Genomic DNA, 57,030 nt, shown 5'->3' with positions numbered 1-57,030 from the left:
ATCCGAACTATCTACACCTGTAACGGAATGTCCTTGTTCAATGAAATACTGTGCAATTGGTTTCCCTGAACCACAGCCTAAATCTAGGATTTGAGAATGAGCAGGAATAAGTGTTAGAAAATGGTCTAGCCAAACTTTTTCATAAAGAAAATGACCACGTAATGCTGTCCATGCTTGCGCATGTTTTTTATAAATTTCAATAATATTGTCTGCAAGAAAAGTTGGATCTGCACCATGTGATTGATCTGACATAAATTTGCATTTATTTTAAAAATGATTAAGCAAAATTTTAGCAGAATTAGAAGAAATATTATTTTTCAGTATGCTGATCAATAAAAAGTAACCGATGAAAAAAAGATCAAGTAAGCCTACTTAATCTTTTTTTTGACCATACATCCAAGTCGCTGCGATATAAATACCAAATCCAACCACCATCAATACACTTGTAACTGTCATTTTATCTGTCTTTACTGTTTGATGCCCATATTATGTAAAAGTTTTATGACAACTTTATGACAACGCTTTTATATTAAAAAACATTCCACCAATATCAATAAAAACTAATTCTAAACAACACCTTATACTAATATTGTTTTTGAATAATTTCTAAAATCAATGATCCTTATTGTAATATGACATGAATACATCTGTCTAAATGACCGAGTTTTATAACAATAAATACATGATTTAATGTCTTAAACTTTAGCTTAAAACTACAGCGAAGCATCCACAAAACTTACTTTATGCCGTATAATTTAGCCCGCTAGCTAACAGCCCGCTCAAGAGATTTTTGGTATGACAACTATTATCAAACAAGATGACTTGATCACATCGGTCAAGGATGCACTTCAGTTTATTTCGTATTACCACCCACAAGACTTTATCCAAGCGATGAGTCGTGCGTATGACCGCGAAGCAAACCAAGCTGCAAAAGATGCAATTGCACAAATTCTAATTAACTCTCGTATGTGTGCAGAAGGTCATCGTCCAATCTGTCAAGATACTGGTATTGTTAACGTATTCCTTGAAGTCGGCTTAGATGTTAAATTCGATTTAACCATGAGCTTAGATGACGCAATCAATGAAGGTGTACGCCAAGGTTACTCAGAAAACTCTAACGTACTACGTGCTTCTGTATTAGCAGACCCAGCTTTTGGTCGTAAAAATACTAAAGATAATACCCCTGCTGTGATTCACTACAAACTCGTTCCGGGTAATAAAGTAGATATCACTGTTGCTGCTAAGGGTGGTGGTTCAGAAAATAAATCTAAATTGGCAATGTTGAATCCATCCGACTCAATCGTAGATTGGGTACTTAAAACCGTTCCAACTATGGGTGCAGGCTGGTGTCCTCCTGGTATGTTGGGTATTGGTATCGGTGGTACTGCTGAAAAAGCCATGATGCTTGCTAAAGAAGCATTGATGGAAGAAATCAACATGGACGAATTGCTTCGTCGTGGTCCACAAAGCAAAATGGAAGAGCTTCGTATTGAAATCTTCGAGAAAGTAAATGCTTTGGGAATCGGCGCACAAGGTTTGGGTGGTTTAACCACAGTTCTTGACATTAAAATCAAAGATTACCCTTGTCATGCGGCAGGCAAACCTGTCGGTATGATTCCAAACTGTGCTGCAACGCGTCATGCACACTTCCAACTAGATGGTTCAGGCATTGCACATATTCAAGCACCGAAACTTTCTGATTATCCTGAAGTGACTTGGGATTCTTCAAAATCTAAACGTGTAGATTTAGACAATATTACTCAAGAAGAAATGAACACTTGGCAACCAGGTGACACATTACTTCTGAACGGTACCATCTATACAGGTCGTGATGCTGCACATAAACGTATGTGTGAAATGATCGACAAGGGTGAAGAATTACCAGTAGACCTTAAAGGTAAATTCATTTACTACGTTGGCCCTGTAGATCCTGTTGGTGATGAAGTTGTTGGCCCTGCTGGCCCGACTACAGCAACACGTATGGACAAATTCACCCGTCAAGTTTTAGAACATACTGGCCTGTTTGGTATGATTGGTAAGGCTGATCGTGGTCCGACAGCCATTGAAGCAATCAAAGACCATAAAGCAACCTATTTAATGGCTGTGGGTGGTGCTGCTTATTTAGTATCTAAAGCCGTTCGCCAAGCGGAAGTAGTGGCATTTGCTGATTTAGGTATGGAAGCGATCTACAAATTTGTCGTTGAAGATATGCCCGTATCGGTTGCTGTAGATGTTAATGGTACTTCCATTCATGCGATTGCACCAAAAATTTGGCAAGCCAAAATTGGTAAAATCCCAGTAGTTGATGCTGCTGCAAACTAAGTAGCAATATACGGTTTAGTACTTGGTTAAAAATCTTGCTAAATACTTGAATATACTTTTAAAAGCACTCTATGATTAGGGTGCTTTTTTATACTCTGAGATTAAAAAATGAAACAGTGGATGTTGGCTTGTGGGATCAGTTTTTTTTCAAGTATTTGCTTGGCGGCACAACCCAGCGATCAAGCCGTCAATAAATTAATGCAAGTAATGAAGCTTGATCAACTCTTACAACGAACGATACAACAGATACGACCTCAGCTAGATCAACAAGCTTATATGGTTGTAAAAAATATTGTGCAACATGAACAATTGACTCCACCAGAGCAAATTGTAGCGAATCAATTGGCTGATAAAATGTACCAGCAAAGTCAAAAAACTGTGGCTTGGAAAGAGATGCAGCCAATTTATCAAAAAATTTATAAAGATGTGTATAACGCAGAAGAAATTCAGGCTCAAATTGATTTTTATTCTAGTCCAATAGGACAATCCATTTTAAATAAAACCCCTCAAGTTGCTCAAGAATCTATGAAAGTTATGAATTCACGCTTAGCCAGTACCATACAAGCCACTGAAAAAGATTTTCAAGAAATTAATACTCAACTCGAACAACTTAAAAAATCAGCACAGGGATCTTCTCAATAGCAATAACTTGCTATATATCTCAAATCTAAAAAAGAGGGATAATCCCCCTCTTCTTTATTGGCAATCACACTACCAAGTGAGTGGATTCCAGAGCTTAAATGGGGTCGATAAATGCGCATCATCACTGGCATGATACACGCCACTATTAATTTCTTGTTTGGGTTTAATCACTCGACCTTCTGGCGTCACTTCAGCAACAAAATTGAGACCCGGCGTTTTCAATTGCGTCATTCCAATTTCTTTTAAAGCCTGACGGGTTGGCATTTGCATTAAAGGACCAACGCGCAATAATCCTGCTTCTCCATTTGGACCACCACGAAATTGCTCTTCTTCATATTTGATAAAATATTGTTCACCAGACTTAACACTTAAGTATGCGACTTTAGGTTTTTGAAAATGTAGAACCGCCAAAGGACGGCTTAAACTTAATTTATAATCCCCTTCAGCCAGTTCAACCCAATAGTAATGGTTACTAATTAAACTAGGTACACGTTTACCATTTAAGAAAAAATTAGATGCAATAATTTCTTGTCTATTCCAACGACTATCTGGTCGATAAAAATAAATGATCGCAGCTTGAGGATTTTGTGGTTTGACCAATTTAAAAAATTGACCTGGCTCTTGATTAACCCAAGAACCAACAGAAAACTTTCCAACCTTATATTGATCTAACTTAGCATGTATTAATGAATTTTCTTTTTCAAAATTGATTGCATCCAAAGTCGAAACCACTTGAGTTGCATGCAATTGTTGCGGAGCTTTATGACTCTGACACGCAGTTAAACCACAACTCGCTAAAAACATTAAACCTAGGTAACGCATGATTATCCCTCATCACGTATTTTTATTTTTGGTTTTTAATCAAGACTCTATTGTCCATATCGAGCTTAACATTGCAATGTCTTTATAGACATAAAAAAACGTGTAAAAAGCTAAACTTCTTACACGTTTCAGATGAATTGCAAAGCAATCAATTTTAATCAGATTAAGCTGACTTACTATCAATCACTTTTAAATCAACTTTTTCTTCAACCTGTTGGTCTGCTTTAGGTTGACGTGCACTCTGATATTCAGGTTCAGCTTTGTCATTAATCACCGCTTCATTGATGACTACAGTACCCACATCTGCACGACTTGGTAAGTCATACATAGTTTCAAGCAATACTTTTTCCAGAATTGAACGTAAACCACGTGCACCGGTATTATGTGCCAACGCTTTTTTTGCAATCGCACGTAATGCCGAATCTTCAAAAACGAGGTCAACATCTTCCATTTCAAAAAGATACTGATATTGACGTGTCAAAGCATTTTTTGGCTCTGTCAAAATGAGCATTAATGCTTCTTCATCCAGCTCTTCAAGTGTCGCAATCACAGGTAAACGACCGATGAACTCTGGAATTAAACCAAATTTCACCAAATCAGATGCCTCAACTTGACGGAAAAGTTCAGAGAGTTTTTTACTGTCATCTTTACTCTTCACATCAGCAGTAAAGCCGATACCGCCTTTTTCCTGACGCTGTTGCACTACACGTTCAAGCCCAGAGAAAGCACCACCACAAATGAATAAAATATTTGAGGTATCAATTTGAATGAACTCTTGCTGCGGATGCTTACGACCACCTTGTGGTGGAATAGATGCAACCGTACCTTCGATCATTTTCAACAGTGCTTGCTGCACGCCTTCACCAGAAACATCACGCGTAATTGATGGGTTTTCTGATTTACGAGTAATCTTGTCGATTTCATCAATATAGATAATACCCTTTTGCGCTTTTTCCACATCATAGTCAGCTTTTTGCAAAAGCTTTTGTACAATGTTTTCAACATCTTCACCGACATAACCAGCTTCGGTTAAGGTGGTTGCATCTGCCATCGCAAAAGGAACATCTAAAAGACGCGCCAAAGTTTGTGCTAGTAAAGTTTTACCCGAACCTGTTGGGCCAATCAGCAAAATATTACTTTTGGCAATTTCCACAGTATCAGCAGGTTTGTGGCTAGACTGACTGACTTTAAGACGTTTGTAATGGTTATATACCGCAACCGATAAGGTTTTCTTTGCAGTATCCTGCCCAATAACATACTGATCTAAAGCCGCACGAATTTCATGTGGTTTAGGTAAAGGACGCGTTGCCCAATCACCAGTTTCAACCTGCTGACTGGTTTGGACGAGGTCTAAGCACACATCAACGCATTCATTACAAATGTAAGCGTCCTCGCCTGCAATTAGTTTCCCAACTTCAGACTGTGTTTTACCACAAAATGAACAATGCTTTTGTCCTTGAGGATGTTCGGACATTTTCACTCCAAATCTTAAATCTTTGTTAGTTTTAACACTGATAACCGTTTAGTTTTTTGGACGTTTCGAAAGCACTTCATCCACTAAACCATATTCTTTAGCAGCTTGAGCTGTCATAAAGTTATCACGGTCTGTATCGCGCGCTACTCGTTCAAAATCCTGACCACTATGTTCTGCCATCAAGTGATTTAAACGTTCTTTAATATATAAAATTTCACGTGCATGAATTTCGATATCAGATGCCTGACCACGGAAACCACCAAGTGGTTGGTGAATCATAACACGTGCATTTTCAAGACAATAACGCTTGCCTTTTGCACCAGCATTCAACAAGAAAGCGCCCATAGAAGCGGCTTGTCCCATACAATACGTCACCACATCGGGTTTAATGAATTGCATAGTATCGTAAATTGCCATACCCGCAGTCACAGAACCACCCGGTGAGTTAATATATAGGTGGATATCTTTTTCTGGATTTTCAGCTTCTAAAAATAACATTTGAGCAACAATTAAGTTCGCCATGTTATCTTCAACTTCACCAGTCAAAAAAATCACACGTTCACGTAAAAGACGTGAAAAAATATCAAAAGAACGCTCACCACGAGAAGATTGTTCTACTACCATCGGAACTAAAGCATTATCAATCATTGGAACATACATACGTTATTTATTCCTGAATTTTTTGTTACTTAACTCATATTCACAATATGAGGGATAATTGCTGAAAATGCAAAATATTCCCCATTAAATATCAGATTTTTTTTGGATATGCATTGTGAATACGGGACATTTAACAAACTTTCAACAACATAAAAAAAAGGCGCTAAAAGCGCCTTTTTTTATGAATAAGCGATTAGCCTTGCTGACGAGCTTGCTGCTCTTTCAACAACTCTTCATAGCTTACTGGAGTATCAGTCACTTTAGCCGCAGCTAAAATGTGATCAACCACTTGATCTTCTAACACAACGCCTTCAATTTGAGCACGTTGTTGTTTGTCATTTTTGAAGTATTCAATCACTTCAGTCGGATCTTCGTAAGAAGACGCCATATCTGCGATATACGCTTCAACACGAGCAGGATCAACTTCTAATTTAGCATCAGCTAATACTTTGCTGACTAAAATACCAAGTTTAACTGCTTTTTCAGCTTGTTCTTTAAACAATTCATCTGGAAGCATGCTGCTGTCAAATGCTTTCGCACCTTGAGCACCAAACTGTTGTGTGAATTGTTGAATCATTTGTTGACGTTGACGATCAATTTCTTGAGTCATCATTGCAGCAGGAACTTCAACTTCATTCGCAGCAACAAGCGCATCAAAAGTTGCACCTTTTACTTGGTTACGAAGGCCATTTTTCACTTCACGTTCCATATTTTTGCGAACGTCAGCTTTTAATTTTTCAACGCCTTCTTCTTCAGTTAAACCAAAGATTTTAAGGAATTCAGCATCAATTTCTGGAAGTTTTGCTTTTTCAACTTGCTTCACAGTAATTTTAAATTGCGCTTGTTTACCTGCAAGGTTTTCAGCTTGGTAGTCTTCAGGGAAAGTAACATCAATGACTTTCTCTTCGCCTTTCTTCATACCAACGATACCATCTTCAAAGCCCGGGATCATACGACCTGAACCTAGAACAAGTTTAAAGTCTTCAGCAGCACCGCCTTCGAACTTCTCACCATCAATAGTACCTTCGAAATCGAAAGTTACTTGCATGTCTTTTTTAGCCATACCTTTGGTTTCAGCCCAAGTTTGGCGTTGCTTTTGTAAGTTCTCAAGCATTACATCAACGTCTTTATCGTTGATTTCAGTTGATTTACGCTCAATTTCCAAGCCATCAAACTTAACGTCGACTTCTGGATAAACTTCAACAGTTGCTTCATAAACTAAAGCATCAGCTTTGTTTTCAACTTTATCAATGTTTGGCATGCCTACAGCATTGATTTTTTCTTGTTGAATTGCTTCAAATACAGTGTCACGAATAACATCGTTAACCACTTCTTGATAGATACCCGCGCCATATTCACGACGCACAACGTCCAAAGGTACTTTACCTGGACGGAAGCCGTTAATCTTCGCAGTTTTGGCAGTGCGTTTTAAGCGAGCTTCAAATTGCTCGTTTACACGGCTCGTCGGTACAGATACATTTAAACGACGGGCAACGCCCGAAACCGCTTCAGAAGTTACTTGCATGGCTTCCTCGATAGAATTTAATAATTACAGTTTTTTAAAAGTGCCACATTATATGACAACATTTGAAGATATACAAAATACCTGTGAAAATCATGCAATTTAAATTTTAATTTCAAGTTTTTAACGTTTTAATCAATGCTGATTATTTTGCTTTATCCAAAATATTTTTCTGCTTTACAGATATATCCGCATTTATTCATAATTTATCCTGTTTTATTACAATGTGAAACATTGTGATTTTGATTAAAAAATATAAATAACAAACAGATACAAAAAGATACCCGTCCTATCAATTCTAATAACAAGTTTAAAATTACAATTTAATCGATAATTTCAATTCAAAACTAATGCAATAACAAATAAGAATCATTATTATTCGCATACAAATTTACATTACTAATTTTGAGTTCATCATGTCTTTCATCAAAACACGTAAAAAGATTGTGTCTTCTGCGATCGCATCTTCTTTATCTGTCGTTGCGGTTACAGCAATGGCGCAAGATGATGTAACACAACTTCCAACGATTCATGCACAGGCAAGTGTAGAACAACAACAAGGTTTTAAAGTTGATCAATCTGCAAACACTAAGTTTGTTGCCCCCCTGCTAGATACACCAAAATCAGTGTCTATCATTTCTAAACAGCTGATTGAAGATACACAAGTTACGACTTTAAGTGATGCATTACGTACCGTTCCAGGTATTACCTTAGGTGCCGGTGAAGGTGGTAATCCAAACGGCGACCGTCCGTTTATTCGCGGCTATAACTCTGAAAGTTCAATGTATGTTGATGGTATTCGTAACTCAACTTCGCAAAATCGTGAAATGTTTGCGATTGAACAAGTAGAAGTCACCAAAGGTTCTGCTTCTGCACTTGGTGGTGCTGGTTCTACCGGTGGTAGCATCAACATGATTTCTAAAGTGGCTAAAAAAGGCGACTTCTTAGAAGGTTCTGTTGCTGGTGGTACAGATAATTATCAACGTATTACCTTGGATGGTAATAAAGATTTTGGTAATGGTATTGCTGCTCGTGTAGCTGTCATGGGCCACCATAATGAAAAAGCAGGTCAAAAAGATGGTGCTGAATACAAGCGTGCTGGTATTGCCCCAAGCATTACTTTTGGTTTAGACACTCCAACTCGTGCAACTTTAAGTTATTACTATTTGAAATCTGACGATACACCAGATTCAGGTGTACCGTACTGGAACCCTACAGATAAAACTGCAACAGGCAAGCCATTAGATGCTAAACAAGGTATTTACTATGGTTGGTTAGCTCGTGATTTTCAAAAACAAGAAAATCAAAGTGGAACTATTAAATTAGAACATGACCTAACCGATGAGATTACACTTCGCAATACGGCTGTCTATAACAAATCAGATAATAATTATCTGTGGACACAGCCCGATGATAGCCAAAAAAATATTGCAAACGGTAAAGTTTGGCGTCGTGTTAATACGAACTTAACAAGTACTGATAGCTTTACAGATCAACTATCTTTGGCTGGTAAATTTAATACTGGTTCACTTAAGCATAGTTTCAATGTTGGTGCTGAATACAGTAAACAAGATTCTGATCGCGGTACTAATATTGTTACAGATCCAAACACCTCTAAAATTGGTGGTAGCGGTGCAACCAATGCATGTTCTTTAGCCAATTCAAATGGTTGGTGTACCGATGCATTTAATCCTAACCCTAAAGATCCTTGGTTAGGTCATATTACAGCCAATCCAAATGTAACCAATATTACCTCTAAAACACAATCTATTTATGCACTCAACAATATTGAAATCACGCCACAATGGCTACTCGATTTAGGTGTCCGTTGGGATAAGTTTGACACTGATGTTAAGTACAATAAAGACTCAGGCTCAGGTGCAAGTTTAATCAAAGCTGGTACAGCGTATAACTCAAGTAATGATTTCTTTAACTATCAAGCGGGTTTAACATTTAAACCAACTGAAAATAGTAGCATTTATGCAAGTTATGCAACTTCAGCCAATCCTGTTGGTGTCGATGCGGGTGACGGCTCAGAAGGTTTAAGCGTTCCAGGTCGAAATACAAATGATGCACAAGCTAGAGCGATTAACAACCTCAAACCTGAAGAAGTTAAGACTTATGAAATTGGCACAAAGTGGGATGTACTAAATGATAAGTTAAATTTAACCGCTGCTATTTTCCGTACTGAAAAGGATAATACCCGCGCGTTAGATACAGATGGTTTTACCCGTAATATTGGTAAAACACGTGTCGACGGTATTGAACTTGGTGCTAACGGTAACCTTACTGATAAATGGGCACTGTCACTTGGTTATACTTATTTAGACAGTGAAATTGTAGATGCTGGTTTTGTAAATACAGCGGCAACAGGTCAGCCTGCTGTCTATGTGCCAAGCCCTAATAACGGTAATCAAGTTCAAAATGTAGCCAAAAATAGCGCAACTTTATGGACAACTTATCAAGTTTTACCACAACTGAATTTAGGTGTAGGTGCAATTGCAATGGACAAAGTCTATGGTGATGCGGCTAATACGAAGTGGGTTCCAGGGTACGTCCGTTACGATGCAATGGCGCGTTATAACGTCAACAAAAATGTAGATTTACAATTAAACCTAAACAACTTATCTGACAAACGTTACTTCACTAAAGCCTATGCATCACACTATGCAACTGAAGCTGAAGGTCGTAGTGCAGTATTGTCGGTTAACTTCAAATATTAATCTCTAAAAATCCCATAAATATTTTATGGATTTAATGTAAAATAGCCTCTATTCGTAGAGGCTATTTTTATAAATAAAGCATTTATATATTCAAAGGTGTATTGCCGTGATTCATCATATTCCAAACGTCCTTAGTAAAGAACAAGTTCAATATTTCCGTGCAGAAATGAATAAAGTTGAATGGGTGAATGGCAAAGTCACCGCAGGCACGCTTTCCGCGACAGTGAAACAAAATCAACAACTGCCTGAAGATAATCCACTGACTCACCATTTAAGTAGCATTATTTTAGAATCTTTAGGACAGCATCCCCTATTCCTTTCTGCTGCGATTCCTTTAGATATTATCCCACCACTGTTTAACCGTTACGAAAACCATGAATCTTTTGGTTTTCATGTCGACAACTCGATTCGACGCATTCGCGGTAGCAATGAGCGTTTAAGAACAGATCTATCTTGTACCATTTTTTTAACTGAACCAGAGGAATATGAAGGCGGTGAATTAGTCATTGAGGACACGTATGGCTATCATGAAGTGAAGCTCCCTGCTGGTGATATGATCCTTTACCCATCGACCAGTCTACATGAAGTCACGGCGATTACATCGGGTTGCCGTATTGCTTCATTTTTTTGGGTACAAAGTATGATTCGTGACGATGCAAATCGCTATATGCTGTTTAATCTAGATCAGACTGTGCAAAATTTGCGAATAGAGCTGGGAGATCAACATAAAGAAGTGATTAAACTGACCAATATGTATCATAATTTAATGCGAAAATGGGCTGAAATTTAATAATCTTAAGTCTATTTGAACACAGTTATCTTCCACAAAATAAACCAATATAGAATATATTTTTCAAAATTCTAAAAAATCAGGAAATAATTCTCTTAATTTGAGTTTTTTACATAAATTAAGGGAATTATTTCCGAAGCAAGTCTTTTAAAATTAATCTTAACTTAATCCGTTTACAAGATAACTGAGTTTTACTTTATGCCGTGTTACATCCACGCATAATTTTATGCCACTTTAGGCGATAGAACTCCGAATTGTGCTTGTAAATCGCTAGAATAGACATAATCTATATGAGTAGTAAGTTGCCTTTACCCAAGATTAGAGCAACCGATCCTACACCAGGAGTTTCACATGATGTTGGCAGATCCAAGTAAAAAATATCGTCGCATGTACCAACGTGTGGACTTACCAGACCGCCAATGGCCAAATAATGAAATTAATAAAGCGCCCATTTGGATGAGTACCGACCTACGTGACGGTAACCAAGCGATCTTTGAGCCAATGAACATTGAACAAAAATTTAAAATGTTCCAAATGTTGGTCAAAATTGGTTTTAAACATATTGAAATTGGCTTCCCTTCTGCCTCTCAAATTGATTTTGACTTCACCCGTAAGTTGATTGAAGAATGTCATATTCCTGATGATGTATACATCGAAGTTTTAGTTCAAGCACGTGATCATTTGATTCAACGTACTTTCGAAGCTTTGGAAGGTGCTAAACGTGCTATCGTGCATATTTATAATTCAAACTCACCAACCTTCCGTCAAAAAGTATTGAATGTTGATGTGGCTGGTGCCAAAAAATTAGCCACCTGTGCCGCTGAAAAAGTTAAAGAATATGCAGCGCAATATCCAAATACCGACTGGATTTTCCAATATAGTCCTGAATGTTTCTCTGCGACTGAATTAGACGTAGCCAAAGACGTCTGTGATGCAGTGACTGAAATTTGGGAAGCATCGCCAACCAATAAAGTCATTTTAAATTTACCTGCAACTGTGGAAGTTTCTGGGCCACATGTATATGCCGATCAAATTGAGTGGATGCACCGTAACTTACAACGTCGTGATGGTGTGATCATCTCGGTACATTGTCATAATGACCGTGGCTGCGGTATTGCAGCATCAGAATTAGCCATTATGGCTGGTGCGGATCGTGTGGAAGGCTGTGTATTTGGTAATGGTGAACGCACTGGTAATGTCGACGTTGCAGCCATTGCCTTGAATATGTATACCCAAGGGGTTGCACCAGAATTAGATTTTTCTAATATCAATGAAATTATTGCCACTGTCGAAGAATGTACTGGCTTACCTGTGCATCCACGCCATCCCTATGCAGGTGACTTAGTTTTTACTGCATTCTCAGGCTCACACCAAGATGCGATTAAAAAAGGCTTTGAATTCCAAAAAGGTGAAGAAATTTGGGATATGCCATACTTACCTATCGACCCGAAAGATTTAGGCCGTGATTATGATGCGGTGATTCGTGTCAATAGCCAGTCAGGTAAAGGTGGTATCGCATATTTATTAGAGTCTAATTACAACGTGGTATTACCACGTCGCTTACAGATTGAATTCTCTCAAAAAGTTCAACAACATACCGACGAACAAGGTACTGAAATCACCTCACAAGAAATCTGGACGTTATTCCAAGATACCTATGTTGCAGTGAAAGATGCACATTATTCTGCGAAAAATTACAGATTATCGGATGATAATGGCAATCAAGTAATCGAGCTTGACTTGGTGGTTGATGGTGAGATTCAACACTTACGTGGTGAAGGTAACGGTCCTATTTCTGCAATTTTAAATGCCTTACAATTGCCGATTGATGTATTAAATTATGAAGAACGTAGTATTAGCTCAGGTGCACATGCAAAAGCCTTAGCCTTAATCGAACTTCAAGTTAAAGGTACCGGTAAATCTGCATTTGGTGCAGGTGTACACGACAATATTGTGACCTCGTCAATTGAAGCTATTATTGCATGTACCAACCGTTTAATAGAACAAGGCGTGTTAAGTACCAAACACGTGATTGCTGCTGCGGTATAAGCAATAACGATATGTAATAGCACTATAAATTACTTTTGAAAGGATACCCTCGGTGGTATCCTTTTGTTATTCATCCTAAAGATTTTAAGGCGAATTATTCCTGTGTCTTTTCCAGCTGACTCAGTGGGCATCGTTAGCCCGCAAAAATTCCAATTTGAAGAGCCTCTAGAGCTTGAATGTGGTCGCATATTGCCACGTTTTGACATCATGGTTGAAACCTACGGCAAACTCAATGCAGACAAATCCAATGCAATCTTATTGTGTCATGCATTATCAGGACATCATCATGCCGCAGGTTATCATCATGCCGATGATAAAAAACCAGGCTGGTGGGATGCCTGTATTGGACCTGGAAAAGCCATTGATACCTCAAAGTTCTTTGTAGTGGCACTGAATAATATCGGTGGTTGTAGCGGCTCTACTGGCCCAACATCACCTAATCCTGAAAATGATAATTTACCTTATGGGCCTGATTTTCCTTTAGTCACTGTTCGTGATTGGGTTAAAACCCAAGCGATGCTTTCAGATCGTTTAGGTATAGAAATCTGGTATGCCATTATTGGTGGCTCACTCGGTGGTATGCAAGCTTTGCAGTGGTCCGTTGACTATCCTAATCGTTTAAAAAATTGTGTGATTATTGCCAGCGCACCCAAACTTTCTGCACAGAATATTGCCTTTAATGAAGTGGCACGTCAGTCTATTTTGTCTGATCCAGATTTTCATAACGGCCGTTATTTGGAACAGGATAGTTATCCTAAACGCGGTTTAATCTTGGCACGTATGGTCGGACATATTACGTACTTGTCTGAAGAAGCTATGAAACAAAAATTTGGACGTGACTTAAAATCAGGCAACTTTATGTATGGTTTTGATGTTGAGTTCCAAGTTGAAAGCTATCTACGTTATCAAGGTGAACAATTTAGTCGTAACTTTGATGCCAATACATATTTAATCATGACCAAAGCTTTGGATTATTTTGATCCCGCACGAGAATATGATTTATCTCTCACCAAAGCGATGTTGAAAACCCAGTGCCGCTTTTTAGTCGTATCATTTACTACCGATTGGCGTTTTAGCCCACAACGTTCACAGGAAATTGTGGATGCGCTGATTAGCAGTCATAAGCCTGTGAGCTATATCGATATTGATGCAGAACAAGGCCATGACTCATTCCTCTTCCCTATTCCGCTGTATGTCAAAACATTACGTGCATTTTTAGGTGGCCCTGAGCACCTTGAAGCAACACCTCAGGAGACTGTGTAATGCGTATAGATCAACAACTCGCTGAAAAATGGATTACCCCAGGTGCAAGTGTGCTTGATTTAGGCTGTGGTGATGGCGAATTATTGTCACAAATGAGCAAAAAACAGCAAATCCGTGCATACGGTTTAGAAATCGATCAAGAAAAGATTGCAATTGCGGTCAGTCGAGGGTTAAATATTATTCAACAAGACTTAAATCTTGGTTTAGGACGCTTTGCTGATCAATCTTTTGACTATGTGGTTATGGCACAAGCATTGCAAGCTGTTGATGCACCAGATGTTTTGTTACGAGATATGGTTCGTGTAGGTAAACAAGCCATTATTACCTTTCCAAACTTTGCACATTGGAAGACACGCTCTTTTTTGGCATTGAAAGGAAGAATGCCTGTTTCCGAGGCACTACCCTATATGTGGTATAATACGCCGAATATCCACTTATGTACCTTTCGTGATTTTGAAGCATTGTGTGCAGAAAATCAGATTAAGATTATTAATCGACTCGCTGTAAATGGGAACCAACAAGGCAGTATGCTGAGTAAGCATTTGCCTAATTTGTTCGGCGAGGTCGCTATTTATCGAGTGAGTGCTCTATGAAAAAAATATTATTAAGCAGTACATTATTTTTGGGGTTGCTCAATGTTCAAGCCCATGCAGACTATATTCCACAGCAGCAACAATCCATTTCTGCAATGGCAGCACAATACGCACATATGAGCGTTGCTGATTTACAGAAAGCGGCTAAAGCAGGACAACCTGCAGCTCAATTCTATTTGGCAACCCGTTATCAATCGGGTAATGAAATTGGTAAAGATTTAAAGCAAGCATTTAGTTGGTTTAAAGCTGCTGCCGATCAAGGTATTTCATCTGCTCAATTAAATGTTGGGCGGATGTATGCCGATGGTATGGGCACATCTATCAACGAAACGCTTGCACGCCAATACTTTGAAAAAGCAGCCAGTCATGGGGATAACCGTGCTAGCTTCAATCTTGCCGTAATGGAAGAACAAAAGAAAAACTATATGGGTGCATACCAATGGTATGAGCTGTCTACCCGTGATGGTATGTTAGACAATAAAGTCATCAATATGTCTGAAACCAAGAAGACGGCGCTAGCTGCAAACTTAACCCCTGATCAAATTCGTACCGCACGTGATCGTGCTGACAAATGGATTCAAGCGCAATAATGTTGCCCTGTTTTCCAAAGCACCTTCGGGTGCTTTTTTTTATTGGCATCATACAATCCATAAAATCAGCTAAAATGATTCCTATTCAAGATGAGAGCTTTTTACAATGTCGACACAAGATTGGTTAGCACAAGGAACACTGGTACTCGCCAGTAACAACAAAGGTAAAATTGCAGAATTTACCAAAATGTTTGCCGAATTAAACCTCCCTGTAGATGTGATTCCTCAAGGTCAGTTGAATATTGAAGATGCAATTGAAGATGGTTTAAGTTTTGTTGAAAATGCCATTATTAAAGCCCGTCATGCTGCTCGTATTTCAGGTAAACCTGCGATAGCAGATGATTCAGGTATCTGTGTACCGATATTGGATGGTGCCCCTGGAATATATTCTGCTCGCTATGCTGGTGAACATGGCGATGATACTGCCAACAATCTTAAGCTTTTGGAAAGTTTAAAACCGTTACGTAAAAACGGCGAAGCAATTCAGGCGATGTTTGTATGTGTATTGGCTCTGGTTCAACATGCCGATGATCCCCTTCCTCAAATCTTCCAAGGTATCTGGCAAGGTGAAGTTTTAGAGCAAGCACGTGGCGAAAATGGTTTTGGCTATGATCCTTTATTTTGGTTACCTGAACTAAATATTTCGAGCGCTGAAATGTCAAAAGAAGAAAAGAATAAAATTAGTCATCGTGGTCAAGCGATGCAGTTATTCCGTAAAAGTATAGTCAGCTAATTTTTTCTTTTTAAAGAGATCATTTAGCATTAAAAAGTAAAATCCCTCTGCTAGCGTGAAGGGTTTTACTTTTTAAAAACTAAATAAAATATAAACTTAGACCATATAGAGAACAAATACCACAACTCACGATCGTTCCTGAAGCAATATATTTAGCCGAAATCCCCGTTCCTTGATAATGCGTTTCCAATGCCACAATATTGGCAGCTGGGGGTAAACAAAATAATAAAAACATGACTCCAATATATTCATGGATATGTGGAATGGCTAAGAATTGATATGCCAAGCCACATAAAATAGCACCACATACTAATTTTAAGCCTGCAACTTTCAAACTTTGCAATAAATCACGCTTGTTAACACGAGTATGACGTAACCATAAGCCCAAGACACACATACCTGCAAAACTCATGCCCCACTTTGCAACATTATAAATTTCATCTATCCATAGATGATTATGCAAATGATGAAAGTCTAGCCCCCTAAATATAAGCGCGATGAATAATGCAATAACGGGTGGCGACTGCATCACTTTCTTTATAATTTCCTTAAATGATTGTGCTGCTGAGCGAACAGAAGTGACTGCCCAAGTATTACCAAAAATTGAAACACCGATATATAAGGCAATCATCGCTGAACTAATTTCTGAACCAAATAGTGCTACCGCAATCGGAAATCCCAGCCATGCCATATTGGTATAACTAAAACAGAGTGATGCTAAGCGATCTTTGGAAATGGCTAAAAAAGTAAAAAACAACAGAAATGCAGCAAAGAAACTAAACAACATCAAACTTAAACTGCCCTCCCGATAAAACACCATGTTGTAGATAATGACAATCGGAATAAATACGCGAGCCAATAAAGCAGATAGTAAAGCTTTAAGCTGAGTCGACAATGTTGTTGATGCCAGTATTAAGCCACACATAAAAGACAACAATGGGAATAACAACGCCACTCAAATACATCCAAAAATTGATCATGCTGAAATGCTAACATTTTTTAAATTGTACTTTGAGTGATTGTCTTTAAATTGAAATATCTACGTCACTTTGTTGTCACATCTAACTGTTGATATAGGCTTAATAAAATAGGAGTTAAAACTATGGCTGGCTTATCAATTTGGCATGTACTCATTTTCGCAATCGTGGTGATTTTATTGTTTGGTACATCAAAACTCAAAAACTTAGGTAAAGATGTCGGTGGTGCTGTCAAGGATTTTAAAAAATCAATTAAAGATGAAGAAGCGACTGCAGCATCTCTCACAGAACCACGTACTTTAGAACATCAAAATAATCATACTGATGTGAACTCTACAGTGAAACATTAAACTGGGAGATGTAAATCATGTTAGATGTAGGTTTTTCTGAACTTCTGGTTTTTGGCATTATCGCTCTATTGGTTTTAGGCCCTGATAAACTTCCTGAAGCTGCACGTTTTGCTGCGAAATGGTACAGCAAATTCAAACGTGTCATCAGTAATGTTCAAAATGATATCGATCGTGAATTACGTCTGTCCGAGTTTCGCGAACAAATGCAAAATGAAATGCAACGTATTCAAGAACTGGAACAAAAAGTGCAGGCTCAGATGCAAGAGTTACAACAACAATCGATTATCGCTGCAGAAAAAAAATTACCCGCAGCAGAATCGTCCAATAAAAATTTATCTTTAACCTATCACTTTATAAAACCTACAGTTCCCTCATTTTATTTCTTCAAAATGTGGATAAAACAACAACAGTGCGCTGATGTCTATATTCCGCCTGTTGAAACAGTTTACCCAGCGCAGTTACAGGTGGCTGTATGACAACTTCTCTTTCGCCACAACTTCAAAACCCATCTAATCCAACTGAAGAACCAATTCAACTTGAAGCAATGCCGATCACCAAGCACTTAATGGTGTTACGTCAGCATCTTTTTAAAATCGTCGGGATTTTCATTGTTATCTTTTTTTGCTTACTGCCGTTTGCCAATAAAACTTATTCGACCTTATCTGAACCATTAAGAGCCCAATTACCGCTCAACTCCACCATGATTGCCACAGATGTTACCGCAACATTTATGGCACCCTTTAAGCTGAACTTTTTTATTGCATTAATGTTGGCCATGCCATTTGTGATTTATCAAATTTGGGCATTTCTAAAACCAGCATTGTATGAAAAAGAAAAGAATTTAGCTTTTCCTTTATTATTTGGCAGCATTTTTCTATTTTATTCTGGAATTGCATTTGCCTACTTTGTTGCTTTACCTTCTATTCTACATTTCTTCATGAGTGTGTCACCAGATACCGTTGCGCCAATGACTGATATTAATAGCTATTTGGCATTTTGCTTAAAGCTATTTTTAGTGTTTGGGGTCACTTTTGAAATTCCGATTATTACCTTAGTGCTTATTTTAATTGGTTTTGTCACCACAAAAACCTTGGCTGAAAAACGCCGTTTTATTATTGTTGGGTGTTTCTTCATTGCTATGTTTATGACCCCACCCGATGCGATTTCGATGATTATGCTAGCAGTTCCAATGTGGCTACTCTTTGAAATAGGTCTGCTATTGGGCAAAATTCTTGAACAGCGCAAAACAGCTGAAATCTAAAATAGTGTAATAAAAGTCTGTAATTTTGGCTTTTATTACGCTATTCATCTTTGATATTTATATAAATATATATTTCTAACTAAATTCTGCATAAATCAACTGAACTCGAGCACCTGTTGAACCAGCTCTCCAGCATGTTCACCTTGTTGTGTTTTTTCAATCCAATCTATTTTTTGCTGAGTGATTCGTAAGAAATTGGAACAACGCGTCCCATAAATTGGACTTTGAATAAAGGTAGAAGAAAGCAATTGTTCCATTTCAGGATGAATCCCAGTTTCGGGCAATAAATCAGGAAAGATTTTCCGTTCATCTTCCAAAATATCCCACGCTGCGTATTGCAGATTCGCTTCAGGCAGCGAAGATAACTGCATCATCGGTAAAAATTCTTGAGTAAAGCGTTTCCTCAAGTGTTTGGTCTTTTCCCAATCATCTGAAAGTAAGCCATTTGAAACCACATAGACCCCTGTCGATAATACTTGTGGTGCCTCACCACGATTACTCATATACACTGCTTGGTCGACATCCCCAATAAATAAATTAAAACCAGCATAATTACATTGGATTTTTTCCAGTGCTTGCGCAAAGCGGATTGGGGTTTGGTTCGATTCTAAAAAATCCTGAATCAATTTTCCTCGTGAGGTTGAATAGGTTTTTTTGTCAGTAGCATCACGATAATTAGTCACAATGGCCCATCGGCCTTGTGCAGTCACTCCCATCCAAGTTCCGCCAGACTGTAAATCTTGCCCAGCAATGATTGGGCTGTTTTCCCAAGCCTGTAATTGCGCGCTAGGTCGATGATAAAATTCATCTCGATTGGAAAGTAAACATAAGGGCTGATCATCCAAAACCTGCCAAGCCAGTGCCACAATACACATAAGTTATTCTCTTTTACTTTTACACATTGAATGTACAACATTTTTTATATCTTTCAGCTAAAATCTGTGCAAAACAGAAAATCAAGGAACAGGAATGCTGACCTACCCAAATATCGACCCCGTTGCAGTTGCACTGGGTCCCTTGCAAGTACACTGGTATGGACTAATGTACTTATTGGCATTTTTATGCGCTTGGGGGCTTGCAACCTATCGTGCCAAACAACGTGATCAGTGGTCATCGGATATGGTTTCGGATTTAGTATTTTACGGTGCTTTAGGGGTGGTACTTGGTGGACGTATTGGTTATGTGATTTTCTATGAATTTGACAAGTTCTTGGTTGATCCCATTTGGTTATTTAAAGTCTGGACGGGTGGTATGAGCTTCCATGGTGGCTTTTTAGGTGTCATGGTTGCCATGTTGTTATGGTGCCATAAATATAAAAAGACTTGGTTTGAAACGCTGGATTTTATTGCGCCGTGCGTACCTACAGGTTTGATGTTCGGACGTATTGGTAATTTTATTGGTGGTGAACTATATGGTCGCCAAGTCTCAGACCCCAACTTTGCATTTGGTATGATTTTCCCAACAGATCCTTTGCAATTGGTTCGTCACCCCTCACAGATATATCAAGCCTTATGTGAAGGTTTATTACTGTTTATCATTTTATGGTTTTATAGTGCTAAACCTCGTCCTCGTTATGCTGTTTCGGCAATATTTTTAATGGGTTATGGCTGTGCTCGCTTCTTTATGGAGTTCTTCCGTGAACCCGATGCCGATCAAGGCTATATCTTGTTTGGCTGGATGACCAAAGGTCAAATGCTCTCTTTACCGATGATTTTGATCGGTCTATGGATGATTTGGTACGCTTACCAGAAGAAAATTTTTGACTGGGGTCCACAGAAAAATACCCCAAACTAAGCTGCACATAGCGAATAATGCAGCCATATTTTTAATCATCTTGAAAAAAATGAAGCTGTACCAATAACCTTCTTGCGAAAAAATGAAGCAGTGCTTCATTTTTTTTCCTATGCTAAAGTTATCTGAATACCTTTTATTTTGATGAACTATGCTTGAATTTTGGTTTAATCCTCAAACATCGCTGACAAAAAAATTATTGATTCTTATCGTGATTGCAATTACGACAGCGGTTCTCTATACAATTCAACCGCTCACCATTGCTGCAATTTTGATGTTTTTAGGTACAGGCATTATTTTTCTAATCTGTCGCTATTGTAAAACACATTTTACTGCTCAAAATCCAAGCGGCTTAGTTTACCGATTGTTAACTTGGATTCCGATTGCGCTATTAATCGCGCTTATTTTTAAGAACATGCAAAATGGTGAAATTCTAATGCCTGGTGCCCAAGGTATTGGCTTTATGGCTTTAGCTGTCTGTCTCTTTTCTCCGCTATCGTTATTACATAACAACAAATCAGAGTAAGCTTTTCATCATGTTCAACTTTTGGTATTCGAAACAATGTACACGACAAATAAAACTCATCGTGTGTATCCTGACCTGTGCGATTATTTATATTTGTTCATCGATACAACAGCTGACACCACTCTTTGTAGGAATCAGCCTGAGTATTGGTCTCATAATTCATCTACTGAGAAAGTTGGAACTAAAAATTTCAAATGAACATCTATATCAACAAGGCTTTCAAATTCTATTTTCAATCATCAGCCTAGTCACTTTAATTCAATTACTACCAACTCAAAATAAAATCTATCTGGCAATCCAATGCCTTGGCTTTAGTGCGATTGGCTTGTTTATTGTGTCAATTTATGAAAATCGAGCAAAACGTTTTGAATAAATAAAAGGAAGTTCCTAGTCATATTCCCTTCCTTTTAAATACGCTTAGCACATTAACAATGCCTAATTTTCGCCTATTTTTTATAAATTTATTCGATAATATTCATAAGTAACTTGAGCATCTTTATAGACGTCATAGCTGCGTTGCTTAAAGTCTGAGACCCATTCTAAGCCCGTAAATCCAGCAATATGCCCATATCGATGCTTATTGGTTCTATTGATAATATAGATATCACCTTTTTTAGGGTGATCAAATGCGGGTTGAATCTGTCGATATCCAATTTTAGTCAGGGTATTACCCCAATCTGCTGCGGCAACAGGATGTTGGACAAAGCGTGCTCCTGCTGTTTCTAAGGCTATACGGATGCTTTTGGCACACTTTGCAGAACTTCTTCTGCTCGAAATACCGGCTAACTTTTGAGTGAATTTACTCACATCAATTTGATATGCATTGTCAAAACTAAAGCTTCTAAAACCGCCCTCTTCAACTTTTTTGTTTCTAGAGGTGGAATGCTTTTTCACTTCAGGTGGATAACTCTGTGATGCTGTGGATCGAATTACAATATGACTTGCAGGCGCAACATTATCATATACATCAACATGTTGGTCATAAATCATGCTTAAACCTCTAACGTCTCTCAAAGAATTAGTTACGCTCTAAACAACGCAACTTCATTTCGTGAAGCAGGGATAGTAAGCATCGAATCTTAAATTTCCACATCAAAAAATGTAAGCAAATTTATTATTGTAAATGAGAATACTTTAACTCACTCTTTATTATTAGATTTTAAAAAATACTTTTTTGTAAAAAATAGCACTGATCTTTTAGCACTGCTTAAATTAAAACCAACCTTAATTTTTTCTTAAAAGTTAACTGCCTATTTTAGAATAAGTAGTTATTTATAATACAATTAACTACAATCCCAGTTGTATAAAACCCTTGAAAAGTCACGTTTTTTTAAGTCATCTGGATGAATGAAAAAGTTACCAACACCGACATCGCCCCACATAATATCGTTGCCTTCATTCGCATCACTATCAATTTGTAATAACAAGACATAGTCTTGAATATTTTTTTCATACTCCCGTGGATCAGATTGAGTGAAGTAAGGATAGCCCAACAATCGATGTCCATTTGCAGAGAATTTTTCACAATACGGTTCTAACCATTCATCATAAAAATCTTCACCCTCAAATTTTTCCTCAAAATCATAAAGCTGTTCAACAGCTAAAATTTTCTGTCCAAAAGCAAAATCATCAACACTGATATATTGAACAACGGGTTTAAATTCGATGCGATATTGACCTGAAAGTGGTGAACAGTACTCTTCATCTGTAAATCGAGATAAATGGGGAGCAAAATCTTGCTGAAGTTGAGTTTTTTCTTGCATCACATCATCAAAAAATAAAACTCGGAATCCCTCCTGTTTTTGCCCCTTTTCAAAATCAGCACCATATAGATCATCACCACCAATGAAGAACTGTAAAATACCTTTTGTAGGTAAATCTGGATGCAAAGGCAATTCTGCAAAATTAATTTGCGCCAGCAGTTTAAGTGGAACATTATTTGAATCAACAGGATATTGATGCTTCAAAGGTAAATAGGGCTCCCCGCCGACTTTACTTTGCCATAAAGCCAAATGCTCATCAGAAACTAAAGACATTTCGAAACTGGATTGAGCCGTTATTAAAATTTTATCTTTATATGGCTGAATCGCCTCAGGAATATCATTCCAATTCACATTCATCGTTATTCTCTCTTGTTATGTACTATTAAAAATATCTAGAGATTAGTATAAACTGCTAGGTTCATCGAGAATATGACATGCCCTTTTTAAACGACAGCAAATGTCGCTAAGAGCTTAATTTGGAATTTTTATGAAAGCGTATTTAGACCTTCTACAACACATCCTCGACAACGGCGGCGATAAAGGCGACCGTACAGGGACAGGGACACGTTCTGTATTTGGTCATCAGATGCGTTTTGATCTTGCTAAAGGTTTTCCTTTACTGACGACTAAAAAAGTTCATTTCCGCTCTATCGTCATTGAACTATTGTGGTTTTTAAAAGGTGATACTAATGTCCAATACTTAAAGGACAACAAAGTATCAATTTGGGATGAATGGGCTACTGCAGAACAAACTGCGCGTTTTGGCCGTCCTGAAAGTGAACTCGGCCCTGTTTATGGTCACCAATGGCGTAATTTCGGTGCAACTAAAAAAGCAGATGGCTTGTATGAGCAAGATGGTTTTGATCAAATTCAATGGTTGGTTAATGAAATTAAAACCAATCCTAATTCGCGTCGTTTAATCGTATCGGGTTGGAATCCTCAAGAAGCTGGACAAGTCGCACTACCACCGTGTCACACATTATTCCAATTCTTTGTTCAAGATGGCAAGCTTTCTTGTCAACTCTATCAACGTAGTGCAGATGTTTTCCTAGGCGTGCCATTTAATATTGCCAGTTATGCCTTACTGACGCATATGATTGCACAAGTCTGTGGTCTGGCTGTCGGTGATTTTGTTTGGACAGGGGGTGACACTCATCTGTATGTGAATCATTTTGAGCAAGCACAATTACAACTCAGTCGTGAGCCTTTAACGTTGAGCCAATTAAAACTCAATCCTGAAATTACGGATATTTTTGATTTTAAATTTGAAGATATTGAAGTCATTGGCTATGAATCACATCCTGCCATTAAAGCCCCTGTCGCAGTTTAAAATACGTATTTAATATTTATCCTCCTCTCTTCACCCCATTCTATCTGCTTGTTGAGAGGAGTTAAAAAGAGTTTCTTATGGCCTATCAAAATTTCGAAATCGTGCATGTCGTGGCAATGGATCAACAACGCTGCATTGGTAAAGGTAATGATTTACCTTGGCATATTTCAGCAGACCTCAAACACTTTAAAGCAATCACCCAAGGTGGTGTGGTGGTGATGGGGCGAAAAACCCTCGAATCGATGGGTCGTGCCTTACCTAAACGTGTCAATTGGGTCATTACTCGAGATCCAAACTGGACATTTGAAGGGGTTAAAGTTGCACATAGTATTGAAGACGCTTTAGAACAAGCCATTCCTGATGTCAAAGCATCCGAAAAACCTGAGTCAATTTTTATTATTGGTGGTGGAGAAATCTTTAAACAGACGATTGATATCACTGATCGTTTAGAATTGACCCATGTACAGCTTGATGTTCAAGGTGATGCTCATTACCCTGAAATTCCACACGAATTTAAAAAAATAACTAGTGAATCGCACCATGATGACAAAACAGGGATTGCTTTTGAGTTCGCCACTTATCAAAAATAAGCCTAGAACTTATTCAGCAAAAATAGCCCAATATGCATAACATTGGAAAAAAAGAATTCTTCCATGCTTTAGGAATGGGGCTACTCCATTCCCTAATTAGTTTATTGGTAATTCTTTCTTCGATTTGGCTTTGCCTCGCAATATGGATTCAACAACCAGGGGGATGGTTGTTGAGTCGAATCATGCTTGCGATTTGGATTATATTTTCACTCAGTATTTTAGGGATCTACATTGGTAAAAGCGGGTTAAGTCGTCGTAAAGATCTATTCATTTACATCCTCGCTTTTATTGGTAGTTTATTTTGGTATTTCAATATTCCAGCACAGCAAGATCGAGACTGGAGTCCCGATGTTGCACGCTTACTCAGCTATGAAAAACAAGGCAATATTGTCACCCTACATAATATTCGAAATTTCACCTGGTATAGCGAAGATAAATTTGATCAACATTGGGATACTCGTCGCTATAACCTAGAGCATATCAGTGGTATCAATATCATCACCTCCTATTGGATGGGGCCTCAAATTGCCCATACCTTAGTCAGCTTCGATTTTACCGACCAAAAACCGTTGGTTTTTTCAATCGAAATTCGTAAAGAAAAATCAGAAAGCTTTTCAGCCCTTGGCGGCTTCTTCCGTAAATTTGAACTCAGTTTAGTGGCAGCAGATGAACAAGATATTGTCTATACGCGGAGTAATATTCGTGGCGAACAGGTTTATTTTTTCCCCATTAAAATGCCAAAAGCTGAAATGCAGGCATTATTCTTAGAGTATTTAAAAAAATCAGATGAGTTAGGTGTAGAACCGAAGTGGTACAACACACTCACCAGTAATTGTACCACTATAGTTTTCGATATGATCCAAGCTATTTCACCACAACAATTACCAACCGATTATCGACTGCTTGCCTCTGGCTATTTACCCAATTATCTCTATGATTTAGGTGCAATTAGCCATCAATGGTCAATGAAAGAATGGTACCAATACTCCCATGTAAATCCTAAAACACAAAACTTTAAGTCTTCTCCACCTACAGATCGCTTAAGCTATTCGGAAATCATTCGAACGGGCTTACCCGTCGTCCAACAGAATCTTTCTTCTAAAAAATAATGCAGAGATACATTCTAGACATAGCGATTTACTTATTTTTTTGTTTAGATAGTAGCAATAGATTCACTATAGAGATCACTCATGCTAAAAAAACTGATTGCCACTGTACTTATTTCATCAACATTAGCCGTTGTAGGTTGTACCTCTATGCCGAGTACAATACAACAAGAACAAAATTTGGCACTTCTACAGAATAAAATCTGGGTAATGACGCACATTGGTGCTATTGAATATAAAATGGATCCTCACGCACCCAATGCGCCCAGCATTCAGTTTAATTCAAATGAAATGCGTGTAAATGGTACAGATGGCTGTAACCGTTTAATGGGAACTTATGTGGTTAAAGGCAATCAAATTAATTTTAGCCCAATGGCTGGAACCAAAATGATGTGTATGGAAACCATGGAACTCTCTAGCAAATATAATGAAGCACTGAGCCAAGTTGCAGGATATCAAGTCTATGGGCAAACTTTAAAACTGTTAGATCGCCATGGCAATGTCGTATTGAAATACAGAAGTACCGTGCAACCTCGCTAATTAAGCATAAAAAAGGGCCTGAATTTCAGGCTCTTTTTTACGTATAAAAAATAAAATTACATAATGACTTCATCATAAGTTTATATATTATTGAATGATCAAAAGAATAAGGATTTTATAATGCAACAAGCACTCTTCGGTGGTGGATGTTTTTGGTGTACTGAATCAGTTTTTTTACAACTTAAAGGTGTAGAAAAAGTCACCAGTGGTTATGCCGGTGGTCATACCTTAGATCCAAATTATGATGATATTTGTACAGGGAATACCGGACATGCCGAAGTGATTTTGATTGATTTTGATGACAGCCAAATTAATTTTAAACAACTACTGGATGTCTTTTTTGCAACACACGATCCGACGACCTTAAACCGGCAAGGCAACGATATTGGAACACAATATCGTTCAGTGATTTATTACTTTAATGCTCAACAGCAAACGGAAGCAGAAGCGTATATCAATCAGTTAAAAACAGAGGGTTTAAATATCGTGACTGAACTCAGCCCTGCTCCGACCTTTTATCCTGCTGAAGATTATCATCAAAATTTTTATGCACGTAATCCTTCCCAAGGATATTGTAATTTCTCTATCCCCCCAAAATTATTGAAGTTAAGCAGTAAATTCCAAGAACTATTGAGGTAATCTTTAGAGATAAAAAAAGCGATCTAATTTTTATTACTAGTTAAGTAATATATATAAAACATATAAAAAAGATCCCTTCTTGGGATCTTTTTTATTCTTTAAAGAATAATTTCATATCAATTTTACTAGTAAAAAATATATAAATTATAAAAACTCAATTACACAAATATAAGCCAAAATGCATATTTCTGTACAAATGGACACTAAGTATCATGATCAATTATTCTTATTTAACTTTGATATTTTAACTTGATAAAAAGATATCCTAAGGTTGAGAACTAACAATCTATGATGTGTGTTGTCATTATAATATGACAACACACTCTCAGTATATTGCTATGCTATCAAGCTTTGTATTAATCTACTTTTCTTCAATGCCTTCTGGAAATTTAAAACTCAAAAATGGGTTTGTGCTAGCTATTAAAAAAATTCTAGATCATTTGGAGTCCTGGAAAGAATTATAGCTTTTATATATTTATTTTATACATATATAAAAAGAAAGATGCGAGATAAGAAATTGATATTAAAGGTTATACTTGCATCTTTCTTTCATTTTATACACTTTCTACTAGAAAGAAAGTAATGGATCGCTTTTTTTCGCTTTATCCATCTGACTTAGTTATCACTCAGAAACGCCAGATCATTTAAACCAGCCTTACTGGCACGAGACATGACTTGTGCCACTGTATCGTAACGTGCGTCTTTATCTGCTCTTAACTGAACTGCTGGTTTAGTTGCTTTTAGCCCTTCCTCATCAAAGCGCTTTTGCAACTCATCCAAACTAATGATTTGACTGTTCCAAGCCACTTCGCCTTTTTCATTAATACTAATGGTAATGGCTTCTGGTGGTGGTTCTACAACTTCAGCTGTAGTTTTTGGTAAGGTTAATGGTATTGATGGGTTCGCAACGGTTGCTGTCACCAAAAAGATGATCATCAATACCAACATAATATCGATCAGCGGAATGAGATTCATCTCATTCATGCCAGAATCGTTGTCTTCACCCAATTGAAAAGCCATTAAGCTTGACCTCCAACTAAAACATTTTCAGTGGTCTTCGCTGTAGCTGTGTGCGTGGATGAATCTTGTTGCAACATTGTGTCAATCAATAAACCATGCGCTTGATCTTGCAATTCATTCGATAAGGTACGATTAAAACGTACACAAATGTTATAGGCTAGAACGGCTGGAATCGCTACCGCTAAACCCAGACCTGTCATAATCAGTGCTTCACCCACAGGGGTTGCCACTTGAGCTAGGCCCGCTTGCCCACTTTTTCCAACAGCAACAAGCGCATGAAAAATCCCCCACACTGTCCCAAATAAACCGACAAATGGTGCAATAGAAGCAATCGTTCCTAAAACTGAAACACCTTTCTCAGCAGAAGATTTTTCTACTGAAATTTGACGTAAAAGTGCTTGTTCTGCCACAGCTTTACGCTGTTCAAAAGCTAAAGGTACAAGTTTTGCTTTTAACTTGCTAATCGCTTGAGCAAGATGCACTTGAGCTTGCTGCTTCAATTGACGTGTTCCCATCAAACGAAGAACAAACACCGTCCAAGTCGCAATAGACATGATCAAAAGCACGAAGTACAGTGTTTTACTGACTGCATCTGCATGTTGCCAATAAACTGAAAAGTTCATACTCGAACTCCTAATTAATATGTTAGCCGGTTAATTCAATTCTAATTCGAAAGGTAAATCGCCATAAATTGCACGACCATCTTTAGAAGCTACAAATTTAGCACCACGAACTGCACGTAAAACTTTATCATCTAAAGCAGTCAAACCACTCGACTTAGTCACTTTTACATTCGTAATCTTTCCATCAGCTGTAGCGACAATATTCACAACAACTGTTCTTTTCGCATTTTCTAAATCTTTATTGGTGAAAGAGAGACGTGGTTTTCTCGCCCACGAAACATCTCCTGCACTAAACTTACGTGGTGCATTTTTAGCATCACTTTCAGCTTTGTCACGCTCGGCCTGATCGCGTGCCGCTTGGTCACGTGCAGCTTGCTCTCTCGCCTGCTGATCTTTGAATGCTTGATCTTTTTTAACTTGATCCAGACGCTTTTGCTCATCAATAACACGTTGATTTTCAAGTTTCTGTTGCTCTTGTTTTAACTTCTCTTGTTTCAGCTTCTCTTGTGTATCATCTTGCTGAATGGTCTTTTTATCGATTTTAGGTGTCGTAGTTGCAATAACTTTCGGTTTCACAACTGGTTTTGGCAGTACTGGTTCAACTTTAGGCTTTGAAGGTTGTACTTTAGGTTTAATCGGCTTAGGAGGAACAGGCGGTGGCGGAGTATCTTCCACAAGTTTAAGAAATTTGACTTTTAATGGCGTTTTTTCAATTGGCTTGAGCTCAGGTGCTTTCATATTACTCACCGCCCAAAGTACACCCATATGACCGATCACGACTGCCAACAAAGCGGTGAGCACTGTTTTCTTCATCGAGGGAGAAGATTGAAGACTTGCTATGGAAGATTGACTCATATGAATCTGTATACCTAAACCAGAGATAGACTACAAAAAGTGATTTGTAAATCGGACTCATCGGATCGAACAATTAAAGTCCGATAATTATAAATGAGAAGTGTTTTCATTTACAACTACTTTTTCAATGCTTTTCATCGTTTTTCCAAATAGAAAATAAAAAAAGGGATGTATAAAACATCCCTTTTTTAATGTGAAAATTACATCTTATTGAAATATAACAGTCTTGTTTCCATCAACAATAATACGGTCTTCCAAATGCCATTTCACAGCACGTGCCAATACATTTCGTTCTACATCTTGACCAAGTTCACGTAACTGATCGACGGTAAAGTCATGATTTACACGCTCGACATCTTGTTCAATAATTGGGCCTTGATCCAACTCTGTAGTCACATAATGTGCAGTCGCACCAATCAATTTCACACCCTTTTCATGTGCTTGCTTATAAGGATTCGCCCCAACGAAAGCAGGTAAAAAAGAATGATGAATATTAATGACTTTCATTGGCCATTTTTGTACAAAGTTTTCACTCAAAATTTGCATATAACGGGCAAGTACCAGTAAGTCATTGCCTTGCATCAGTTCATCAATTTTGGCATACGCTTCTTCTTTGTTGTCTTTATTGACAGGAACAACGGTAAAAGGAATACCAAAATTTTCTACCGACTCACGTAAAGTCTCATGGTTGGAAATCACTTGTGTAATTTCACACGGTAAACCACCACGTGCATGACGCCACAATAACTCCAGTAAAGCATGGTCTACTCGAGATACCAAAATACCGACTTTTTTCACATCGCTGACCAATGCCATACGCCATTGCATAGCATAACGTTCAGCGACATTACTCTCAAAAGTTTGCAATAATGCATCTTTACGTGCTTGCAAATGATCCAATTCAAATTCAACACGCATGAAATAACGCCCACCCTGAGCTTCAGTTGCATATTGATCAAGTGCAGTAATATTTGCGCCTTGATGATACAAAAAGCTTGATACGGCTTGCACAATACCGGGCTTGTCTTCACAAGTAATCAGTAAACGTGCTGTGTTGGCAGTAGTCATGTTCATGTTGTTGTATATCACTTATAAGTTAAATTAAAAAAACAGCCAAGTATTCTAACCCTTTTTGAGAAGCGATTCAAAATTGCCTCACGTTCAAATACACTTTACTCATTTTTTGCGGTCGATAAACTTTCAAATAGTTCGGAAGAGCCAAATGACTCTAGTAAGCGCTCATAGGTTTCACGACTTTCACCGCGTAAATAAGCCCCTTCTAAGAACACCATCTGACGCAATGCCAGCCAAATCCATTTTTCATCTAAATGATTGGAATCACTCAAATGCCCAGACATATATAAGAAGTTAGTCCAGTTGGTTAGTACAATCCAAATATTAATAATTAATGCTTCAATTTCAGAAGAGGTCATCTGCATTAATCCAGCTTCTACAAAGGCATGATAAATTTTTTGCCCTTGTTGCATCACTTTACCCGCAAATCGTGGGTAGATTTTTCTAAAATCAGCATTATTTTCGACAAGATGATAAACATCACGATGTAAAAAGCGATATTCCCAAAGTTGGCTACTCAGCACTTGGAAATAGCGAATTTTATCATTTGCATTGACTGGTCGGTCATCAGGTAATGCCAGCATATCCAAAGTTTCTTTTTGATACTGCTCCATTAACTCTTTAATAATTTCTTGTTTATTACGAAAGTGATAGTACAGATTGCCTGGGCTAATCCCCAACTCAGCTGCAATATGGTTGGTCGTAACTGAACGCTCACCACGCTCATTAAAAAGCTGCAAGCTAATTTGTAATATCCGATCTTTCGTTTTCAATGTTTTGGAGCTCGACATCCTAATACCATCTTTTAACCGTTAGCATACGCTAACACATAAAGTGACTTGACTATTTAGAGTATTTACTCTAAAAAATAGATTAAATTAAACTTTTCGTAAATGGTCTTTGTCATGAACAGTCAAACAAAAACAAACTCGATGACTCCCTTTTCGCCAGAAGTTCAACATTTGCATGACCTTTTAGCTCAGCAAAAGTCGGCTTATCAACGTTATCCGGTTCCTACAGCCAAGGAACGCATAGAACGTTTGGCACGTCTAAAAAAAGTCCTAGTAAAGTATCAAGATCAAATTGCAGATGCAATTAATCAAGATTATGGGAACCGCTCAATCTCTGAAACTAAAATAGGTGAATTACTCACCTGTTTAGAACACATCAAATATTATAGCAAGCATTTAACCCAATGGATGAAGCCATCTAAACGCCATGTAGGAATGATTCATCAACCTGCAAAAGCATGGGTACAATATCAACCTTTAGGCGTAGTTGGCATTATTACACCTTGGAACTACCCGCTATTACTATCGCTTGGCCCCCTGATTTGTGCTTTGGCTGCAGGCAATCATGCCATGATCAAAATTTCAAGTGCATCTCTAAATTTTGGTCAGCTGCTTGAAAATATACTTTCTGAAGCGTTTCCTCAAGAACTAGTAGCAGTCGTAACCGGTGGCGGTGCATTGTCTGATGCTTTCTGTCATTTAGCTTTCGACAAAATGATTTTTACAGGTTCTACCAATATCGGTAAAACAGTGATGACGGCTGCCGCTGAAAACTTAGTTCCCGTGATTCTCGAACTTGGCGGAAAATCCCCTGTTATTGTGCATCCATCCAGTGATCTCAAAGAAGTCGCGCAACGTATTGCTTTTGGAAAGCTCTGGAACGCAGGTCAAACCTGTGTCGCGCCGGACTATATGTTTCTTGCCAAAGGTAAAACAGCTGAATTTGTGGAAAGCTATACAGCGGTTGTCCATGAAATGTATCCAAGCTTAGCCAATAATCAAGACTACACATCGATCATCAATGATAAACAATACAACCGCATTCAAAGCTATTTAGAAGATGCACAAACACAAGGTGCAACCTCTATAGAGTTAAATCCTCAGCATGAAGACTTAACGAGCGTTCGTAAAATTGCACCAACATTGTTAACAAATATTACGCCAGATATGGAGATCATGAAAAATGAAATCTTTGGTCCAATCTTACCAATCATGGAATATGAAAAAATTGATGATGTAATTGACTTTATCAATAGCCGTCCGCGTCCTCTTGCTTTATACTATTTCGACTTTGATAATGCACGTGCGGATTATGTCTCGCAACGTACGCATTCGGGGCACTTTGGTCAAAATGCTGTATTAACCCATGTTGCACAAGACGATTTACCATTTGGTGGCGTAGGTGCTTCAGGTATGGGAAAATATCATGGTCCAGAGGGTTTCTTTAGTTTGTCACATGAACGCTCAGTAATGTCTATTCCCAAGCTGTTTAGCATTAAGTTCATTTTGCCACCATTTAACAAACCTTTTGTTAAAATCCTAGAGAAAACCTTTCTACGATAACTGATCAAGGCATGATCTATCGAACTTAGTCATGTCGAGTTTTAATCGATTCCGCTTGTCTTTTAAGCGGAATTTTGGTATAAAACGCCCCTTGAAGGAATTCATCCGTTTATTTTTGACTGGCCATACAGTTTTGCTGTTGGCTAACTCAATGGAGTTACACCATGTCTAAGGTTTGCCAAGTTACCGGCAAGCGTCCAGTCGTTGGTAACAACGTCTCGCACGCCAATAACAAAACCAAACGCCGGTTCGAGCCGAACCTGCATCACCACCGTTTTTGGGTAGAAAGCGAAAAGCGTTTTGTACGTCTTCGTCTAACCACTAAAGGTATGCGTATTATCGACAAATTGGGTATCGAAAAGGTTCTTGCGGACATTCGTGCTCAAGGTCAAAAGGTCTAAGGAGTCTGAACCATGCGTGATAAAATTCGTCTAGTTTCTTCAGCTGGTACAGGTTATTTCTATACCACTACTAAGAACAAACGTACTATGCCGGAAAAAATGGAAATCAAAAAATTTGATCCAAAAATCCGTCAACACGTAATTTTCAAAGAAGCTAAAATTAAATAATTTTAGTTTTCTAAAAAAACGACCCAAATGGGTCGTTTTTTTTGCATTTTTTTTACTCAGCTTGCTAAACTTTAGCCTGCGTGTTCGCTTTCTTAATCTTTTTAATTATTTTCATAATTACACCTGCTTAATTTAAGGAATTTTTAGTGCCTCATGATGTAGATTTGATTATTTTACTTGCAGTCGGTTTTGGTATTGCCCTCATTTTTGGCTATATCGCTGCACGGTTACGTCTACCCCCCCTGATTGGCTATCTCATTGCCGGTATTATTATTAGTCCCAACACCCCCGGTATTGTGGGGGATCTTGCACTTGCAAATCAGCTGGCTGAACTCGGCGTCATGTTCCTGATGTTCGGTGTCGGTATGCATTTTTCACTAAACGACCTACTACAAGTCCGCCGCATTGCCCTTCCTGGTGCAATTTTACAAATTGCAGTAGCAACCTTACTCGGTATGGCCGTATCTATATTTTGGGGCTGGAGTTTTGGCTCAGCCCTCGTTTTTGGCCTCAGTCTATCCTGTGCAAGTACCGTAGTTTTACTTAAAGCCCTAGGTGACAAAGGCTTACTCAATTCAGTGAATGGTAAAATTGCGGTGGGCTGGTTACTAGTCGAAGACTTGGTTATGGTCTTAGTACTTGTGTTACTGCCTGCTACTGCAGTGTTACTTGGTGGTCATCCTGTAGAAGGCCATGCGAATAATGATAATATTTGGCTCACGCTGAGTATTACCTTGTTGAAGGTCATTGGCTTTATTGCCTTTATGTTGATTATTGGTAAACGCCTTGTACCCATGATCATGCAACACGTCGCTCGTTTAGGCTCGAGAGAGCTATTTACACTCACCGTCGTTGCAGCGGCTATCTCAATTGCCTATGGTTCATACGCAGTCTTTGGCGTTTCTATGGCATTGGGTGCATTCTTTGCAGGAATGGTGGTTAAAGAATCGGATTTCAGTCACCGTGCAGAAGAAGAAACCCTGCCTTTACGTGAAGTTTTTTCAATTCTATTCTTCGTTTCTGTAGGGATGCTATTTGATCCTCGAATTATCATTGAACAACCGCTCCATATTCTTGCGGTTATTGCCATCATTATGATTGGTAAAACTATTGCTGCTATGGCGTTGGTATTATTCTTCCGTTATCCATTAAATACAGCACTGACTGTAGGTGCAAGTTTGGCACAAATTGGAGAGTTCTCATTCATCTTAGCCACTTTGGGTTTATCTCTTGGCTTACTTACCCCTGATGCACAGAATCTAATTCTTGCAGGTGCACTATTCTCCATCACCCTAAATTCATTTCTCTTTTCAGCGATTGAACCTGTGCAAAACTGGATTCGAGAACGCTCACATTTAGCACGTTTACTCGAACGCAGTGGTGACCCGCTTGCCATGTTACCTGATGAAGTCGATCAAGATTATCTACGTGACCAAGTGGTGATTGTCGGGCATGGTGAAGTTGGACGCCGTATGACCCAAACGCTGATGGAACATGGTATTAAAGTGGTTATTGCTGAAGAAAACCGTGAGAAAGTTGAAAATTTGCGTGAAAAAGGGATTGCTGCCGTCTCAGGCCGTGCGACTGAACCTAGCGTACTGATTCAAGCCCATATTCAACATGCGCGTCTTTTAGTCATTTCCCCTATGGACATTTTAGATATTCATAAAATTGTGGATACAGCAAAACTACTTAATCCACAAATTCAAGTTTTAGTTTGTGCAGAAAGCAAAGAGGAAGCGGAAGTCATTCGTGCAGATCAAATTGGTGAAGTCTATTATGCGAAAGACGAAATGGCAAAAAATATGAGCAACCATATTTTAAACCAAATCCAAATTGCCCATCACCATGAGCCAACACATTAATCCATAAGAATCTACAGGTTGCCACAACTGACAACCTGTAGATAGAGATCAACACACACCAAGAAAAATATAGATATCATTTATCTTATTAAAATTATTAAAAAATTATCTTAATCATTAAAAATAAGTGGGAAAATTATGCTACTCGTATATTTAGGCTTTATGGTTTTAATCATCGGATCAATTGGCTTTTTAATTGCTGCTTTTAAAAACAGTATTCTATGGGGACTGGGTTGCTTATTACTTTCCCCGGTATCTATCATTTTCCTCATCCTGCATTGGAGTGATGCAAAAAATCCCTTCTTTTTACAGTTAATTGGAATCGGAATTGTCTTTATCGGTTCTTTATTTATATCGCCTCAATAGAATTAAATCTTTCTCTAATGGCTGCATCCCAAATATGCAAATTAAAAAACGCACTCATGAGTGCGTTTAGTTTCTATTTATTTTATGCAAATTTAAGCATCAGCTCATCAGTTTTGGTGGTTCATCAACCACTTCAGCTTGCCACTCGTTGGCTTGTTTTTCAAGCAATGCAAATAAGGCAGCTTGAAACATATGCTGAGCAACGACAGGAGTTTGATCACCAAGCAATGCTTTCACTTCTTCATTAAACTGAATAGTGACCAAAGGTTCTTGTTCAGAGCCTGAGTTTCGCAAAGCCAACTCGCCATTTTCAAGTTGAACCAGCTCAAGAACGGCTTCCTGATTACCAAATAGCTGTTTTAACTGTTCTATAGACATACACCCCTCCATGCTCAACATGGGGCAAAGTACCGTATGCACTTTGCAACTGCTAAGTATCTTATATAGGTACTCCAACATTAAATTTCAAGATGACTTTCTAAAAAAGATTAGAATTCAACCATCTCATTGCGAAAACCATCAATCAGTTGGGTGAGATCATGATGCCATTCACGCAGAATTTTTGTATCAGGCAACCATGCCTGCGGTGTTTGTGTAACCTTAATAATTAGATGAGAAGAAGTTTCATTTTCAGGTTCTGGTGTACTTGGTTCTGGCGTGTACTGGCACAAACGATATGCACGTTTAAGTTCAGCAATAACACCTTCTTTCGCTAATTGCTGCATCACCGAAACCTCAGGCGAAACCTGTCCTTTGCCTGCCATATGACTTTCAATAGACTGCAAGGTCGGCGTAGAATCATTGAGCCGATAATAACGCACCAATTCCTGTAAAAAAGCCAGCATTGCTCCATGTAAATGAAAAACAGCGGCTTCTCGATGTGCTTGCACTTGTTGCACATGCTCGGTTTGTTCTGCTTGCTGACACGCTAAACGCGCAAAATAGAGTTTTTGGTTGGTACGATCAGCATGGTAGCGAGCAACACGAGACATGATTTTTCCTTTAATACAAAGCACGAGAACACGTATACGCTTAGATTAACCGTGTCCTCACTTTTTGAATATATTTTTTTTAGCATTCGACAGTACAATCAGCATATAAAATCGGATCTGGCTTGAGAAACTCAATTTTAATATCCATAAAAAAGCCCAAGTTTTATAATTAAATCAAACAATAATGCTCTCATTCAATTATTCAAACTTAGGCTTATGCAACGATAGGAATATTGATTCTTATCGTCTAATTTTACGATACCACGAAAACTTTAGTCATCTAACATCATTTCTGGGCTCATGCCCACAGTATTAAAGCCTGAATCTACGTATAGAATTTCACCAGTAATACCATTCGCCCAAGGTGAGCATAGGAATAACGCAGCATTACCAACGTCTTCAATGGTGACATTACGCTTTAATGGTGAGATTTTTTCATTGGCATCTAACATTTTACGGAAAGATTTAATCCCTGAAGCTGCCAATGTACGAATTGGACCCGCTGAAATCGCATTGACACGAATTCCCTCTGCACCCAAACTCGACGCTAAGTAACGTACACCTGCTTCTAAAGAGGCTTTTGCCATTCCCATGACGTTGTAGTTTGGCATCACTCGTTCTGAACCTTGATAAGTCAAGGTTAATAGACAGCCTTGGCGTACTAACAATAATGGTTTAGCCGCACGAGCCATCGCAATAAAGCTATATGCACTAATATCGTGTGCAACTTTAAAACCGTCACGATCCGTGACATCGGTAAAGTCACCATCTAAGGTATGTGCTGGTGCAAAACCAATAGAATGTACCACGCCATCTAAACCATCCCAGTGTTTTGCAAGTTCTAAAAATGCATTGTCAATATCTGCATCATTTGCAACGTCACAAGGGAAAACCAATTTAGAGCCAAACTGCTCAGCAAAATCATCAACACGTTTTTTTAATTTTTCGTTTGGATAGGTAAATGCAAGTTCTGCACCTTCACGATGCAAGGCTTGTGCAATACCAAAGGCAATTGATAATTTACTTGCAACACCTGCGATTAAAAAGCGTTTTCCCGCCAAAAGTCCTTGTGACATGAAATTTCCACTCGAAATAGTTTGTATGCATAATGCCAAGTCTAAGTCAGTTTCGAAATTGCATAATGCATCTTTTTTACAATGTTTCGTAAATTAATAAAAAATTGCCCTAAAATAAGAGCGATTTGTTGATTTTTAAAATCAGATTCAGCTTAATCATCGCCTTGTAACAAGCTCAATAAACGCATAAATGAATAATACATCCATACTAAAGTGGCTAATAATGCGATACCGCATAACCATTCAAAGGCTTTAGGTGCGCGTTGAGCTGCTGCTGTTTCAATTAAATCAAAATCTAAAATTAGATTCAAAGAGGCAATCACTGCAATAAAAGCTGCAAAACCAATGCCTAACCAATTACTTTCAAAAATAAAAGGAATGCTTGAACTAAAAGCTAAGCGCATCACCATTTGTACAACAAATACCAGTGCAATGGCGATAGTTGCAGACATGACCACTGCTTTAAATTTTTCAGTGGCACGAATAATTTGAAATTTATATAAACCAAACATGACTAAGGTGGTCACGAAAGTAGCCAATAATGCTTGTAACGGTATGCCTGGAAATTTCATTTGAAAAATAACAGAGATTCCACCCAAAAAGGCACCTTCAAAACAAGCATACGGAATAGCAAGTACACGGGCTGTATTCGGTTTAAATGTCGTAATTAACGCTAAAATTAAACCACCAATTGCACCAACCATGGCAGCAGCATAGGCTAGGCCAATATTTAAACTACTAAAACTATAAAAAAAGATCCCTAAACCAAGTACAGCTGCAATCACTGTCAATAATACTGACTTTTGAATTGCACCCTGTACCGTCATAGGTTGGTCATAATCTGCATAGGTTTCCGCGCGGGTTAAAATCGGGTTATTACTTTGCATAATTCAACTCATTGTAATAATTAAAAATATAAAAGGATTGTAAAATAATTTCTCTGCAAACTGATGTAGCACTTGCTTCTTTTTGTAAGCACATCAGTTTATTTTATCAAAATCAGTATAGCTTAAAAATTTAAAATGCAACATGTATAAAAAAGAGACTATTAAAGTCTCTTAATTACCACTGTTTTTTAGCTTAATCAGGTTGATTCATAATGAAAAAATATTCACGATAGTATTTCAATTCAACAATCGAATCACGAATATCATCCATAGCTAAATGTGAGGCATTCTTTTTCAAACCGCTCATAATTTCTGGACGCCAGCGTTTAGCCAACTCTTTAACCGAAGACACATCCAAATTCCGATAATGGAAAAATTGTTCCATTTCTGGCATTAAACGATGTAAGAAACGACGATCTTGGCAAATTGAGTTGCCACACATCGGCGATGTTTTAGGATTAACCCATTTTTTAAGAAATTCTAAGGTTTGTAGCTCAGCATCACGTGCCGTAAGTTTACTGCGACGTACACGACTAACCAAACCAGATTGACCATGTTGGCGAGTATTCCACTCATCCATTGCATTAAGCACAATATCAGACTGATGCACAGCAAGTACTGGGCCTTCCGCAAGAATATTTAAATTATCATCGGTTACAATTGTAGCAACTTCAATAATTTGGTCATTGTCTGTATCGAGACCTGTCATTTCAAGGTCAATCCAAATCAAGCGGGTGTCTGGGGTGCTGCTCATAAATGTGCAATCTTATTAGGCTAAAAAACCATAATACTAGCAAATTTCTCGTATCTTCGCTGTAAATACTGCCCTCATCATGCTATTTTTGCCTTCTTATTATTATGGTTTACTCAGGTTATGAATGGCTTTAATTCGTAAACGTCGTTTAACTGAACAGCAGCAACGCCGGATTCAGAAGCAACAAAAAACACGTCAAGAAGATGTAGACACTTCCAATGAGTTAGAAGGTCTCGTGGTCCAACATTATGGACGACAACTCGAAGTACAAGCCCTTTCGGTACCCGATGAGCCGCCAATCCAACCTAAAACCAAAGAAGGTGAACCTGAAGCCTTTTGGAAGCCAATAGAACTAGGCAGTGTCTGGCGCTGCCATACACGAACCAATCTAGAGCTTTTAGTGACTGGCGATAAAGTTAAATGGCAGGCCGATCCGAATACTGGTTTAGGAATTATTTCTGCCATCCACCCGCGCGATTCATTATTAACACGTCCCGATCGTTATCATAAAGTGAAACCCGTTGCGGCAAATATCAGTCTAATTGTGATTGTGTTTGCAGTCATCCCTGACCCAGCCCCAACTCTTATTGATCGTTATTTGGTTGCATGCGCAGATGCAAATATTCCAGCACTGTTAGTTTTAAATAAAACAGACTTACTCAAAGAAAATGATCCGCTCTTAAAACTCGTTGCTGAATATCAAGCCTTGGGTTATGAAGTCATGCAAACGCAGTCTACGGGTGATTTAACTGAATTAATGCAGCGTATAGACGGCGAAACTGTTGCCTTTGTCGGGCAATCTGGCGTTGGTAAAAGCTCACTCATCAATACTATTGTTCCAAATGCTGCGCAGAAAACCAATATTATTTCTGAAAACTCAGCCCTAGGCCAACACACCACCACATCAACCCGTTTAATCAGCTTTGGTGAAAATGGTGCACTTATTGATTCACCCGGCATTCGTGAATTTGGACTGTGGCATTTAAATATCGACAAAATTGAAAATGGATTCCCTGAAATTTTTAATTTGATCGGGCATTGTCAGTATCGTAACTGTACGCATACCCATGAAAAGCAATGTGCTTTAAAACAGGCAGCCGAAGCCGGTGAAATTTTGCCACGTCGTTTGGATAGTTATTTGCGTCTGATTAATGAGATTACTGAGGCGCAACAAAAAAATTAGTTTTCTTTTATGGCAGCCTTGAAGCGGTGATTTTGATCACCATATATATAGGCTATACTCTATCCAGTTTTGATTTGTAATTAGGTGACTTGTGGAACGTTGGTTCGAATTTATGGGGAATCACCCCTTTTTATTTGGTATTTTAGGGGCACTTATTGTCTTGTTCTTCGTTTTTGAAGGACAACGTAGTGGTCGTAAAATTTCAGCACAATCACTTGGAATTTTAGTAAAAGCTAAAAATGCGATGTTGATTGACTTACGTGATGCTAAAGACTTCCGTGAAGGTCACATCAGTGGTAGCCGTAACATTCCCTATAGCAAAATTTCAAGTCATATTGAAGAGTTAAAAACGTCTGATCGTCCACTTGTATTCATTTGTAATATGGGGCAAATTGCTGGCACTGCGCTGCAACAAGTCGGTCATTCGGATAGTTATCGTCTAGATGGCGGCATTAGTAATTGGAAAGCCCAAGGCTTACCTCTAGTTAAAGCGAAATAAGCTTAAGGAGTTATTATGACAGCTGAAGTAAAAGTTTATTCAACAAATTTTTGCCCGTATTGTGTTCGTGCAAAACAGCTTCTTGAGCGTAAAGGCGTAGCTTACACAGAAATTAATTTGTCCAATGAAGCACCTGAAGTACGTATGGAGCTAACTCAAAAAACCAAACATCGTACCGTACCTCAAATTTTTATTAACGACCAATTTATTGGTGGGTTTGACCAACTTTATGCTTTAGAAAAAGAAGGTAAACTTGACTCAATGTTGGCCGCAGTTTAATTCGTCAATCACTACCTCATACTATTAAGGAAATTAAGAATGAGTGAAGAACAACAACCGCAACTTGCTTTAGAACGTATTTATACTAAAGATCTATCTTTTGAAGTACCTGGGGCAAGCGTTTTTACAAAAGAATGGCAACCTGAGTTGAATATCAACCTATCATCTGCTGCTGAAAAAGTTGATCCAACTCACTTTGAAGTTTCTTTAAAAGTCGTTGTACAAGCAAATAATGCTGGTGAAACTGCATTTATTGTTGATGTCACTCAAGCAGGTATTTTCCTCATTGATGGTATTGAAGAAGATCGCCTTCCTTACATTCTTGGTGCTTACTGCCCAAATATTTTATTCCCATTCCTTCGTGAAGCGGTGAATGATCTTGTAACTAAAGGCAGTTTCCCACAATTGCTTCTTACTCCAATCAATTTTGATGCAGAATTTGAAGCCAATATGCAACGTGCTCAAGAAACTGCTGCTGAAGGTCAAGCTTAAGTATTTAAGTTTGATTATAAAAAAAGACCGCTTTGAGCGGTCTTTTTTTATGGCAGATACAATTTTAATTAACGATAAATTTTATGGCCTTGATCGCGAATTTCACCCAGTTTTTTCCCTTCCATTTTGGCCTGATCAAGATTTCCGGCCTGAACAATTTTTTTCGTTTTATCAATTTCCATGACCAATTGATCAAATAATGCTGTCGAAGATGGTTGCGCAGCTTGTCCATCTTGAGGTGTCAATTGCACTTTTTTGGCATCTAACACTGCTGCACGCATATTATCTAAAGCTTGGATGGCATCCGTTGGAGTACTCGATTGATTAAACGCTTTATAGTTTTTCCCAAGTGTTTTCATATTACTTTTAAGATCGGCAGCAAAAGTCATACTGCTGACAGCGAAGGTTGAAATCATCATCAGTACGGCTATAGTTTTTTTGATCATTTGAATATCCTTTCAAAATTTGGTTGTTTTTAGCACTTAAGCATTGCCTAATTTGCATATTATCTTTTGGTTTAAAGCTCATTCAGCATACATAAAAAATGCAACAAGATCGTTGCATTTTAATAAAAATTTGATCGCCAAGCTGGATTAGACAGGTTCAATCTCATAATGTAATGCATCATGAATCGCTTCAACCAACTGTTGTGCAATATCCTGCTTAGATGCTTTTTCTAAATCACGCTTTTCCAATTGGTATTGGTCAGCGAAAAAAACCGTCATGGCATTTTCATCAGAAGCAAAACCAATATCGGCACGTGATACATCATTACAGGCAATCATATCGAGCTTCTTAGCAACTAATTTTCCTGCCGCATATTCTTCTACGTTGCGGGTTTCTGCTGCAAAACCCACCATAAATGGACGCTTGGTTTGCTGTGCAATTGTTGCAACAATATCTGGGTTTTTTACCAAGCTGACATTTAGCTCATCACCAGCTTTTTTAATTTTATGCTCAGCAACTTCAGCAACTCGATAGTCTGCCACAGCCGCCGTCGCAATGAAAATATCACAGCCTTCTTCAAGTTGATGCATACTTTCATCTAACATTTTTATCGCAGATGACACATTAATACGGCGTACACCATTGGGGGTATCTAAGCTGACTGGCCCTGCAAGTAAGGTCACTTTTGCACCTGCGGCATAACATGCAGCGGCAATCGCAAAGCCCATCTTGCCAGTACTGTGATTAGAAATATAACGGACTGGATCAATCGCTTCGCGGGTTGGACCAGCAGTTACAACCACCCGTTTGCCTGCCAACATACCAAATTTTTCGGCAATCGCACGTTGCGCACGATGAAAGTAATCCATGATCTGTTGAGCCAAAGCTTCAGGTTCAGGCATACGCCCCAAACCCACATCTCCACAGGCTTGTGAGCCAGCTTCTGGCATAATCACATGGACGCCATCTTCAACTAAGGTATTCAAATTACGTTGCGTCGCTTTTGCTGCCCACATTTGTTGATTCATTGCAGGTGCAATCCAAACTGGTGCTTTCGTCGCCAAATATAAGGTACTTAATAAATCATTGGCCAAACCAGCTGAAAACTTAGCAATCGTATCGCAACTTGCAGGAGCCACTAAAACTAAATCTGCCCAACGTGCCAGTTCAATATGCCCCATACCTGCTTCAGCTTCAGGATCTAATAATTCAGTATGAACTGGATTTCCTGAGAGTGCTTGGAACGTTAAAGGGGTAATAAATGCTTGCGCCCCTTTGGTCATGACGACACGAACATCAAAACCAAAATCTTTCAGTCGACGTACCAAGATTGCACTTTTGTACGCAGCAATCCCCCCAGTTACAGCAAGAATAATTTTTTTATTGGAAATCACACTGAGATCAAAACTCACGCTCATGTCACCTTTCTGTTGCAGTGGCGCTCACAATATCATTAAATATTCAGTGACCCAAGCAATTCGCTGGGGAAAATAAAAGTAAAATAAATTAACGAAGCGAATAAGAATGAATCACTCAATTAAACAATGGCCACAACAAGAACGACCGCGAGAGCGCTTATTACACCAAGGTGCTGAAAGTCTTTCTGATGCTGAACTTTTGGCTATTTTCCTCAGATCAGGCTCCAAACAACATTCTGCGGTGGAACTCGCTCGCTTACTGATTCAGCATTTTGAGGGATTAAATCCAGTCTTTGATGCATCTTTAGAAGAGTTGAGTCAATTTCATGGCATTGCTGAAACCAAATACTCACAACTTATGGCTGTCAAAGAGCTCGGCAGACGTTATATCAAACAGCAACTGTATCAAGGTATTGACCTCAGTCGCTCAGATTTGATTCGGGACTATTTACGCTATGAATTAATTGGTGAATCACAAGAAGTCTTTGCAGTACTCTGCTTAGATGCACAACTCCGGAAAATCAACTTTAAGAAATTGTTCTTTGGCTCAATGAACTATTGTTCTATTTCCATTAATCAACTGCTCAGACACGCCATACAATCTCATGCCACCGGAATTGTTATTGCCCATAATCATCCCAAAGGAATTGCCACCCTTCAGCTGAAGATTTGCACTTGACTCAAGAAATTTTGAATGCCTGTCATTTGGTCGAAATAAAATTGCTGGATCACATTATCGTCGCATCCGAACATTCTTTTTCTTTTGTCGAGCATGATCTACTCAAAAGTCCACAGAGAATGCCGAAAGCATATTGACAAAGGCTTTTGAGCTAGTAGGATCGACTTAAAAATATGTTGATTCAAATAATATGATTGTTCGTGAACAAAACGACACCTTAAAACTATTATTCTCTTGGCGTGGCACAATTTTACCCAAAGTGTTGCCACCCTTAGGTGTAGTTATGCTCATTTCCGCAATCGTCGGCGGAGTTGAATATATTGATCTCTATAGATTTCCTGAATTACCTTTAGTGGGTTTTACCCTAATTGGTGTCGTGCTGTCTATTTTCTTGGGCTTTAAAAATACCGCCTGTTATGACCGCTGGTGGGAAGCACGTAAGTTATGGGGCATGTTGATTGCCAATGCACGTCATTTTGATCGTGATTGCCGTATGTTTCCCCAAGGTCGACGTGAACGCATCATTCATCATGTGATTGTATTTGCCAATGTCCTTCGAGATCGTCTGCGTCATCAAACTGCAAATCCAATCTCACTCATCGAAACCAGTGGTATGAGCCAACAGGCTTTAGCGCAACTGTATCAACAAAACAATGCACCACAATACACACTCAGTTTAATTCAATGGGAATTAATGCAAGCCCTCAAGGAGGGGGAAATTTCCGACATTATTTATGTTCAATTGAATGAACACGTGAATGAGTTAAGTTTAGTGCAAACTGGCTGTGACCGGATTGCCACAACCCCTTTACCCTTTGCATATTCAGTTTTATTGAACCGTACCGTGTACTTTTTCTGTTTCATGCTGCCATTTAGTTTAGGCTCTTTATTGGGTTTAGCGACACCGTTGTTGGTGGGAATTTTGGCTTATACCTTTTTAGGACTAGATGTTTTAAGTACAGAAATAGAAGAACCCTTTGGTACACAAAGTAATGACCTCCCCTTAGATTCGATGGTTCGTACGATTGAAATTGAATTATTGGGAACATTAGGCAAACCCACGCCACCACCAATACAAGCACAGGATCATAACCTTTTATAAACCTACTCGATCTCCCTTTGACATTCGGATACTTTCAAACTCCCTCTTGAACGAAAGAGGGATGAAGACATTGAGCATTTAGATAAAAACTAGCTAAAACTCTCCCAAATCCCCACTTGCCCTTCTTTTACTCTTGGAATATTGCCCAATTTAATCCACGGCATATTATCACCATGAAAATCACTACCGACCGAAACTTTTAAATTAAACTCTGCAATCATCCTATCTACCATTTGCCGAGTCGATAAAGGCTCGATTGCAGGTGGTAATTCAATTGCATCACCACCATGGTATGCAAAAATTTCAATCAAATAGCGAATGTTAGTCGCAGATAAATCATAACGAGTTGGATGTGCCAAAATGGCAAAACCCTGACTTTGATGAATAACGTCAATTGTTTCTGCTAAACCTAAACCATCAAACTTTACATAGGCTTTTTTGCCTTCTTTAATGTACTTATCAAAAGCCTGCTGTGGACGAGAAACAATACCTTTTTCCACCAAGACTTTTGCAATATGTGTCCGCGTGACACGGTCAGGCTCATCCGCTACTTTTGCCAAGACATCAGCATAAATATCTTGACCAATTAATGGGATAAGTAAATCGCAAATGAGCTTGGCACGTGCTGCGCGGATTTTTTTTTGCTGAATAAGAAGCTGTTGTAAGGGTTCAGGATTTTGCATATTCAAAGCAACAATATGCACACCGTAACTTTTTTTAGTGGCAGGTCTTGACCATTGACTCGAGATTTCGACCCCAGAAATAATTTGAATCGGTTGGTTTTTTGCAACTTCTTCAGCCTGTTTTAAGCCATCCATGGTATCGTGATCAGTCAGTGCAAGGGTATGAATGCCTTTTTCAAGCGCCGACAGCACCAATAATTCTGGAGACAAAGTTCCGTCAGAAATATTACTATGTGTATGTAAATCTACGCCTTGCATCTTCTATACTACTATTATTCACCTGAACAGTTTGATACTTTAACATGAAAGCATTTTTAGATTATTTACCAATAATCATATTCTTTGCAGTATATAAATTAATAAAGCCAGAACAGAGTCAAGCTGTATTGGAAAACATTGGAATTACAGGTGCACTGGATAATCGAAATATCTTGGTTGCCACGCTAGCGTTAATGGTTTCAACCTTAATCGTGTACTTATATTTATTTATTTCACAAAAATTTAAACTCGAAAAACCGCAAATTTTAGTCGTTGTGAGCACCATCATTTTTGGTGGTTTAACACTCGCACTACGTGATGGCGATTTTATGATTTATAAAGCCATCTTTTTAAATCTCGCTTTTAGTCTAGCCTTCCTGATTAGTCCAATGATTGGTAAAGAGAAAAAGCCACTCATTCAACGTATGTTTGACCCAATTTTAGAATTGACCAAATCCGGTTGGATTAAACTCAACTTGGCTTGGGTCGGCTTATTTTGCTTTATGGCATTTCTACATTGTTTCTTTGGTTTTATTTATCCAGATCCATCAAAAGACCATGCCGTTTGGGTAAATTTTACTGCTTTTGGTGACATGTTAGTGATGTTATCGTTTATCATTATCCAGTTTATTGTATTGCGTAAGCACTTTAAATCGCCTCAAGAATAAGTGTTGATGATCAACAAATTGGAAAATTAAGATGCCTTTATTTATCATTACGTGTACCGATCATGACGGCACTGTAGAAAAACGCCTTGCTGTACGTCCACAACATATCGCACGCCTAGAACAGTTAGATGCAGAAGGCCGTGTCATCGTTGCGGGCGCAATGCCTAAAGACCGCGAAAACCCACAAGAGGGTTTTTATGGTAGCACCATGATTCTTGATTTTGACAATCGTGAAGCCTTAGATCTTTGGCTCAAAGAAGAGCCTTTCTTAAAAGAAGGGATCTACGCCAACATTGATGTTAAGCCGTTCAATAAAGCATTTCCAAAAGGATAATATGATGCGCGTTGTGGTCAAAAGCTTACTCGGCTTATCTCTTATCTGTTCTATCGCGTGGGCTGAGCCTGCTCCGCAAACGACCACTTCTACGGCACAAAGCACAACTGCAACGCCTCCTTCCCCTCAAGTCGCTCCCAAACCAGGTATTATTTCAGCTGTAGCAGGTACCAATACTATCGTGCAACCCTCTCCACAAGAAAAAGAGGCGAAAGCACTGACAGCTGAACAAATTTCCAAAGAAAAAGCATCTCAAGATGCAAAAGTTAAAGCTTTGGTCAAAGACCAAGCCACTCGTTTACAGCAACTCGAAAAAGCCAATTTAGATGCTTTGGCACAAAACCAAGAATTACAACTTAAAAACGATAGTTTAGGTGTACAAGTTCAAGTGCTACAAAGTGAAGCCAGTGCACAAATGTTTTTATATGGCGCTGCTACGATTGCTGTCGGTGTATTACTCGGCTTTTTCATCGCCAGTTATATCTATACCAAACGTCGTCGTCAGTGGTAAGCCACTGACTTGTTACTTTAAAGGTTAATCTGCTTTGTCTAAAGCCATTCAAACTGCTGACCTAGATTGGCAATACATTGATGGAATTGAAATTCCAGTTTCTAATCAGTTTTCTGATGTGTACTTTTCTAAAGACAATGGTCTATTAGAAGCCCGTCATGTATTTTTAGCGGGCAATGACTTACCAACCCGTTTAGCCAACCTACAAGACTTTGAATATTTTAGTGTCGGTGAAACAGGTTTTGGTACAGGCTTAAATATTTTAGCTTTATGGCAACTTTGGCAACAAGTTCGTCCAGCGAACCAAAGTCATTTACATACCATTAGTGTCGAAAAATTTCCATTAACCAAACAAGATCTCATTCGTGCGCTAAAGGTTTGGCCGGAACTCAAACCTCTTGCAGATCAATTGATTCAAAAATACCCCATACTGATTGCTGGTTGCCATCGTCTGCATTTCCCCAATGAGCGCTTTTCTTTAGACCTTTGGCTGGGTGATGCACATGATGTCTTGCCGAACATATATAAAACTAAAGCTATAGATGCATGGTTTTTAGATGGCTTTGCACCGTCATGCAACCCCGATATGTGGCAAGAACAGGTCTTAAAAAATATTGTCCGCCTATCAGATATAGGCACGACCTTTACATCCTTCAGTGTGGCAGGCGTATTGAAACGAGGTTTGCAACAGCAAGGTATCAGTATTTCTCGTCCGAAAGGCTTTGGGCATAAACATCAAATGTTAAAAGCCATTTGGCAAGTAGTATCACCAGATCAAGATATTATTTCAACTTCCGATCCAATACAAAGTTCTAACACAGCATCACTTCATTCAAAAGCTCAATTTAAACAACATAAAATCGCGGTCATTGGCGCAGGAATCGCAGGTTTGAGCTGCGCATGGGCATTCGCTCAACGTGGGCATCAAGTCACGATTTACGATCAAACAGCACCTCTTGCTGGGGCCTCTGGAAACCCTCTAGCCTTGCTTAATCCTAAACTGGGTTCTGCAGCACAAAGTGCAGAACATTTAGTCACCGCAACATGGCAATATGCTTTACAGCATTATCAACAATTTGATGGGTTTCGTGCACTCCACGTCAATCAATTGGCACAAAAAGATGCTGAGGAATTTTTAAGCCTTGCACAACAATATTCAGATGACGTTTTTATACAGCAAGATGCCCATGCATTAGAACTCCAAACCCCATTTGCCAGTCTACAATTAAAAGCTGCTGCCGCAATCTATCCGCATCAGCTGCAAGCCAGTATCTTGAAACATCCATTAATTCATTTTCAACATGCGCAAGTAGACAGCATTCAAAAACAAGAACAAGGTCAACTCACATTACTCAGTAAGGATCATCTCTTAGGTGAGTTTGATCATGTGATGGTTTGTGCTGCAATGAATAGCCCAAACTTTATTGAAAATTATCCTCAGCTGAAACCTAATCGTGGTCAAGTTAGTTGGGTCAACAATCAGCAGCAGCCACTTCAAGCCAATCAAGCCTATAGTTATACTGGTTATTGCCTGCAACTGGATCCACAACATTTAATTCTAGGTGCTTCATTTTATCCACATCGTGATGATCATGAAGTACTCATCGAAGACCATGTGCATAACTATGACCTTATCCACAGTGCTTTTCCTGAATATGCTGAAAAATTAGCACCCATCGCGCAATGGCAAGGTCGTGCCTCGGTGCGCACACAAAGTCCTGATTATTTTCCACTCCTTGGAAAAATGCAGGAAGATACCGAAATTTATACGCTCTCGGCCTTGGGATCTAAAGGATTTCTATATGCACCTTTATGCAGTGAAGTCTTGGCTGCACTAGTTTTAGCCGAAGCATGTCCGATGCCACAAAATTTGTTACAAAAATTAAGTCTGAGACGTTTTCAAAAAAAAGTGAAACCTAAAAAACCTTATTTTAATGGTGTGATTGTCAGACCATAATGTGCAGGCTGAAAGTTACGTTGCAACCGTAACAATAAAGCCTCCTAAATGGAGGCTTTATAAAATCGAATCTTCTTCACGACATAAAAAAGCACCTTTCGGCGCTTATTTTAACAACCTTGTTCTAAAGGAATACCTGCATCACGTACTGCACGTGTGCCTCCCATTAAAACAACGTAATCACGAGCGTTGTCTAAGCTTTCTAACTTCTCAGCTGCACGAGGAGCTTTACTCCCACCACCACATAGTATGTAAATGGACTGATCCGAATTCACTTGAGTCAAGCTTTGCGCATTCAAATCATCAATTGGCTGATTGACAGCACCTTTAACATGACCTTCTGCATAGGCTTTTGCATCACGAACATCCCAAATAATCGCATTTTCTGGGAACTCAAATGTAGTAATTTCTTGTTTACGGATCATTGCACACTCCTTTGATGTAAACAGCACTTGGCAAATGAAGAAAACATCCCTAGCATCTCAGATATTCTTTCCCTTTGTAAAGGTTAAACTATGCCATCTTTAGATATTGTTTCAGAATTAGAGATTTTTGAAGTGAATCATGCTGTTCAAAACACTCAAAAAGAAATTGCAACGCGCTTTGACTTCCGTGGTCAGGACGTTTCAATTGAAATCAGTGAAAAAAATAAAGAAATTAAAATTTCGACAGAAAGTGATTTCCAATGTGAACAAGTTTTTAGCATGCTGGAAAATCATTTCTTTAAACGCAAAGTTGATATTCAAGCACTTGATCCACAAAAAATGACAGCTTCAGGTAAAAATGTTATTCAAGTCATCAAACTCAAAGATGGTCTTGACTCGGATACCGCAAAAAAAATAAATAAAGCCATTAAAGAAAGCGGCATCAAAGTGCAATCTTCTATTCAAGGCGATAAAATTCGTGTTACCGATAAAAAACGCGATACTTTGCAACAAGTTATGGCGTTTCTTAAAGAACAACAATTCGGCGTGCCTTTACAATTTAATAACTTTAAGGACTAAGGTCTTTTAGATAAACATAGGATTCGATATGACTCAGACCAATCGTTTAGCAAAACTGGTAAAAGCGACTGCAAAATTTCCGAAAGGTATTCGAAGTACGCTGTGGAGCAAGGCTTTTGGTCGAGTCGTTCCTATGGTCGGCACTGCCCATATCAAATATATTGAAGTCAGTCATTCTCAAGTGATTGTTGAAATTCAAAACCATCGTGCAATCCAAAACCATATTGGTCAGGTTCATGCCTGTGCAATGGCACTCATTGCGGAAACAGCCACTGGTTTTGTGACAGGGATGAATGTTCCTGATCACTGTATTGTTCTAATCAAAAGCTTAAAAGTAGACTTCAAACGCCCAACTAAGGGTAATATGAAGGCTGTAGCAACCTTGACTGATGAACAAATCACGCTCATGCAAAGCACCGAAAAAGGTGAAACCCTAGTATCTGTTTCTGTGACTGATGAGACAGGACAAGAACCCATTCAGTGTGAAATGTTATGGGCTTGGATCGCTAAATCTCAGCTAAAAAAGTAATGCCCTCATCTTCAACCATGTTTTGAAGTTAATAAAAAATCCCAATGAAGATTGGGATTTTTTATCTTGCGTTGGCTACTTAACCAAGTACTTTTGTTTAATTTCTTCAGAAATTTGACGTTTACCACCTTGTACATCTACAGCCACAAAAGTAAAAACTCCTTCCGTGACTCGTATCGGTACGCGGGAACTATCATGACTATCCCACACCTCAATTTGCATTTGAATAGACGTGTTACCCACTTTTAAAATTTTGGTATAACAACTAATGACGTCACCGACTTTGACGGGCACTAAAAAAGTCATTTGATTAATTGAAATGGTCGCACAACGCCCCTTACTAAAACGCTCTGCATGAATTGCCCCTGCCAAGTCCATTTGTGAAACAATCCAACCACCAAAAACATCACCACTCCAATTTGTATCTGCTGGCATGGCAATAGTTTGTAAAGAAAGTGTACCTTCAGGTTTTACATGAGAATCTGACACATTAACTCCAAATCCAGAGATCTATTCTGGGGTATTCAACTGTTGGTCTAACCATTCTTGTAATTGGTTAGCGCGTAACACACCACTTATTCTAGCAACTTCCTTAGTTTTCTTCATTAAAACCAGCGTTGGAATACTGCGGACATTGAATGCACCACTCAATCGTGGATTGGCTTCTGTATCAATCTTGGCAAAAACAACATACGGATTATGCTTGGCAGTCTCAGCAAAGTGTGGCGCCATCATTTTACAAGGCCCACACCACTCTGCCCATAAATCCACTAAAATGGGTAAATCGCTATTACTAATAAAGTGACTAAAATTTTGTTCATTAAGTTCAATCGGAGTAAGCGGAATCAAGCCTTGATGACATTGACCACAACTCGGTTGAGAATCTAGTTTCTCTTTAGGAACACGATTTTTAGCGCTACAAGATGGGCATACAATAATCATCTAGCTCACTCCTATATGTTGATGTAAAAATTCTAACTGAGTCAAAATTGCTTTTTCCAGCCATACCCCATGATAAATATCGAAATGTGACATATTCCATTCATGATATTGTACAAATGGTGCAATATTGGTTGCCGTTTCTCGACTCGATTCAATTGGAATAAAACTGTCTTTTTGTGCTGCAATAAACAAGACTGGCAAATTAATATTACGAACAGTTTGTATAGGCCGATAACGAATTAAGTTAAAAAAGGCTCTTGCAGGGACTTCTCCACTCCAAAAATAGTCTGGATTGACAATCGACATATAGCCATTATAGCTGTCTTTCGTCGGTAAAAAGCACAAATCAAAAGGGTGAACCACGGGTAAAGTTTTAGTGACCAGCCCGACTTTACCACTCATATAATCCTGACTGGATAATTTTAATGCTTTTGGTAATTGATGCAATGGATAAGTCTTAGCACTTTCTGCACCATCTACATAAGGTACTTGTACCATCACGGCTTGAATATTTTTCAGTTCAGAAGCGAGGCTCAGTACATAGCCACCACTCAAGGATGTGCCCCAAAGGACTATGTTACGTGCATCGATATTTTTTTTTGCTGCAAGATGTGAAATGACTGTTTTCCAATCCTCTAATTGATATTTAATCGAGACCAGTTCACGAGGATGTCCAGTACTCCCCCCCCAAAACCGATAATCAAATAAAACCACAGCATATCCTGCCTGAGCAAAGCGCTGTGCGTATTGAATCAATTTAAATTGGCGTAAGGCTGCAAAGCCATGTGCCATCACAATTACTGCAGGTTTTCTAATATTCTTAGGTCGATAAAAATCGGCAGCTATGACATCTTGACCGCTTTGAACATACAGTGGTTCTACTGTATACACGTACATACGCGCTCCATTGCATTATTATTTGTTAGTTTTCTCTTATAAAAATGCTCGGTCATTTTAGTCCAAGGCAAAGCTTAGTGTTATTATATTAGCATAGAGTATTTTTAAGCTATTTGGAGTGGCAACATGAGTGAAAGTGTAGGTTTTGCAGGTCAAATTAGCCCTGAACATATTTCTCAAGTGGTTGAAAAAGGTTTTAAATCAGTCATCAATAACCGCCCTGATATGGAAGGTGGTGCGACACAACCCACTAGTGCTCAAATTGAAGCAGCAGCACAAGTTGCGGGATTAGACTATGTCTATCAACCGATCATTGCTGGTCAGATTACAGAAATCGATGTGCGTACATTTGCCAATCATTATAATGAGCTTCCAAAACCTATTTTAATGTTCTGCCGTACGGGTAACCGTTCCAATAATTTGTACCAACTGGCAAAGCAAATGGATCTTTTAGATGACTAAAAGTTTCATCTCCTTAGTATTCTGCTGTTGTTTAATTTATACCCATGTAACCTATGCAGAGAATGTAGATCTCAGCCGAGCACTGGCGACTGACGTCAGTGTTTCAGGTGAAATGACAACTGATAAATTTCAAAAATTAATTGCACTTGGTTTTAAGTCAGTTGTTGTCAACCGCCCTGATGATGAACAAGGTAATTTAACTACGGCACATCAGCTCAGAAATATTAGTGAAAAATCAAAAGTAAGCCTAATCTATCAACCGATTAGCAGTGGTCAAATTTCTCAATCCGACATTATTGAGTTTTCCAAATATTATAATAGTCTACCCAAGCCTATTTTGATGATCTGTAAAACAGGTTCTCGATCAACCACGCTTTTTAATAATGCAAAGTCTCAAGGCTTACTCAATGAATAAATTAATGTTGATTTTGGTTTGTTGTTTAGTCATTTCTGCTTGTAGTTCGATGAACATAAGACCGACTGTTGGTGTGAGTATGGGGACAGCAATCTAAAAAGTTTAAATATTAAAAAACCGCAGTTTAACTGCGGTTTTTTATTAAACCAAACTATTTATAATTCGAACATGTTGAAATATCCATGCCGTAAGGACTTTCATGATCTGGACGCCATTTACCATCAATATCATCAACATCATCTGATGCTACAGGAGGCATGAAAGATAATGCTGTCATATTGTCTTTGGTAGAAACATTTGTAGAAGCATTTAAATTAACTCGCAGCCAATTTGAATAATTACGACCATAACGTACTTTAAATGAGAATTTACCTTGAGCATCTGTCACAAAACTACCTTGAGTACCAAGAATAGAATTATCTGAGCCTAAAATTGAAATTGGATTCGGAAATTCATTACTTGGGCATTCTACATAAGTCACTACTGGTTTTGAAATACCATTGATATAAGTCATATAATCACGAGACCATTGCAGCTTGCTTAACCAAGCCCAAGCACCACTACCATCCTGACCATAACTATAATCACGTACCCAATTGAATTTACCTTTATAAAAACTTGCTAAATCCAAAGAAATACTGATTTTTTGCCCTGCAATTGGATTCCCCGCTGTATCCACGACTGAAGCTGAGAACTCTTTATAGTAATTAGTATCATCACCTGCAACTTTTAGAATTTGATGATTCTGCGCAACAGTAATAAATGCAGATTGCATAGATACAGTTAATAATAGATTTTCTGAATACACGGGTGTAGGAGCAGTTGCTTCTCCTGCAGATGCCTGAATTTCAACGCCACCACCTAATGTTTGTGCAGAACCTGCTGTATAAATAACTGTAGCACGTCCAGCGGAGTCAGTCATTGCCGATGGCTGCGAAATTCGCCCACTTAGTGAGGTATCTTTAAGTACAGTAAAATTAACCTTAGTATTTGGAATTGGCGTTCCGTTCTGATCTTTTACAAGCGCAATTACTTTGGTATTTGTGCCAGGGGCAAGTACACTTGCATCTGATTGCAATGAAATTGTTTTTGGTGCTCCAGCACTAATTTGCTGTGAAATATAAGCAATGCTATTGCCAAATTGAGCAGATACTGTCGCTACAGCAGCGATTTTACCAACAAGCGTAGTACTAGCTTCACCTACCCATTGACCATTTTCCTGACGAATATTAGTAATTGGAGATGAGGCTGTAACTTTCCCATTAGTCGTTTCAAAATTAACACTTTGACTGGTTAATTCGGCCTGAGTCTTCGCAGAAACTTTGACCGTTATATTTTTACTAACTCCAACACCAACAGGAGTAGAATCAGAAATCGTCTGAATTACATTGTTTGCAACATTTGCAACTAATGTAATACCACCTGATGAAAGTAAATTTGTTACAGATTGGTTCTGCCCATCAACTGTAATTTTTCCAATTAATTCAAGTTTCTGATTAGCAGAGTTTCTTACCTGTAAATAAGGTACCTTAAATACTGCATTACCATCTTTATCTGTAGCAACAGCTGCAAAAACTTCCACACCAGCGGCATTTACAAGAGAAGCTTTTGCACTCTCCAACGCTTTACCCGCTGCATCTACCGCTTTCACAGTTAATGTTGCACTTTGCCCTTCTTCCAATAAAGTTACATCAGAAGAAATTCCAACTACTGTACCACTAATTGGAATCAAAATTTCCTGTTTAACTTTACCAGACGTTATAACAATTGTAATGGTACGATTCATTTTAGAATTTAGATTTGTACTTGCAGCCAATGTCACATCAGTAGATACAAGCCCTTTATCATCACTGACCATATTGGTAAGCGTGCTTAGACTTGCACCAGAATTTTGTGCATCTACAATTTCAATTTTAACATTCGACTTTGGAACAATACCGCCATTTTTATCAAGGGTACGAATTGTTAAAGTTAAACTATCTGCTGTACCAGCATTTAAGCTGCTTTTACTTTGCCCTATCGATAACAGTTCAGCAGCAGTATTCTGAGGTGTTTCTGTACTCCCATTTCCACTAGAGTTATTCGTATTATTATTAAAATAGCCCCCCCCACCTCCACAACTTGCTAAAATTGTAGAAACCGCAATTGCAGATAGCTTAAGACTAAATCTTTTTTTCATAAAAATCCCCAAACTTTATTTTTTCCAATAAATTTATTTTAGTGGTATCAATTAATAACCGCTATGAAAACACAGTTCGTTCCCAGTGTAAATATTCTGCATAGAACTGTTTTAAAAATGTTGCTTAAACTATCAGTTTTATATAAAATTATTTCTATTAATAGAGAATCGTCACATGTAACTTGAGTAATATTAGACTATATACAAAATAAAGCGATCATATAACCACCACAGATCGAATAATTTTAACTGAAACTCACAACTAAAATTTTGTATATTAAGTGAATTCCCCCATCTAATAAGATAAAGAAGCATAATCATAAGATTATTTTTAGCTATTTAAACATGCTCATATCATTTTAATTCTCCCTCTCTCTAACTTCCATACATATTTCCCATAAAAAAACACCCCAACTGTTAAGTTGGGGTGTTTTTAGAATTAATGAGCTGGCGATGACTTACTCTCACATGGGTAACCCCACACTACCATCAGCGCTAAGAGGTTTCACTTCTGAGTTCGGGAAGGGATCAGGTGGTTCACTCTTGCTATTGTCGCCAGCACAACTGTTTATGCTTACTCGCCAAGGTCTTATTGAATGCC

At 38.4% G+C, this 57,030-nt stretch carries 64 protein-coding genes, 1 rRNA gene and 1 pseudogene (1 of these 66 only partly in view); 38 read left to right on the top strand and 28 right to left on the bottom strand.

Annotated features, from left to right (window positions below):
* Positions 1-252, bottom strand: the 5' end (the start) of a protein-coding gene (locus B9T28_RS10975; RefSeq protein WP_086204029.1) for a class I SAM-dependent DNA methyltransferase. The gene continues 378 nt to the left of window position 1, outside the view; 252 of the gene's 630 nt are visible here — the first part of the coding sequence; it begins with the start codon at positions 250-252; its stop codon lies off the left edge, out of view.
* Positions 253-795: 543 nt separating this feature from the next.
* Here B9T28_RS10975 and B9T28_RS10970 point away from each other — a divergent pair.
* Together B9T28_RS10970 and B9T28_RS10965 are read left to right on the top strand one after the other, a co-directional pair.
* Positions 796-2,322 (top strand): fumarate hydratase, encoded by a 1,527-nt coding sequence (locus tag B9T28_RS10970; RefSeq protein ID WP_086204028.1) that lies wholly within the window; start codon positions 796-798, stop codon positions 2,320-2,322.
* 108 nt (positions 2,323-2,430) lie between these two features.
* Positions 2,431-2,964, top strand: a complete 534-nt coding sequence (locus tag B9T28_RS10965) for a DUF2059 domain-containing protein (protein WP_086204027.1) — start codon at positions 2,431-2,433, stop codon at positions 2,962-2,964.
* Between the two features lie 69 nt (positions 2,965-3,033).
* Here B9T28_RS10965 and B9T28_RS10960 read toward each other — a convergent pair whose 3' ends face one another.
* The 4 genes from B9T28_RS10960 to tig all read right to left on the bottom strand — a co-directional run bounded on the left by B9T28_RS10960 (position 3,034) and on the right by tig (position 7,445).
* Positions 3,034-3,786 (bottom strand): DUF2846 domain-containing protein, encoded by a 753-nt coding sequence (locus B9T28_RS10960; protein ID WP_086204026.1) that lies wholly within the window; start codon positions 3,784-3,786, stop codon positions 3,034-3,036.
* 163 nt (positions 3,787-3,949) lie between these two features.
* Positions 3,950-5,260: an ATP-dependent Clp protease ATP-binding subunit ClpX gene (gene clpX, locus B9T28_RS10955; RefSeq protein ID WP_086204025.1), complete on the bottom strand. Its 1,311-nt coding sequence runs from the start codon at positions 5,258-5,260 to the stop codon at positions 3,950-3,952.
* A 48-nt stretch (positions 5,261-5,308) separates the two neighbouring features.
* Entirely contained in the window at positions 5,309-5,920 is a 612-nt protein-coding gene (gene clpP, locus B9T28_RS10950) for an ATP-dependent Clp endopeptidase proteolytic subunit ClpP (RefSeq protein ID WP_086204024.1), read from the bottom strand.
* A gap of 193 nt (positions 5,921-6,113) precedes the next feature.
* Entirely contained in the window at positions 6,114-7,445 is a 1,332-nt protein-coding gene (tig, locus tag B9T28_RS10945; RefSeq protein ID WP_086204023.1) for a trigger factor, read from the bottom strand.
* Positions 7,446-7,858: 413 nt separating this feature from the next.
* Between tig and B9T28_RS10940 the strand changes: the two genes are divergently transcribed.
* From B9T28_RS10940 to rdgB, 7 genes are all read left to right on the top strand, one after another.
* Positions 7,859-10,165: a TonB-dependent receptor gene (locus B9T28_RS10940; protein WP_086204022.1), complete on the top strand. Its 2,307-nt coding sequence runs from the start codon at positions 7,859-7,861 to the stop codon at positions 10,163-10,165.
* Between the two features lie 106 nt (positions 10,166-10,271).
* Positions 10,272-10,955 (top strand): Fe2+-dependent dioxygenase, encoded by a 684-nt coding sequence (locus B9T28_RS10935; protein WP_086204021.1) that lies wholly within the window; start codon positions 10,272-10,274, stop codon positions 10,953-10,955.
* Between the two features lie 351 nt (positions 10,956-11,306).
* Positions 11,307-13,004, top strand: a complete 1,698-nt coding sequence (leuA, locus tag B9T28_RS10930; RefSeq protein WP_086204020.1) for a 2-isopropylmalate synthase — start codon at positions 11,307-11,309, stop codon at positions 13,002-13,004.
* A 102-nt stretch (positions 13,005-13,106) separates the two neighbouring features.
* On the top strand, positions 13,107-14,267 hold the full coding sequence (metX, locus tag B9T28_RS10925) for a homoserine O-succinyltransferase MetX (RefSeq protein WP_086204019.1): 1,161 nt from the start codon (positions 13,107-13,109) through the stop codon (positions 14,265-14,267).
* Entirely contained in the window at positions 14,267-14,860 is a 594-nt protein-coding gene (metW, locus tag B9T28_RS10920; RefSeq protein ID WP_086204018.1) for a methionine biosynthesis protein MetW, read from the top strand. The genes metX and metW overlap by 1 nt, the downstream gene beginning before the upstream one ends.
* A complete protein-coding gene (locus B9T28_RS10915; RefSeq protein ID WP_086204017.1) occupies positions 14,857-15,450 on the top strand; it encodes a tetratricopeptide repeat protein in 594 nt (197 codons plus the stop codon). The genes metW and B9T28_RS10915 overlap by 4 nt, the downstream gene beginning before the upstream one ends.
* A gap of 106 nt (positions 15,451-15,556) precedes the next feature.
* Positions 15,557-16,183, top strand: coding sequence for an RdgB/HAM1 family non-canonical purine NTP pyrophosphatase (rdgB, locus tag B9T28_RS10910; RefSeq protein ID WP_086204016.1), 627 nt, complete (start codon positions 15,557-15,559; stop codon positions 16,181-16,183).
* Between the two features lie 79 nt (positions 16,184-16,262).
* Here rdgB and B9T28_RS10905 read toward each other — a convergent pair whose 3' ends face one another.
* Positions 16,263-17,138 carry an AEC family transporter gene (locus B9T28_RS10905; RefSeq protein WP_086204015.1) on the bottom strand — a complete coding sequence of 292 codons (876 nt, stop codon included), beginning with the start codon at positions 17,136-17,138 and terminating at the stop codon, positions 16,263-16,265.
* Positions 17,139-17,285: 147 nt separating this feature from the next.
* Between B9T28_RS10905 and tatA the strand changes: the two genes are divergently transcribed.
* The 3 genes from tatA (at position 17,286) to tatC (ending at position 18,771) form a co-directional block, all read left to right on the top strand.
* Positions 17,286-17,510 (top strand): Sec-independent protein translocase subunit TatA, encoded by a 225-nt coding sequence (gene tatA / locus B9T28_RS10900; protein ID WP_086204014.1) that lies wholly within the window; start codon positions 17,286-17,288, stop codon positions 17,508-17,510.
* Between the two features lie 17 nt (positions 17,511-17,527).
* Positions 17,528-17,986: a Sec-independent protein translocase protein TatB gene (gene tatB, locus B9T28_RS10895; protein ID WP_086204013.1), complete on the top strand. Its 459-nt coding sequence runs from the start codon at positions 17,528-17,530 to the stop codon at positions 17,984-17,986.
* Positions 17,987-18,054: 68 nt separating this feature from the next.
* The gene (gene tatC, locus B9T28_RS10890; RefSeq protein WP_434057137.1) at positions 18,055-18,771 is read left to right on the top strand and encodes a twin-arginine translocase subunit TatC; all 717 of its coding nucleotides are present in this window, start codon (positions 18,055-18,057) and stop codon (positions 18,769-18,771) included.
* 95 nt (positions 18,772-18,866) lie between these two features.
* Here the strand turns inward: tatC and B9T28_RS10885 are convergent, their stop codons facing one another.
* Positions 18,867-19,646, bottom strand: coding sequence for an NRDE family protein (locus tag B9T28_RS10885; RefSeq protein ID WP_086204011.1), 780 nt, complete (start codon positions 19,644-19,646; stop codon positions 18,867-18,869).
* 94 nt (positions 19,647-19,740) lie between these two features.
* Between B9T28_RS10885 and lgt the strand changes: the two genes are divergently transcribed.
* The 3 genes from lgt (at position 19,741) to B9T28_RS10870 (ending at position 21,461) form a co-directional block, all read left to right on the top strand.
* Positions 19,741-20,565, top strand: coding sequence for a prolipoprotein diacylglyceryl transferase (lgt, locus tag B9T28_RS10880; RefSeq protein ID WP_086204010.1), 825 nt, complete (start codon positions 19,741-19,743; stop codon positions 20,563-20,565).
* A gap of 148 nt (positions 20,566-20,713) precedes the next feature.
* Complete coding sequence (locus B9T28_RS10875; RefSeq protein WP_086204009.1) at positions 20,714-21,088, top strand: hypothetical protein; 375 nt, start codon at positions 20,714-20,716, stop codon at positions 21,086-21,088.
* Between the two features lie 10 nt (positions 21,089-21,098).
* Entirely contained in the window at positions 21,099-21,461 is a 363-nt protein-coding gene (locus tag B9T28_RS10870) for a hypothetical protein (protein ID WP_086204008.1), read from the top strand.
* An 80-nt stretch (positions 21,462-21,541) separates the two neighbouring features.
* Here the strand turns inward: B9T28_RS10870 and B9T28_RS10865 are convergent, their stop codons facing one another.
* Entirely contained in the window at positions 21,542-22,078 is a 537-nt protein-coding gene (locus tag B9T28_RS10865; RefSeq protein ID WP_086204007.1) for a CHAP domain-containing protein, read from the bottom strand.
* Positions 22,079-22,371: 293 nt separating this feature from the next.
* On the bottom strand, positions 22,372-23,208 hold the full coding sequence (locus B9T28_RS10860; protein WP_086204006.1) for a YwqG family protein: 837 nt from the start codon (positions 23,206-23,208) through the stop codon (positions 22,372-22,374).
* A gap of 130 nt (positions 23,209-23,338) precedes the next feature.
* On the opposite strand from B9T28_RS10860, the gene thyA reads away from it, so the two are divergent.
* The 5 genes from thyA (at position 23,339) to msrA (ending at position 27,056) form a co-directional block, all read left to right on the top strand.
* The gene (gene thyA, locus B9T28_RS10855) at positions 23,339-24,181 is read left to right on the top strand and encodes a thymidylate synthase (RefSeq protein ID WP_086204005.1); all 843 of its coding nucleotides are present in this window, start codon (positions 23,339-23,341) and stop codon (positions 24,179-24,181) included.
* Positions 24,182-24,258: 77 nt separating this feature from the next.
* Positions 24,259-24,771 (top strand): dihydrofolate reductase, encoded by a 513-nt coding sequence (locus tag B9T28_RS10850; protein ID WP_086204004.1) that lies wholly within the window; start codon positions 24,259-24,261, stop codon positions 24,769-24,771.
* A gap of 32 nt (positions 24,772-24,803) precedes the next feature.
* On the top strand, positions 24,804-25,880 hold the full coding sequence (locus tag B9T28_RS10845) for a lipoprotein N-acyltransferase Lnb domain-containing protein (RefSeq protein ID WP_086204003.1): 1,077 nt from the start codon (positions 24,804-24,806) through the stop codon (positions 25,878-25,880).
* Positions 25,881-25,961: 81 nt separating this feature from the next.
* On the top strand, positions 25,962-26,417 hold the full coding sequence (locus B9T28_RS10840) for an META domain-containing protein (protein WP_086204002.1): 456 nt from the start codon (positions 25,962-25,964) through the stop codon (positions 26,415-26,417).
* A gap of 120 nt (positions 26,418-26,537) precedes the next feature.
* Positions 26,538-27,056: a peptide-methionine (S)-S-oxide reductase MsrA gene (gene msrA, locus B9T28_RS10835; protein ID WP_086204001.1), complete on the top strand. Its 519-nt coding sequence runs from the start codon at positions 26,538-26,540 to the stop codon at positions 27,054-27,056.
* A gap of 615 nt (positions 27,057-27,671) precedes the next feature.
* Here msrA and B9T28_RS10830 read toward each other — a convergent pair.
* The 5 genes from B9T28_RS10830 to B9T28_RS10810 form a co-directional block, all read right to left on the bottom strand.
* Positions 27,672-28,076: an ExbD/TolR family protein gene (locus B9T28_RS10830; RefSeq protein WP_086204000.1), complete on the bottom strand. Its 405-nt coding sequence runs from the start codon at positions 28,074-28,076 to the stop codon at positions 27,672-27,674.
* Positions 28,076-28,699, bottom strand: a complete 624-nt coding sequence (locus B9T28_RS10825) for a MotA/TolQ/ExbB proton channel family protein (protein WP_086203999.1) — start codon at positions 28,697-28,699, stop codon at positions 28,076-28,078. The genes B9T28_RS10830 and B9T28_RS10825 overlap by 1 nt, the downstream gene beginning before the upstream one ends.
* A 30-nt stretch (positions 28,700-28,729) precedes the next feature.
* Positions 28,730-29,554: an energy transducer TonB gene (locus B9T28_RS10820; protein ID WP_086203998.1), complete on the bottom strand. Its 825-nt coding sequence runs from the start codon at positions 29,552-29,554 to the stop codon at positions 28,730-28,732.
* 207 nt (positions 29,555-29,761) lie between these two features.
* Complete coding sequence (purU, locus tag B9T28_RS10815; protein ID WP_086203997.1) at positions 29,762-30,628, bottom strand: formyltetrahydrofolate deformylase; 867 nt, start codon at positions 30,626-30,628, stop codon at positions 29,762-29,764.
* A gap of 98 nt (positions 30,629-30,726) precedes the next feature.
* Positions 30,727-31,419 carry a TetR/AcrR family transcriptional regulator gene (locus B9T28_RS10810; RefSeq protein ID WP_086203996.1) on the bottom strand — a complete coding sequence of 231 codons (693 nt, stop codon included), beginning with the start codon at positions 31,417-31,419 and terminating at the stop codon, positions 30,727-30,729.
* A gap of 114 nt (positions 31,420-31,533) precedes the next feature.
* Between B9T28_RS10810 and B9T28_RS10805 the strand changes: the two genes are divergently transcribed.
* The 4 genes from B9T28_RS10805 to B9T28_RS10790 all read left to right on the top strand — a co-directional run bounded on the left by B9T28_RS10805 (position 31,534) and on the right by B9T28_RS10790 (position 35,416).
* Entirely contained in the window at positions 31,534-32,982 is a 1,449-nt protein-coding gene (locus B9T28_RS10805; RefSeq protein ID WP_086203995.1) for a coniferyl aldehyde dehydrogenase, read from the top strand.
* A 164-nt stretch (positions 32,983-33,146) separates the two neighbouring features.
* Entirely contained in the window at positions 33,147-33,383 is a 237-nt protein-coding gene (gene rpmB / locus B9T28_RS10800) for a 50S ribosomal protein L28 (protein ID WP_086203994.1), read from the top strand.
* A 12-nt stretch (positions 33,384-33,395) separates the two neighbouring features.
* On the top strand, positions 33,396-33,551 hold the full coding sequence (gene rpmG / locus B9T28_RS10795) for a 50S ribosomal protein L33 (protein WP_001205031.1): 156 nt from the start codon (positions 33,396-33,398) through the stop codon (positions 33,549-33,551).
* Between the two features lie 146 nt (positions 33,552-33,697).
* Positions 33,698-35,416: a cation:proton antiporter gene (locus B9T28_RS10790; RefSeq protein ID WP_086203993.1), complete on the top strand. Its 1,719-nt coding sequence runs from the start codon at positions 33,698-33,700 to the stop codon at positions 35,414-35,416.
* A 465-nt stretch (positions 35,417-35,881) separates the two neighbouring features.
* Here B9T28_RS10790 and B9T28_RS10780 read toward each other — a convergent pair whose 3' ends face one another.
* The 5 genes from B9T28_RS10780 to orn all read right to left on the bottom strand — a co-directional run bounded on the left by B9T28_RS10780 (position 35,882) and on the right by orn (position 39,491).
* Positions 35,882-36,160, bottom strand: a complete 279-nt coding sequence (locus tag B9T28_RS10780) for a hypothetical protein (RefSeq protein ID WP_086203991.1) — start codon at positions 36,158-36,160, stop codon at positions 35,882-35,884.
* Between the two features lie 110 nt (positions 36,161-36,270).
* Complete coding sequence (locus tag B9T28_RS10775) at positions 36,271-36,774, bottom strand: DUF6586 family protein (RefSeq protein ID WP_086203990.1); 504 nt, start codon at positions 36,772-36,774, stop codon at positions 36,271-36,273.
* Positions 36,775-37,046: 272 nt separating this feature from the next.
* Positions 37,047-37,850 (bottom strand): enoyl-ACP reductase FabI, encoded by an 804-nt coding sequence (locus B9T28_RS10770; RefSeq protein ID WP_086203989.1) that lies wholly within the window; start codon positions 37,848-37,850, stop codon positions 37,047-37,049.
* Positions 37,851-38,002: 152 nt separating this feature from the next.
* On the bottom strand, positions 38,003-38,737 hold the full coding sequence (locus B9T28_RS10765) for a Bax inhibitor-1/YccA family protein (protein ID WP_086203988.1): 735 nt from the start codon (positions 38,735-38,737) through the stop codon (positions 38,003-38,005).
* Between the two features lie 193 nt (positions 38,738-38,930).
* Positions 38,931-39,491 carry an oligoribonuclease gene (gene orn / locus B9T28_RS10760; RefSeq protein WP_086203987.1) on the bottom strand — a complete coding sequence of 187 codons (561 nt, stop codon included), beginning with the start codon at positions 39,489-39,491 and terminating at the stop codon, positions 38,931-38,933.
* 124 nt (positions 39,492-39,615) lie between these two features.
* On the opposite strand from orn, the gene rsgA reads away from it, so the two are divergent.
* From rsgA to secB, 4 genes are all read left to right on the top strand, one after another.
* Positions 39,616-40,674: a ribosome small subunit-dependent GTPase A gene (gene rsgA / locus B9T28_RS10755; RefSeq protein ID WP_086203986.1), complete on the top strand. Its 1,059-nt coding sequence runs from the start codon at positions 39,616-39,618 to the stop codon at positions 40,672-40,674.
* 91 nt (positions 40,675-40,765) lie between these two features.
* Complete coding sequence (locus B9T28_RS10750; RefSeq protein WP_086203985.1) at positions 40,766-41,173, top strand: rhodanese-like domain-containing protein; 408 nt, start codon at positions 40,766-40,768, stop codon at positions 41,171-41,173.
* Positions 41,174-41,188: 15 nt separating this feature from the next.
* The gene (gene grxC / locus B9T28_RS10745; RefSeq protein ID WP_086203984.1) at positions 41,189-41,452 is read left to right on the top strand and encodes a glutaredoxin 3; all 264 of its coding nucleotides are present in this window, start codon (positions 41,189-41,191) and stop codon (positions 41,450-41,452) included.
* A 39-nt stretch (positions 41,453-41,491) separates the two neighbouring features.
* The gene (gene secB, locus B9T28_RS10740; RefSeq protein WP_086203983.1) at positions 41,492-41,944 is read left to right on the top strand and encodes a protein-export chaperone SecB; all 453 of its coding nucleotides are present in this window, start codon (positions 41,492-41,494) and stop codon (positions 41,942-41,944) included.
* Between the two features lie 68 nt (positions 41,945-42,012).
* On the opposite strand, the gene B9T28_RS10735 is transcribed toward secB, so the two are convergent.
* Together B9T28_RS10735 and coaBC are read right to left on the bottom strand one after the other, a co-directional pair.
* The gene (locus B9T28_RS10735; RefSeq protein ID WP_086203982.1) at positions 42,013-42,390 is read right to left on the bottom strand and encodes a cytochrome b562; all 378 of its coding nucleotides are present in this window, start codon (positions 42,388-42,390) and stop codon (positions 42,013-42,015) included.
* Between the two features lie 147 nt (positions 42,391-42,537).
* Positions 42,538-43,803 carry a bifunctional phosphopantothenoylcysteine decarboxylase/phosphopantothenate--cysteine ligase CoaBC gene (gene coaBC / locus B9T28_RS10730; RefSeq protein ID WP_086204166.1) on the bottom strand — a complete coding sequence of 422 codons (1,266 nt, stop codon included), beginning with the start codon at positions 43,801-43,803 and terminating at the stop codon, positions 42,538-42,540.
* Between the two features lie 112 nt (positions 43,804-43,915).
* Here coaBC and radC point away from each other — a divergent pair.
* Positions 43,916-44,625 (top strand): annotated as a pseudogene (radC, locus tag B9T28_RS10725) (RadC family protein).
* 53 nt (positions 44,626-44,678) lie between these two features.
* Positions 44,679-45,590 (top strand): bestrophin family protein, encoded by a 912-nt coding sequence (locus B9T28_RS10720; protein ID WP_086203981.1) that lies wholly within the window; start codon positions 44,679-44,681, stop codon positions 45,588-45,590.
* A gap of 89 nt (positions 45,591-45,679) precedes the next feature.
* On the opposite strand, the gene B9T28_RS10715 is transcribed toward B9T28_RS10720, so the two are convergent.
* Entirely contained in the window at positions 45,680-46,531 is an 852-nt protein-coding gene (locus tag B9T28_RS10715) for a PHP domain-containing protein (RefSeq protein ID WP_086203980.1), read from the bottom strand.
* A 44-nt stretch (positions 46,532-46,575) separates the two neighbouring features.
* Between B9T28_RS10715 and B9T28_RS10710 the strand changes: the two genes are divergently transcribed.
* From B9T28_RS10710 to mnmC, 4 genes are read left to right on the top strand one after another with little or no spacing between them, the layout of a single operon-like run.
* Positions 46,576-47,199 (top strand): inner membrane-spanning protein YciB, encoded by a 624-nt coding sequence (locus B9T28_RS10710; RefSeq protein ID WP_086203979.1) that lies wholly within the window; start codon positions 46,576-46,578, stop codon positions 47,197-47,199.
* 31 nt (positions 47,200-47,230) lie between these two features.
* Positions 47,231-47,533 carry a YciI family protein gene (locus B9T28_RS10705; protein ID WP_086203978.1) on the top strand — a complete coding sequence of 101 codons (303 nt, stop codon included), beginning with the start codon at positions 47,231-47,233 and terminating at the stop codon, positions 47,531-47,533.
* 4 nt (positions 47,534-47,537) lie between these two features.
* Positions 47,538-48,044, top strand: coding sequence for an SH3 domain-containing protein (locus B9T28_RS10700; RefSeq protein WP_086203977.1), 507 nt, complete (start codon positions 47,538-47,540; stop codon positions 48,042-48,044).
* Between the two features lie 34 nt (positions 48,045-48,078).
* On the top strand, positions 48,079-50,001 hold the full coding sequence (gene mnmC / locus B9T28_RS10695; protein ID WP_086203976.1) for a bifunctional tRNA (5-methylaminomethyl-2-thiouridine)(34)-methyltransferase MnmC2/FAD-dependent 5-carboxymethylaminomethyl-2-thiouridine(34) oxidoreductase MnmC1: 1,923 nt from the start codon (positions 48,079-48,081) through the stop codon (positions 49,999-50,001).
* 110 nt (positions 50,002-50,111) lie between these two features.
* Here the strand turns inward: mnmC and B9T28_RS10690 are convergent, their stop codons facing one another.
* On the bottom strand, positions 50,112-50,426 hold the full coding sequence (locus tag B9T28_RS10690) for a rhodanese-like domain-containing protein (protein ID WP_086203975.1): 315 nt from the start codon (positions 50,424-50,426) through the stop codon (positions 50,112-50,114).
* Positions 50,427-50,516: 90 nt separating this feature from the next.
* Between B9T28_RS10690 and B9T28_RS10685 the strand changes: the two genes are divergently transcribed.
* Both B9T28_RS10685 and B9T28_RS10680 read left to right on the top strand, forming a co-directional pair.
* A complete protein-coding gene (locus B9T28_RS10685) occupies positions 50,517-51,005 on the top strand; it encodes a YajQ family cyclic di-GMP-binding protein (RefSeq protein WP_086203974.1) in 489 nt (162 codons plus the stop codon).
* A gap of 28 nt (positions 51,006-51,033) precedes the next feature.
* Complete coding sequence (locus B9T28_RS10680) at positions 51,034-51,534, top strand: DUF4442 domain-containing protein (protein WP_086203973.1); 501 nt, start codon at positions 51,034-51,036, stop codon at positions 51,532-51,534.
* 75 nt (positions 51,535-51,609) lie between these two features.
* Here the strand turns inward: B9T28_RS10680 and B9T28_RS10675 are convergent, their stop codons facing one another.
* The 3 genes from B9T28_RS10675 to B9T28_RS10665 all read right to left on the bottom strand — a co-directional run bounded on the left by B9T28_RS10675 (position 51,610) and on the right by B9T28_RS10665 (position 53,373).
* Positions 51,610-51,969, bottom strand: coding sequence for an acyl-CoA thioesterase (locus B9T28_RS10675; protein WP_434057136.1), 360 nt, complete (start codon positions 51,967-51,969; stop codon positions 51,610-51,612).
* Positions 51,970-52,044: 75 nt separating this feature from the next.
* Positions 52,045-52,476 carry a thioredoxin TrxC gene (trxC, locus tag B9T28_RS10670; RefSeq protein ID WP_086203971.1) on the bottom strand — a complete coding sequence of 144 codons (432 nt, stop codon included), beginning with the start codon at positions 52,474-52,476 and terminating at the stop codon, positions 52,045-52,047.
* Complete coding sequence (locus B9T28_RS10665; RefSeq protein WP_086203970.1) at positions 52,477-53,373, bottom strand: alpha/beta hydrolase; 897 nt, start codon at positions 53,371-53,373, stop codon at positions 52,477-52,479.
* Positions 53,374-53,499: 126 nt separating this feature from the next.
* Between B9T28_RS10665 and B9T28_RS10660 the strand changes: the two genes are divergently transcribed.
* Positions 53,500-53,835 carry a protein tyrosine phosphatase family protein gene (locus B9T28_RS10660; protein ID WP_086203969.1) on the top strand — a complete coding sequence of 112 codons (336 nt, stop codon included), beginning with the start codon at positions 53,500-53,502 and terminating at the stop codon, positions 53,833-53,835.
* Positions 53,828-54,250 (top strand): protein tyrosine phosphatase family protein, encoded by a 423-nt coding sequence (locus B9T28_RS10655; protein WP_086203968.1) that lies wholly within the window; start codon positions 53,828-53,830, stop codon positions 54,248-54,250. Before B9T28_RS10660 ends, B9T28_RS10655 begins: the two co-directional genes overlap by 8 nt.
* Before the next feature lie 151 nt (positions 54,251-54,401).
* On the opposite strand, the gene B9T28_RS10650 is transcribed toward B9T28_RS10655, so the two are convergent.
* Positions 54,402-56,429: an Ig-like domain-containing protein gene (locus B9T28_RS10650; protein ID WP_086203967.1), complete on the bottom strand. Its 2,028-nt coding sequence runs from the start codon at positions 56,427-56,429 to the stop codon at positions 54,402-54,404.
* A 445-nt stretch (positions 56,430-56,874) separates the two neighbouring features.
* Positions 56,875-56,989, bottom strand: a 5S ribosomal RNA gene (gene rrf / locus B9T28_RS10645).
* Positions 56,990-57,030: the final 41 nt, after the last annotated feature.

This window comes from Acinetobacter silvestris, from assembly GCF_002135235.1.
Lineage (GTDB): Bacteria > Pseudomonadota > Gammaproteobacteria > Pseudomonadales > Moraxellaceae > Acinetobacter > Acinetobacter silvestris.
Note: the sequence above shows the minus strand (reverse complement) of the source record. Positions and strands in the feature narration are given on the sequence as shown.

Bases quoted from the DNA above. Each gene is read 5' to 3' on its own strand.
- B9T28_RS10825 (WP_086203999.1), bottom strand. From the start codon at position 28,699: ATGAACTTTTCAGTTTATTGGCAACATGCAGATGCAGTCAGTAAAACA.
- tig (WP_086204023.1), bottom strand. From the start codon at position 7,445: ATGCAAGTAACTTCTGAAGCGGTTTCGGGCGTTGCCCGTCGTTTAAAT.
- B9T28_RS10860 (WP_086204006.1), bottom strand. From the start codon at position 23,208: ATGAATGTGAATTGGAATGATATTCCTGAGGCGATTCAGCCATATAAA.
- rpmB (WP_086203994.1), top strand. From the start codon at position 33,147: ATGTCTAAGGTTTGCCAAGTTACCGGCAAGCGTCCAGTCGTTGGTAAC.
- B9T28_RS10915 (WP_086204017.1), top strand. From the start codon at position 14,857: ATGAAAAAAATATTATTAAGCAGTACATTATTTTTGGGGTTGCTCAAT.
- secB (WP_086203983.1), top strand. From the start codon at position 41,492: ATGAGTGAAGAACAACAACCGCAACTTGCTTTAGAACGTATTTATACT.
- B9T28_RS10720 (WP_086203981.1), top strand. From the start codon at position 44,679: ATGATTGTTCGTGAACAAAACGACACCTTAAAACTATTATTCTCTTGG.
- B9T28_RS10710 (WP_086203979.1), top strand. From the start codon at position 46,576: ATGAAAGCATTTTTAGATTATTTACCAATAATCATATTCTTTGCAGTA.
- B9T28_RS10660 (WP_086203969.1), top strand. From the start codon at position 53,500: ATGAGTGAAAGTGTAGGTTTTGCAGGTCAAATTAGCCCTGAACATATT.
- B9T28_RS10665 (WP_086203970.1), bottom strand. From the start codon at position 53,373: ATGTACGTGTATACAGTAGAACCACTGTATGTTCAAAGCGGTCAAGAT.
- B9T28_RS10970 (WP_086204028.1), top strand. From the start codon at position 796: ATGACAACTATTATCAAACAAGATGACTTGATCACATCGGTCAAGGAT.
- B9T28_RS10965 (WP_086204027.1), top strand. From the start codon at position 2,431: ATGAAACAGTGGATGTTGGCTTGTGGGATCAGTTTTTTTTCAAGTATT.
- B9T28_RS10865 (WP_086204007.1), bottom strand. From the start codon at position 22,078: ATGATTTATGACCAACATGTTGATGTATATGATAATGTTGCGCCTGCA.
- lgt (WP_086204010.1), top strand. From the start codon at position 19,741: ATGCTGACCTACCCAAATATCGACCCCGTTGCAGTTGCACTGGGTCCC.
- leuA (WP_086204020.1), top strand. From the start codon at position 11,307: ATGATGTTGGCAGATCCAAGTAAAAAATATCGTCGCATGTACCAACGT.
- B9T28_RS10805 (WP_086203995.1), top strand. From the start codon at position 31,534: ATGAACAGTCAAACAAAAACAAACTCGATGACTCCCTTTTCGCCAGAA.
- B9T28_RS10810 (WP_086203996.1), bottom strand. From the start codon at position 31,419: ATGTCGAGCTCCAAAACATTGAAAACGAAAGATCGGATATTACAAATT.
- B9T28_RS10780 (WP_086203991.1), bottom strand. From the start codon at position 36,160: ATGTCTATAGAACAGTTAAAACAGCTATTTGGTAATCAGGAAGCCGTT.
- rpmG (WP_001205031.1), top strand. From the start codon at position 33,396: ATGCGTGATAAAATTCGTCTAGTTTCTTCAGCTGGTACAGGTTATTTC.
- tatA (WP_086204014.1), top strand. From the start codon at position 17,286: ATGGCTGGCTTATCAATTTGGCATGTACTCATTTTCGCAATCGTGGTG.
- B9T28_RS10705 (WP_086203978.1), top strand. From the start codon at position 47,231: ATGCCTTTATTTATCATTACGTGTACCGATCATGACGGCACTGTAGAA.
- B9T28_RS10770 (WP_086203989.1), bottom strand. From the start codon at position 37,850: ATGTCACAAGGACTTTTGGCGGGAAAACGCTTTTTAATCGCAGGTGTT.
- B9T28_RS10850 (WP_086204004.1), top strand. From the start codon at position 24,259: ATGGCCTATCAAAATTTCGAAATCGTGCATGTCGTGGCAATGGATCAA.
- B9T28_RS10870 (WP_086204008.1), top strand. From the start codon at position 21,099: ATGTTCAACTTTTGGTATTCGAAACAATGTACACGACAAATAAAACTC.
- rdgB (WP_086204016.1), top strand. From the start codon at position 15,557: ATGTCGACACAAGATTGGTTAGCACAAGGAACACTGGTACTCGCCAGT.
- B9T28_RS10940 (WP_086204022.1), top strand. From the start codon at position 7,859: ATGTCTTTCATCAAAACACGTAAAAAGATTGTGTCTTCTGCGATCGCA.
- B9T28_RS10655 (WP_086203968.1), top strand. From the start codon at position 53,828: ATGACTAAAAGTTTCATCTCCTTAGTATTCTGCTGTTGTTTAATTTAT.
- B9T28_RS10680 (WP_086203973.1), top strand. From the start codon at position 51,034: ATGACTCAGACCAATCGTTTAGCAAAACTGGTAAAAGCGACTGCAAAA.
- B9T28_RS10690 (WP_086203975.1), bottom strand. From the start codon at position 50,426: ATGATCCGTAAACAAGAAATTACTACATTTGAGTTCCCAGAAAATGCG.
- B9T28_RS10735 (WP_086203982.1), bottom strand. From the start codon at position 42,390: ATGATCAAAAAAACTATAGCCGTACTGATGATGATTTCAACCTTCGCT.
- B9T28_RS10675 (WP_434057136.1), bottom strand. From the start codon at position 51,969: ATGCCAGCAGATACAAATTGGAGTGGTGATGTTTTTGGTGGTTGGATT.
- tatB (WP_086204013.1), top strand. From the start codon at position 17,528: ATGTTAGATGTAGGTTTTTCTGAACTTCTGGTTTTTGGCATTATCGCT.
- msrA (WP_086204001.1), top strand. From the start codon at position 26,538: ATGCAACAAGCACTCTTCGGTGGTGGATGTTTTTGGTGTACTGAATCA.
- B9T28_RS10685 (WP_086203974.1), top strand. From the start codon at position 50,517: ATGCCATCTTTAGATATTGTTTCAGAATTAGAGATTTTTGAAGTGAAT.
- rsgA (WP_086203986.1), top strand. From the start codon at position 39,616: ATGGCTTTAATTCGTAAACGTCGTTTAACTGAACAGCAGCAACGCCGG.
- B9T28_RS10715 (WP_086203980.1), bottom strand. From the start codon at position 46,531: ATGCAAGGCGTAGATTTACATACACATAGTAATATTTCTGACGGAACT.
- thyA (WP_086204005.1), top strand. From the start codon at position 23,339: ATGAAAGCGTATTTAGACCTTCTACAACACATCCTCGACAACGGCGGC.
- B9T28_RS10700 (WP_086203977.1), top strand. From the start codon at position 47,538: ATGCGCGTTGTGGTCAAAAGCTTACTCGGCTTATCTCTTATCTGTTCT.
- B9T28_RS10650 (WP_086203967.1), bottom strand. From the start codon at position 56,429: ATGAAAAAAAGATTTAGTCTTAAGCTATCTGCAATTGCGGTTTCTACA.
- clpX (WP_086204025.1), bottom strand. From the start codon at position 5,260: ATGTCCGAACATCCTCAAGGACAAAAGCATTGTTCATTTTGTGGTAAA.
- tatC (WP_434057137.1), top strand. From the start codon at position 18,055: ATGCCGATCACCAAGCACTTAATGGTGTTACGTCAGCATCTTTTTAAA.
- B9T28_RS10840 (WP_086204002.1), top strand. From the start codon at position 25,962: ATGCTAAAAAAACTGATTGCCACTGTACTTATTTCATCAACATTAGCC.
- B9T28_RS10885 (WP_086204011.1), bottom strand. From the start codon at position 19,646: ATGTGTATTGTGGCACTGGCTTGGCAGGTTTTGGATGATCAGCCCTTA.
- B9T28_RS10830 (WP_086204000.1), bottom strand. From the start codon at position 28,076: ATGGCTTTTCAATTGGGTGAAGACAACGATTCTGGCATGAATGAGATG.
- B9T28_RS10820 (WP_086203998.1), bottom strand. From the start codon at position 29,554: ATGAGTCAATCTTCCATAGCAAGTCTTCAATCTTCTCCCTCGATGAAG.
- trxC (WP_086203971.1), bottom strand. From the start codon at position 52,476: ATGATTATTGTATGCCCATCTTGTAGCGCTAAAAATCGTGTTCCTAAA.
- clpP (WP_086204024.1), bottom strand. From the start codon at position 5,920: ATGTATGTTCCAATGATTGATAATGCTTTAGTTCCGATGGTAGTAGAA.
- B9T28_RS10875 (WP_086204009.1), top strand. From the start codon at position 20,714: ATGCTTGAATTTTGGTTTAATCCTCAAACATCGCTGACAAAAAAATTA.
- grxC (WP_086203984.1), top strand. From the start codon at position 41,189: ATGACAGCTGAAGTAAAAGTTTATTCAACAAATTTTTGCCCGTATTGT.
- orn (WP_086203987.1), bottom strand. From the start codon at position 39,491: ATGAGCAGCACCCCAGACACCCGCTTGATTTGGATTGACCTTGAAATG.
- B9T28_RS10775 (WP_086203990.1), bottom strand. From the start codon at position 36,774: ATGTCTCGTGTTGCTCGCTACCATGCTGATCGTACCAACCAAAAACTC.
- B9T28_RS10960 (WP_086204026.1), bottom strand. From the start codon at position 3,786: ATGCGTTACCTAGGTTTAATGTTTTTAGCGAGTTGTGGTTTAACTGCG.
- B9T28_RS10845 (WP_086204003.1), top strand. From the start codon at position 24,804: ATGCATAACATTGGAAAAAAAGAATTCTTCCATGCTTTAGGAATGGGG.
- B9T28_RS10765 (WP_086203988.1), bottom strand. From the start codon at position 38,737: ATGCAAAGTAATAACCCGATTTTAACCCGCGCGGAAACCTATGCAGAT.
- metW (WP_086204018.1), top strand. From the start codon at position 14,267: ATGCGTATAGATCAACAACTCGCTGAAAAATGGATTACCCCAGGTGCA.
- purU (WP_086203997.1), bottom strand. From the start codon at position 30,628: ATGAACATGACTACTGCCAACACAGCACGTTTACTGATTACTTGTGAA.